The sequence below is a fragment of the Peribacillus sp. NPDC046944 genome, assembly GCF_050272735.1.
Lineage (GTDB): Bacteria > Bacillota > Bacilli > Bacillales > DSM-1321 > Peribacillus.
Genome location: NZ_JBNNML010000006.1, coordinates 1 through 57671, shown reverse-complemented (window position 1 = coordinate 57671; position 57671 = coordinate 1). Strand labels below are relative to the sequence as shown.

Annotated in this window: 52 protein-coding genes (1 of these 52 running past the window's edge); 33 read left to right on the top strand and 19 right to left on the bottom strand. The window is 41.9% G+C overall.

The features are described from left to right. Both ACQKIC_RS12465 and ACQKIC_RS12460 read right to left on the bottom strand, forming a co-directional pair. Positions 1-46, bottom strand: the start of a protein-coding gene (locus ACQKIC_RS12465; protein ID WP_402871166.1) for a hypothetical protein. It extends 173 nt beyond the left edge of the window; the window shows 46 of its 219 coding nt (coding positions 1-46); it begins with the start codon at positions 44-46; its stop codon lies off the left edge, out of view. Next, positions 39-659 (bottom strand): sigma-70 family RNA polymerase sigma factor, encoded by a 621-nt coding sequence (locus ACQKIC_RS12460; RefSeq protein WP_427591379.1) that lies wholly within the window; start codon positions 657-659, stop codon positions 39-41. The genes ACQKIC_RS12465 and ACQKIC_RS12460 overlap by 8 nt, the downstream gene beginning before the upstream one ends. A gap of 157 nt (positions 660-816) precedes the next feature. Between ACQKIC_RS12460 and ACQKIC_RS12455 the strand changes: the two genes are divergently transcribed. The 5 genes from ACQKIC_RS12455 (at position 817) to ACQKIC_RS12435 (ending at position 8664) form a co-directional block, all read left to right on the top strand. Further along, positions 817-978 (top strand): YvrJ family protein, encoded by a 162-nt coding sequence (locus ACQKIC_RS12455; RefSeq protein WP_402871171.1) that lies wholly within the window; start codon positions 817-819, stop codon positions 976-978. A 396-nt stretch (positions 979-1374) separates the two neighbouring features. After that, complete coding sequence (locus tag ACQKIC_RS12450) at positions 1375-2223, top strand: GNAT family N-acetyltransferase (protein ID WP_427591378.1); 849 nt, start codon at positions 1375-1377, stop codon at positions 2221-2223. 49 nt (positions 2224-2272) lie between these two features. Beyond that, a complete protein-coding gene (locus tag ACQKIC_RS12445) occupies positions 2273-2731 on the top strand; it encodes a DinB family protein (protein ID WP_402871346.1) in 459 nt (152 codons plus the stop codon). A 369-nt stretch (positions 2732-3100) separates the two neighbouring features. After that, a complete protein-coding gene (locus ACQKIC_RS12440; RefSeq protein ID WP_427591377.1) occupies positions 3101-4648 on the top strand; it encodes a BCCT family transporter in 1548 nt (515 codons plus the stop codon). Between the two features lie 218 nt (positions 4649-4866). Further along, positions 4867-8664 (top strand): bifunctional 2',3'-cyclic-nucleotide 2'-phosphodiesterase/3'-nucleotidase, encoded by a 3798-nt coding sequence (locus ACQKIC_RS12435; protein ID WP_402989913.1) that lies wholly within the window; start codon positions 4867-4869, stop codon positions 8662-8664. A gap of 129 nt (positions 8665-8793) precedes the next feature. Here the strand turns inward: ACQKIC_RS12435 and ACQKIC_RS12430 are convergent, their stop codons facing one another. Further along, positions 8794-9252, bottom strand: coding sequence for a TspO/MBR family protein (locus tag ACQKIC_RS12430; RefSeq protein WP_402871182.1), 459 nt, complete (start codon positions 9250-9252; stop codon positions 8794-8796). Positions 9253-9408: 156 nt separating this feature from the next. Here ACQKIC_RS12430 and ACQKIC_RS12425 point away from each other — a divergent pair, with 156 nt between their 5' ends. Beyond that, positions 9409-9924 (top strand): GNAT family N-acetyltransferase, encoded by a 516-nt coding sequence (locus ACQKIC_RS12425; protein WP_427591376.1) that lies wholly within the window; start codon positions 9409-9411, stop codon positions 9922-9924. Positions 9925-10028: 104 nt separating this feature from the next. Here the strand turns inward: ACQKIC_RS12425 and ACQKIC_RS12420 are convergent, their stop codons facing one another. The 3 genes from ACQKIC_RS12420 to ACQKIC_RS12410 all read right to left on the bottom strand — a co-directional run bounded on the left by ACQKIC_RS12420 (position 10029) and on the right by ACQKIC_RS12410 (position 13395). Then, complete coding sequence (locus ACQKIC_RS12420) at positions 10029-11396, bottom strand: amino acid permease (protein ID WP_402871185.1); 1368 nt, start codon at positions 11394-11396, stop codon at positions 10029-10031. A gap of 303 nt (positions 11397-11699) precedes the next feature. Continuing rightward, positions 11700-12845, bottom strand: a complete 1146-nt coding sequence (locus ACQKIC_RS12415; protein WP_427591375.1) for an endonuclease — start codon at positions 12843-12845, stop codon at positions 11700-11702. Between the two features lie 217 nt (positions 12846-13062). Then, entirely contained in the window at positions 13063-13395 is a 333-nt protein-coding gene (locus tag ACQKIC_RS12410; protein WP_427591374.1) for a phage holin family protein, read from the bottom strand. A 528-nt stretch (positions 13396-13923) separates the two neighbouring features. On the opposite strand from ACQKIC_RS12410, the gene katA reads away from it, so the two are divergent. Both katA and purT read left to right on the top strand, forming a co-directional pair. Continuing rightward, positions 13924-15378, top strand: coding sequence for a catalase KatA (katA, locus tag ACQKIC_RS12405; protein ID WP_403125104.1), 1455 nt, complete (start codon positions 13924-13926; stop codon positions 15376-15378). An 821-nt stretch (positions 15379-16199) separates the two neighbouring features. Further along, on the top strand, positions 16200-17357 hold the full coding sequence (purT, locus tag ACQKIC_RS12400; protein ID WP_427591373.1) for a phosphoribosylglycinamide formyltransferase 2: 1158 nt from the start codon (positions 16200-16202) through the stop codon (positions 17355-17357). An 82-nt stretch (positions 17358-17439) separates the two neighbouring features. Here purT and ACQKIC_RS12395 read toward each other — a convergent pair whose 3' ends face one another. Further along, positions 17440-18771, bottom strand: a complete 1332-nt coding sequence (locus ACQKIC_RS12395; RefSeq protein WP_402871199.1) for a CitMHS family transporter — start codon at positions 18769-18771, stop codon at positions 17440-17442. 403 nt (positions 18772-19174) lie between these two features. Here ACQKIC_RS12395 and ACQKIC_RS12390 point away from each other — a divergent pair, with 403 nt between their 5' ends. The 11 genes from ACQKIC_RS12390 (at position 19175) to ACQKIC_RS12340 (ending at position 30219) form a co-directional block, all read left to right on the top strand. After that, the gene (locus ACQKIC_RS12390) at positions 19175-20032 is read left to right on the top strand and encodes a LysR family transcriptional regulator (RefSeq protein ID WP_402871202.1); all 858 of its coding nucleotides are present in this window, start codon (positions 19175-19177) and stop codon (positions 20030-20032) included. A gap of 157 nt (positions 20033-20189) precedes the next feature. Continuing rightward, positions 20190-21698 (top strand): FAD-dependent tricarballylate dehydrogenase TcuA, encoded by a 1509-nt coding sequence (gene tcuA / locus ACQKIC_RS12385; RefSeq protein WP_427591371.1) that lies wholly within the window; start codon positions 20190-20192, stop codon positions 21696-21698. Positions 21699-21794: 96 nt separating this feature from the next. Continuing rightward, a complete protein-coding gene (locus tag ACQKIC_RS12380; RefSeq protein ID WP_427591370.1) occupies positions 21795-22565 on the top strand; it encodes a class I SAM-dependent methyltransferase in 771 nt (256 codons plus the stop codon). A 66-nt stretch (positions 22566-22631) separates the two neighbouring features. Continuing rightward, positions 22632-23759, top strand: a complete 1128-nt coding sequence (locus tag ACQKIC_RS12375) for an AbrB family transcriptional regulator (protein ID WP_427591369.1) — start codon at positions 22632-22634, stop codon at positions 23757-23759. Positions 23760-24086: 327 nt separating this feature from the next. Next, positions 24087-25463, top strand: a complete 1377-nt coding sequence (locus ACQKIC_RS12370; protein WP_427591368.1) for an alkaline phosphatase — start codon at positions 24087-24089, stop codon at positions 25461-25463. 18 nt (positions 25464-25481) lie between these two features. Beyond that, entirely contained in the window at positions 25482-26129 is a 648-nt protein-coding gene (locus ACQKIC_RS12365; RefSeq protein WP_427591367.1) for a DUF4352 domain-containing protein, read from the top strand. Positions 26130-26236: 107 nt separating this feature from the next. Further along, complete coding sequence (locus tag ACQKIC_RS12360) at positions 26237-26389, top strand: YpzG family protein (protein WP_402871217.1); 153 nt, start codon at positions 26237-26239, stop codon at positions 26387-26389. Between the two features lie 279 nt (positions 26390-26668). Then, positions 26669-27043: a nucleotide excision repair endonuclease gene (locus ACQKIC_RS12355; RefSeq protein ID WP_402871219.1), complete on the top strand. Its 375-nt coding sequence runs from the start codon at positions 26669-26671 to the stop codon at positions 27041-27043. Positions 27044-27234: 191 nt separating this feature from the next. Further along, complete coding sequence (locus ACQKIC_RS12350; protein WP_427591366.1) at positions 27235-28482, top strand: flavin-dependent oxidoreductase; 1248 nt, start codon at positions 27235-27237, stop codon at positions 28480-28482. Positions 28483-28493: 11 nt separating this feature from the next. Then, positions 28494-28790 (top strand): Dabb family protein, encoded by a 297-nt coding sequence (locus ACQKIC_RS12345; RefSeq protein ID WP_402989887.1) that lies wholly within the window; start codon positions 28494-28496, stop codon positions 28788-28790. 82 nt (positions 28791-28872) lie between these two features. Beyond that, entirely contained in the window at positions 28873-30219 is a 1347-nt protein-coding gene (locus ACQKIC_RS12340) for an MFS transporter (protein ID WP_402989884.1), read from the top strand. A gap of 157 nt (positions 30220-30376) precedes the next feature. Here the strand turns inward: ACQKIC_RS12340 and ACQKIC_RS12335 are convergent, their stop codons facing one another. Then, positions 30377-31636, bottom strand: a complete 1260-nt coding sequence (locus ACQKIC_RS12335) for an amidohydrolase family protein (protein WP_427591364.1) — start codon at positions 31634-31636, stop codon at positions 30377-30379. A 213-nt stretch (positions 31637-31849) separates the two neighbouring features. On the opposite strand from ACQKIC_RS12335, the gene ACQKIC_RS12330 reads away from it, so the two are divergent. The 5 genes from ACQKIC_RS12330 to ACQKIC_RS12310 all read left to right on the top strand — a co-directional run bounded on the left by ACQKIC_RS12330 (position 31850) and on the right by ACQKIC_RS12310 (position 35801). Further along, entirely contained in the window at positions 31850-33541 is a 1692-nt protein-coding gene (locus ACQKIC_RS12330) for a methyl-accepting chemotaxis protein (protein ID WP_402989878.1), read from the top strand. A gap of 223 nt (positions 33542-33764) precedes the next feature. Beyond that, positions 33765-33914, top strand: coding sequence for a 50S ribosomal protein L33 (gene rpmG / locus ACQKIC_RS12325; protein ID WP_402871234.1), 150 nt, complete (start codon positions 33765-33767; stop codon positions 33912-33914). 45 nt (positions 33915-33959) lie between these two features. Beyond that, complete coding sequence (rpsN, locus tag ACQKIC_RS12320) at positions 33960-34229, top strand: 30S ribosomal protein S14 (RefSeq protein ID WP_402989875.1); 270 nt, start codon at positions 33960-33962, stop codon at positions 34227-34229. 412 nt (positions 34230-34641) lie between these two features. Next, positions 34642-34995 carry a hypothetical protein gene (locus tag ACQKIC_RS12315; RefSeq protein WP_402871239.1) on the top strand — a complete coding sequence of 118 codons (354 nt, stop codon included), beginning with the start codon at positions 34642-34644 and terminating at the stop codon, positions 34993-34995. 119 nt (positions 34996-35114) lie between these two features. Further along, entirely contained in the window at positions 35115-35801 is a 687-nt protein-coding gene (locus ACQKIC_RS12310; protein ID WP_427591363.1) for a hypothetical protein, read from the top strand. 62 nt (positions 35802-35863) lie between these two features. On the opposite strand, the gene ACQKIC_RS12305 is transcribed toward ACQKIC_RS12310, so the two are convergent. Then, positions 35864-36244 (bottom strand): VOC family protein, encoded by a 381-nt coding sequence (locus ACQKIC_RS12305; RefSeq protein ID WP_402955105.1) that lies wholly within the window; start codon positions 36242-36244, stop codon positions 35864-35866. 252 nt (positions 36245-36496) lie between these two features. On the opposite strand from ACQKIC_RS12305, the gene ACQKIC_RS12300 reads away from it, so the two are divergent. After that, positions 36497-36766 (top strand): DUF1292 domain-containing protein, encoded by a 270-nt coding sequence (locus ACQKIC_RS12300; RefSeq protein ID WP_402871248.1) that lies wholly within the window; start codon positions 36497-36499, stop codon positions 36764-36766. Between the two features lie 289 nt (positions 36767-37055). Continuing rightward, positions 37056-38522 (top strand): PAS domain-containing sensor histidine kinase, encoded by a 1467-nt coding sequence (locus tag ACQKIC_RS12295; RefSeq protein WP_402871251.1) that lies wholly within the window; start codon positions 37056-37058, stop codon positions 38520-38522. 32 nt (positions 38523-38554) lie between these two features. Here the strand turns inward: ACQKIC_RS12295 and ACQKIC_RS12290 are convergent, their stop codons facing one another. Continuing rightward, on the bottom strand, positions 38555-39547 hold the full coding sequence (locus ACQKIC_RS12290; protein ID WP_427591362.1) for an NADPH:quinone oxidoreductase family protein: 993 nt from the start codon (positions 39545-39547) through the stop codon (positions 38555-38557). Between the two features lie 160 nt (positions 39548-39707). On the opposite strand from ACQKIC_RS12290, the gene ACQKIC_RS12285 reads away from it, so the two are divergent. Beyond that, positions 39708-40148 (top strand): peptidylprolyl isomerase, encoded by a 441-nt coding sequence (locus tag ACQKIC_RS12285; protein ID WP_251540275.1) that lies wholly within the window; start codon positions 39708-39710, stop codon positions 40146-40148. A 39-nt stretch (positions 40149-40187) separates the two neighbouring features. Here ACQKIC_RS12285 and ACQKIC_RS12280 read toward each other — a convergent pair whose 3' ends face one another. From ACQKIC_RS12280 to ACQKIC_RS12245, 8 genes are all read right to left on the bottom strand, one after another. Beyond that, positions 40188-40403 carry a hypothetical protein gene (locus ACQKIC_RS12280; protein WP_402871350.1) on the bottom strand — a complete coding sequence of 72 codons (216 nt, stop codon included), beginning with the start codon at positions 40401-40403 and terminating at the stop codon, positions 40188-40190. A 9-nt stretch (positions 40404-40412) separates the two neighbouring features. Further along, positions 40413-41618, bottom strand: a complete 1206-nt coding sequence (locus tag ACQKIC_RS12275) for a Ger(x)C family spore germination protein (protein ID WP_427591361.1) — start codon at positions 41616-41618, stop codon at positions 40413-40415. After that, positions 41615-43120, bottom strand: a complete 1506-nt coding sequence (locus ACQKIC_RS12270; protein ID WP_427591360.1) for a spore germination protein — start codon at positions 43118-43120, stop codon at positions 41615-41617. Before ACQKIC_RS12270 ends, ACQKIC_RS12275 begins: the two co-directional genes overlap by 4 nt. Before the next feature lie 25 nt (positions 43121-43145). Further along, positions 43146-44276 (bottom strand): GerAB/ArcD/ProY family transporter, encoded by a 1131-nt coding sequence (locus ACQKIC_RS12265; protein WP_427591358.1) that lies wholly within the window; start codon positions 44274-44276, stop codon positions 43146-43148. 112 nt (positions 44277-44388) lie between these two features. Continuing rightward, a complete protein-coding gene (locus ACQKIC_RS12260) occupies positions 44389-45330 on the bottom strand; it encodes an oxidoreductase (RefSeq protein WP_427591357.1) in 942 nt (313 codons plus the stop codon). Positions 45331-45456: 126 nt separating this feature from the next. Beyond that, positions 45457-45822, bottom strand: a complete 366-nt coding sequence (locus ACQKIC_RS12255) for a hypothetical protein (protein WP_427591356.1) — start codon at positions 45820-45822, stop codon at positions 45457-45459. Positions 45823-45924: 102 nt separating this feature from the next. Then, positions 45925-47565 (bottom strand): zinc ribbon domain-containing protein, encoded by a 1641-nt coding sequence (locus ACQKIC_RS12250; RefSeq protein WP_427591355.1) that lies wholly within the window; start codon positions 47563-47565, stop codon positions 45925-45927. 27 nt (positions 47566-47592) lie between these two features. Further along, on the bottom strand, positions 47593-48084 hold the full coding sequence (locus ACQKIC_RS12245) for a zinc ribbon domain-containing protein (protein ID WP_402989860.1): 492 nt from the start codon (positions 48082-48084) through the stop codon (positions 47593-47595). 370 nt (positions 48085-48454) lie between these two features. Here ACQKIC_RS12245 and ACQKIC_RS12240 point away from each other — a divergent pair, with 370 nt between their 5' ends. The 4 genes from ACQKIC_RS12240 to ACQKIC_RS12225 all read left to right on the top strand — a co-directional run bounded on the left by ACQKIC_RS12240 (position 48455) and on the right by ACQKIC_RS12225 (position 53840). Further along, on the top strand, positions 48455-49651 hold the full coding sequence (locus tag ACQKIC_RS12240) for a TcaA 3rd/4th domain-containing protein (RefSeq protein ID WP_427668646.1): 1197 nt from the start codon (positions 48455-48457) through the stop codon (positions 49649-49651). Further along, positions 49648-50973 carry a beta-N-acetylhexosaminidase gene (gene nagZ, locus ACQKIC_RS12235; RefSeq protein WP_427591353.1) on the top strand — a complete coding sequence of 442 codons (1326 nt, stop codon included), beginning with the start codon at positions 49648-49650 and terminating at the stop codon, positions 50971-50973. Before ACQKIC_RS12240 ends, nagZ begins: the two co-directional genes overlap by 4 nt. A gap of 203 nt (positions 50974-51176) precedes the next feature. Continuing rightward, complete coding sequence (locus tag ACQKIC_RS12230; protein WP_427591352.1) at positions 51177-53567, top strand: bifunctional diguanylate cyclase/phosphodiesterase; 2391 nt, start codon at positions 51177-51179, stop codon at positions 53565-53567. A gap of 84 nt (positions 53568-53651) precedes the next feature. Continuing rightward, positions 53652-53840 carry a hypothetical protein gene (locus ACQKIC_RS12225; RefSeq protein ID WP_407407861.1) on the top strand — a complete coding sequence of 63 codons (189 nt, stop codon included), beginning with the start codon at positions 53652-53654 and terminating at the stop codon, positions 53838-53840. A 139-nt stretch (positions 53841-53979) separates the two neighbouring features. Here ACQKIC_RS12225 and ACQKIC_RS12220 read toward each other — a convergent pair whose 3' ends face one another. Continuing rightward, positions 53980-54378, bottom strand: coding sequence for an SET domain-containing protein (locus ACQKIC_RS12220; protein ID WP_402871281.1), 399 nt, complete (start codon positions 54376-54378; stop codon positions 53980-53982). Between the two features lie 352 nt (positions 54379-54730). On the opposite strand from ACQKIC_RS12220, the gene ACQKIC_RS12215 reads away from it, so the two are divergent. Continuing rightward, on the top strand, positions 54731-56221 hold the full coding sequence (locus ACQKIC_RS12215; RefSeq protein ID WP_402871283.1) for an amino acid permease: 1491 nt from the start codon (positions 54731-54733) through the stop codon (positions 56219-56221). Between the two features lie 203 nt (positions 56222-56424). Then, positions 56425-57531 carry a CaiB/BaiF CoA transferase family protein gene (locus ACQKIC_RS12210; protein WP_427591350.1) on the top strand — a complete coding sequence of 369 codons (1107 nt, stop codon included), beginning with the start codon at positions 56425-56427 and terminating at the stop codon, positions 57529-57531. Positions 57532-57671 lie beyond the last annotated feature (140 nt).

The window sequence follows — 57671 nt, the reverse complement described above, 5'->3', positions numbered from 1 at the left end:
AATCGATCATTTCCATCAATTCTTTCTTTGATAGTTTGTTATCCACAGTACCTGTTCTCCTTCCTAACATAAATCTCATTCAAATAGTGTTTTCGCAGTTTTTCGAGTCCCTGTTTGCGAATGCTTGAAATATTCTGGGGTGATTCTTTGAAATAAGCTGCGATTTCTTTGTTGGTTAGGCCGTAGGAATAGACCATCGTGAGTACCCTATTTTGTTTGGGCGTTAGTTTTTGCAGCGCATTCACCAGTTGTTCATCACTAATGTGGGAAGAAAGGTCGCCGGTTTCCCCCATCTTTTCAAGTTGAACATCTACATTTCCGATTCGGTCGATGATACCGCCGCTATCCGAGGTCATGTCGAGATCCATTCGATAGCGTTCCCGTTGCTTTCGCGCCCTTTTATCATAATCAACTGAGAAAAAGTAAATTAAAGAGCATAAGTATTTGTACACCTTGGCCCTGTAATAGAAAACTTGGAAAGTCTCGTTGAGATGACAAAGGTTGTTGGTAGAAGGGGATTCAAGCGTATCCGTGAAAATCTTCAAATGTTCAGGATTCTGTAAAAAAACCTGGATGATGGGTTGATCAAAGAATGAAGCATATCTCTGATGTAACACATCAAGTGAATAAGAAAAGAAATGGGCCGTTAACTTGTTCATTTATTATCCCTCCTTAAGTTCTAAAGTGATGGACAAGGGGAATAAATCAATTATATACGAACATTTGTTCTTTTTGCTATAAACCGATAGTGCTAGATTGATTTTGCTCGGACATTATTCACTTTACTTAATAGATACAAGAAAAGGGGTGAAGAGGATGATGATTGAGGATGCTACTGTGTGGGTATCATTAGTTAGCGATTTTGGCTATCCATTCGTCGTTTCAATGTTTTTGCTCTTCCGCTTCGGAAAAAAACTAAACGAACTAACTGTAGAAGTAGAAAACCTAAAGAAAACTGGCCATAAAAAGAGAAGTTGACATAAGGGTAACGAGGGACTAGGTTGAAAAATGGATTTTGGATCCTATATTCAATCGGATCCAAAATCTGATTGAACATGAGGTGACGAAGCCTATTTCCTTCTATTCATATTTTGCCCGAATAGGATATTATGTTCCCCTAGCTTGGAATATAACACAAAAAATGGAAAAAATAATCCTCAAATAGAATCATTTTATTGATATAATGCATCGGTCCTTAGAATTAGTGGAAATCCCCCTCCCATACGTTTTTAGTTTTATAGAGTAAAGTGAAAATACTTTTGAAAAAACAACATTTTTATAAGATATGAAAAAAAATGCAGCAATCCATTTGAGGATGCTGTATTTTTTATTGAATAGGAATAAAATGGAATGAAGGATGGGGGGCGAACTATTTTGAATAAAAAACAACTAAGGGACCTTGAATGCTTACAACAAGAAAGTGAACAAGGAGATTTTACATTGAAGCTGAATTGGGATACACTCCGGAGCCGGAATGGCATCATGCAAAATGATTTTCTTCATTACGAAAAAGGACAGCTTGTCGGGTTTGTGGGGTTATATGACTTCGGAAGTAAATTGGAGATGTGTGGCATGGTTCACCCGGAGTTCCGGAGGCGGAGGATTTTCACTAACCTGGTGAATGAAGCATTGGATGCTGCGTTGGGAAGGGAGGCCAGAGAGATCATCCTGAACACTCCAGGACCATCACAATCGGGGAAGGAGTTTTTGAAACGGCTTCCTTGTGAATTTGCTTTCTCGGAGTACCAAATGAAATGGACGCTTACCGAACTGTCAGACTATGAAGATATTGTCATTCGCCCTTCACGAGAAATGGATGCAGAAACGGAGATTCAGTTGGACATTCAGTGTTTTCAATTTCTGGAGAAGGAAGCGAGGGAATATTATCAGCGCATTCAGTTTGAACATACATTGAAGACCTTGATGATCGAGGCAGATGGGAAGACCGTCGGCAAGATCCGTGTCGATCATAGTGAAGGGGAAGCGTGGATTTACGGGTTTTCCATTTTTCCGGAATATCAGGGAAAAGGCATTGGCAAAAAGGTGTTGAAAAAGATAGTGGCAAAACAGCATAGTCTGGGCTATGAAATCTTTTTGGAAGTGGAAGCGACGAACGCCCATGCCCTCAGGCTCTATGAATCATGTGGGTTCAAGACGATACAGCGGCAGGATTATTATCGGTATAAGGAAGAGAACAGGGAGGCTCGATCCGCTCATCTATGAGTTCTCTAAATAGGAGGCGTTCGAGCTTTTAGGTAAAGGAGATGATGGTCTGTATACACTTTTTAGCTATAACTGGCAAGTAAGAAGCGAGTGGTTTCGTTGGTGTCACGAACTCCATTCTGATGAACTACTAAGGAAGAGAAATGGGGGGATGGGGCAAATATTGAAGACGCTCGCCCATGTCATCGATGTCGAAAATAGTTGGATCAGGGCCATGCAGGGAAAGCCGGATCTCGAGATAGATTTGGATTCCTTTCATACAGTTGAAGCGATTCAGGACTTATCCGCAAGGTATCATCCGGAAGTGAAAGAGTTCTTGGAGACGTGGTCACCTGCCATGGAGTTTGAATGTATAGAGGCACCATGGATGGAAGGGAGTTATGAAAAGGGCAAGGTATTAAGGCACCTGATTGCCCACGAAATCCATCATATCGGTCAGCTGTCGATTTGGTCGAGGGAGATGGGCATCCAACCGGTCTCCGCCAGTTTGATTGACCGTCATTTATAAGGATAAAGGGAATTGGTGAATGTACCCACATTTCCAGTTCCTTTTTTGTATGGCCAAATTTTATGATTATCATGTGAAAAATGGGGTATATAGAAATTTAGACTGATATGTTTCAAAAAGCCGGTTAGAAATGGTAGCTATATTAAAGAATTGATTTTGTTAAAGGGACGTAGAAGATTTTTGGATTCCAGCATTCCGTGATTTAAAAAAAATGAAATAAGCAGCACAGGTTAGCGTTTATTCATGAATAGGCAAGCTCCTTTTTTATCTTCTTGTTTTTATCCAATTCAATTCTTTCCCCTCGAATGACCATTCGTATAACATAACCCATTTCAATAAAAAACCATGCACCTTAGAAAGGAAGAATCGATGCGTTTAAAATTAAACAGCGTTTTTTGGATTTCTGCTATGATTGTATCGTTAGTTGTCATTATAGGAGCGATGGTTCCTAACACTTTTGCGAAAGGTGCCAATGCCGCTCTAGCATTTACTACATCTTCTTTTGGCTGGCTATTTTTGGCCGCTGTCTTCTTATTTGTCGTTTTCCTGATTTATCTCGTTTTTAGCAAATACGGAAAAATTCGTTTGGGCGGGGATGATGAACGTCCGGAATTCCCTATGTTCACATGGATTGGCATGTTATTTTCCTGTGGGTTTGGCATTGCTTTAGTATTCTACGGGATAGGAGAACCGATGACCCACTTCTTTACGCCACCATATAAAGACGTCGAACCATTAACGACAGAAAGCGCCCGATTGGCAATGGGATATTCCTTCTTTCATTATGGCGTCAGTCAATGGTCCATATTCGCAATCGTGGGACTTGCCATGGCTTATTTTCAGTTCCGGAAAAAGGAAAACGGTCTGGTTTCAACCACGCTTTCTCCTGTAATCGGGAAGGGACGGCATGTGAAGCCAACAAAAAAAATCATTGATATCCTTGCCATCACCGCAACGATCATGGGTGTTGCCACTTCATTGGGATTAGGCATCATGCAGATAGATGGTGGTTTGCGATTCGCCTATAATGTGCCGGATGCAAACTGGATAAAGATCATCATCGTAATCGCGATGACAGCCCTTTTTTTAACCTCTGCCATCACGGGTTTGAACAAAGGGATGAAATGGTTAAGTAACTATAACTTATTTGCAGTATTCGTGATCATGCTGTTCATCTTCATTACAGGGCCGACCCAATTTATTCTGGATACTTTCATTGTGGGGATTAGTGATTATATCTCTAATTTCGTATCGTATAGTCTAAGGTTGAATCCATATACGGGAAATCCTTGGGTCTATCAATGGACAATCTTCTACTGGGCTTGGGCGATTGCCTGGTCGCCGTTCGTCGGATCATTCATCGCCCGCGTTTCGAGGGGGCGCACCATCCGTGAATTTATCATAGGTGTGATGGTCGCACCGCCAGTCATCGCGTTAGTCTGGATTGCCATATTTGGTGGTACAGCCCTTCATATGGATTTGTTTGAAGGGACGCAAATTGCAACCGCTGTGAATAATGATATAACGAGTGCCCTTTTTACCATGCTTAAAGGACTTCCCTTCACAGGTGTCGTCACGGTTTTCGTCTTGATTTTAATCCTGACTTTCCTTGTGACATCAGTCGATTCAGCCGTTTTTATCTTAAGCTCGATGTCGACGAATGGTAGCTTGAACCCTCCAGTGCTCGTCAGAGTGATTTGGGGCGTCCTGATGGGGGCAATTGCCTTGGTCCTTCTCCTATCGAGTGGATTGACCGGATTACAGTCTGCATCAGTCGTTTCGGCCTTGCCATTCACGGTCATACTGATACTCATCATGGCTGCCTTTTATAAAACGCTGCGTAAGGACTTTAGAAAGGCCCCTAAACCTGCAACAGTGAAAAAAACACTGTTAAGGGAAGAGGAAATCACAAGATAATCAAATAGATTAGTAGGCCGGTTCATATAATGAGCCGGTCTTTTTTTGCAAATATATAAAAATATAAAATGGTATATTATCCCTTGTTGTCAATAAATAAATGATGCAAAAGAAGTATTTTATCAAAAAATGTAAGATCATAATAAAATGTGTAAAAATTCTGATAAGAATATGTTATATTATTCTAGAATTTGATAAAATCTGAGAGGTTGTGAAGTATGTCGTTCAAGTCCAAAATGCTAGTCCCTATCCTTGCTGTAAGTTTAATTACAGCACCATTTGCCCTTCCGGTGGATGCATCCGCTAAAGGAGAGGCAAAAGCGAAACCGTTTGCCATATCCGCTCCTTCGGTAAGTTACACAAATGGGGCAAAAGCCACTGTGACCGTTACGCCCAAAAAGGGCAATAAGGGGAAGGAAGCCGTTGTCTTTCAATTAATGAATGGGACAAAGGTCGTTTCGCAATCAGCAGTAGAGACGGACATCAAGACAGCACAAAAGTTTTCTGCTCACTTCAACACGTACAAGTCAGGATATTGGATCAAGGTATCCGTCGTTTCCAACTATAATGGAAAAACGAGTAATTTCGGAACAAGCTTGGCCACTTCGGTTTCCGACGCGCCATTTGAACTGAGAATCATGGAAACGACAGACATACACACCAATCTAGTAAGTTATGATTATTACAAAAATGCCGTATCGGATTCAGTAGGGTTTTCCCGCACGGCAACCTTGATCAAACAGGCAAGAAAAGAAGTGAAAAATAGTGTCTTAGTAGATAATGGGGACCTCATTCAAGGCACGCCGCTTGGTACATACAAAGCGAATATAGCCCCGCTTAAAAAGGGAGAAGTGCACCCTGTCTATAAAGCGATGAATCTACTAGACTATGATGTGGCTACATTCGGTAACCACGAATTCAACTATGGCTTATCTTATTTGGATGAAGCCATCAATGATGCGAAATTCCCCTATGTAAATGCAAACGTTTATAAAATAGACAAAGACAAAAATCCAAATAACGATAAAAATAAATACACGCCTTACAAGATCGTAACGAAGAAAGTGAAAGATATAAATGGTAATGAAAAGTCCGTGAAAATCGGCTATATCGGATTTGCCCCTCCACAAATCATGGATTGGGATAAAACAAATCTTGAAGGGAAAGTCGTAACAAAGGAAATCATTGCGACAGCCAAAAAATATGTCCCTGAAATGAAGAAAAAGGGTGCAGATGTCATCGTGGCGCTTACGCATTCCGGTTTTAGCGGCGACGCCAAAAATACCGAGGATGTTATCTATTCATTAAGTAAAGTGGCCAATATCGATGCCATCACGTTCTCACATACTCATAAAGTCTTCCCGGCCCAAGATGAGGCATCATTGGACAACCTGTTCAAAGACAGTCAAGGCAAAGTCCTTGCGGGCGTTGATAATAAAAAGGGAACGATCAATGGGGTACCAGCCGTCCAAGCAGGATATGGTGGAAGTAATCTTGGCATCATCGACCTTGATATTCAGAATATCAAGGGAAAATGGAAAGTCATCAACTCAGATTCTTCAACCCGGGCAATCAATGACAAAGTAACCGGTAAGAAAGCGGCGGAAGATGCGGCTGTTGTGAAGGCGGTCAAAAAAGACCATGAGGCAACGGTTAAGTATGTTAACACGCCAATCGGTAAAACAACAGCACCAATCCACAGTTATTTTGCCCTTGTGCAGGATGATCCTTCTGTACAGGTCGTAACAAGTGCACAAAAGTGGTATGTTGAAAATTACCTTAAGAACAATCGTCCTGAATATAAGGACTTACCAATCCTTTCTGTAGGGGCACCATTCAAGGCTGGCCGCAATGGAGTCGAGGAATACACCGATATAAAAACGGGTGATTTGACAATCCGCAGCGCTGGCGACCTATATTTGTACGATAATACATTAAAAGCCATCAAAATCAAAGGGTCCGTGGTCAAAGAATGGCTTGAAATGTCCGCAGGGAAATTCAATACAATCGATCCTGCGAAAACAGAGGAACAGAAATTACTGAATGAAAAGTTTGCAGTCTATAACTTTGACGTGATTGATGGCGTGACGTATCAAGTCGATGTCACGAAAGCTCCTCGTTATGATGAAAAAGGCGAAAAGCTATCAGATTCAAGCAGGATCACCAACTTGAAATACGAGGGCAAAGCCGTTGATCCAAATCAAGAATTCATCGTCATAACGAATAATTACCGTGCTTCGGGCGGAGGGAATTTCCCAGGCGTCAAAGGCAGTGAATACATTGTCGATTCCGCTGATGAAAACCGTCAGATCTTGATGGATTACATTACACAAGAGAAGGAAATCAATCCGACCGCAGACAATAACTGGTCGATTGCTCCGATTTCCGACAAGGTGAATGTTACATTCACTTCATCGCCAAAAGGTGCAGAATATTTAAATGAAGACAGTGCTATTTCATATACAGGCAAAACGGATGATAAAGGATTTGGTATCTACAAATTCAATCTAGCCAATAACAACATTCAAGTACAATTGTTGGGTATCAATGATTTTCACGGTCAAATGGATACTACCTCTGAGTTTGGCGGAGTCAAACAAGGACGTGCCGATTACTTAGCGGCCCACTTAAAAAAGCGTGAGGCAGAGAATCCGGAAAATACCCTGTTAATCTCAGCTGGGGATGCCGTTGGTGCGAGCGCTCCTGTTTCCTCTCTATTACAGGACAAACCAACTCTTCAGTTTCTGAATAATATGGGGTTTGATGTAGGAACGGTCGGAAACCATGAGTTCGATAAAGGAATCGAAACGCTGATGGCCCAAATTAATGGCGGAAAGTCACCCACTTCGGATGTTGTCTTCGATAAGTTGAACTTCCCGTATGTGGTGGCAAATGTCGTGTATAAAGACACAAAAAAACCAATATTAGATCCTTATGTCATTAAAGAGGTCGGCGGTGTGGAAATCGGATTTATTGGTGTCGTCACGAATACGACACCTCAAAAGGTAAGCCCTGCCGGTATCAAGAATGTAGAATTCATTGAGCAGGCCCCAGCCGTCAATAAAGCGGTCGATGAGTTAAAGGAAAAAGGCGTCAAATCGATTGTCGTTGTCTCGCATGATCCAGGCACTGAGAAAGATGGGGTCATTACAGGAGAAGTGGCGGAACTGGCAAAAGATATCGATGATGAAGTCGATGTCATTTTAGCTGGAGACAATCATGCCAAGAATAATAGTACGGTCGATGGAAAGTTAATCGTTCAAGCGTATTCTTACGGAACGGCTTTTGAAGACATTGACTTGGAAATTGATCCGAAAACAAAGGACATTGTCAAAAAATCAGCTGAGATCGTGACAGTCACACAAGACGGAATCACACCAGATGCTGAAACGACGAAGTTCATAAACTCATATTTGGATCAGTTCCCAGAACTGAAAGCGCCACTAGGAACGACGGATGAAAAGATTTTAAGAGCGAACGCCTATACCCAGGAAACGGGTCTTGGAAATTTAATCGCGGATTCAATGAAAGCCGATCTACAATCTGATTTCGCTTTCATGAATCCAGGTGGAATTCGTGCCGATATTCCACAAGGTGAAGTAACATATGCCGATTTGGCAAAAATCCAGCCATTCGGAAACGTACTGGTCAAACTTGAATTAACAGGTGCGGAAGTGAAAACATTGCTGCAACAGCAGTGGGTCGTTGAAGGCAATCCGAAAACTTTGCAAATCTCCGGATTGAGCTATACCGCTGATTTCAGTAAGCCAGTGGCAGAGCGCGTCACGGAAATGAAGAAAGCGGATGGCACCCCAATCGACGAGTCAAAAACGTACACCGTGACTGTCAATGACTTCATGGCAAGCGGCGGCGATAACTATACCGTGTTAAAAGATAAAGAGCGCGTATTCGGCCATGCCGATTTAGAGGCTTTCGTTGAATATGTGAAAAACACTTTTAAAGGTGGAAAAATCACGGCGGTTACGGAAGGTAGAATCACGAACATCAATAACTAAAATGAGTTTTATCGGTCCATTCAGGAAGGATATCAGTCCATTTGGCAGATATATCGGTCAAACTGGATATTTTATCGGTCCAATTCAAAAAGCGAGCATTCCGAAACATGGAATGCTCTTTTTTCTCCATCAGTTATTTCTGAACATAGAGTAGTTAAGGCCCAAAGCGAAGGTCACCCAGCCGATATAAGGAACCATGGCGAGGCCAGCCGTACGGTCGATGCTGTAAAACTCGAAGGCCGTCAAAGTAATCAAGGTCAATAGGGCAGCCATTTCGATGAAAGCCGTTCCACGCAAGCCCCATTTGAAGAATAGGAAAGACCATAAAAAGTTCAGTCCGAGCTGGGTATCATAGAGGAGTTCCGGTGATTTTGTGTTTTTTTCCTTCACGGATACACGATACTTCGCGATTCCCATGACGGTATATAGGCCTGTCCAAGCGACGGGGAAAACCCATGAAGGGGGAGCAAAGGAAGGTTTCTTGAGGTCATTGTAAATCTCTTTGGAGTTTCTTGTGGCAATTGCCCCGACAATGGACCCTCCGACAACAGGAATCAATACGCTTTTTGCTAATTTTCGATAATTCATAATGCCATCCACCATCTTTCTACATAATTTGGTCGTTGTTATACCATTACCTCTAATGGTCTAAATAAAACATTTTAATGGGTTATTAAGTGTAACTTTATTCCATTTTTTATTATCATGGGGAAAGTAAGAGTAAAACGAATGGAAGGTGAAAAAATGAATGATAGACATCTACCGTCTAATAAAGGACCAGGTTTTCAAAACAATACTCCGTTTACTATTACTAGGGCTACTATGGAAGACATTGATCATATAGTTGGTTTGCGATTAGCGCTTTTAATGGAATTAGGTGAGGTACAGTCTCCAAAAGAGGAGCAGCTTATGGAAAGATCAACAAGAGAGTATTTACAAAAAGCACTTCCAGACAACGAATTTATATCCTATATGGCAGAAGCGAATGGGAAAGCAGTAAGCATCAGTGGAATGGTTTTATTCAAAAGACCACCGTATTTAGAAAATCTAAAAGGGATTGAAGCCTATATTCTTAATATGTATACGGTCCCAGAGCATCGTGGAAACGGGTTGGCGGGGCGTTTACTCGAGCATTGTATAGATAACAGTAAAACAAGGGGCGTTAAACGGATTTGGTTGCATACATCCGAAAACGGGAAACATCTATACAAGAAAATGGGTTTCAGTGAGAAAGGCAGTGAAATGGAGTTATTTCTTTAATGTCGCTGTCATGTTTCCCCTAGGTGGACTAGCAAAGGTTGAAAAGAAGGGAAAATAGCTAAAGAAAGGGTGCCCGTGTTCAATGGGCACCCTTTCTTCGCTATTTATTTTTTTCGCTTATGCAATCCTGTTATGTAGTACAACACGACAAGCAGGATAATCCAGATCGGACCAACGATTAAAGCGATTCTCGTATCAGGAGAAAAGCCGAGAACGACCATGACAAATACTAGAAAGGCAAGGGCGAAATAAGAAGTGAGCGGGAAAAACGGCATTTTGAATGTTAAGTTTTGTTTTTCCTGTCCACTCATTTTCTTTCGGGAACTGATGTGTGTGATAAGGATGGTGCCCCATGTCCATAGTGCTCCAAATGTCGCCACACTAGTCACATAAGTAAATACTTTGTCAGCTTTCATATAATTCAGGTAGACGCCAAAAAGGAGAACGACGGCCGATACGATAATGGCTGTGCCAGGCACGCCATTCTTTGTGACACGACCGAAACTTTTTGGTGATTCGCCTTGCTGTGCCAGGTTAAACAGCATTCGACCCGTACTGAAGATTCCGCTATTGCAAGAAGAGAGAGCTGCTGTCAGTACGACGAACTGGATGATCCCTGCCGCCCCTGGGATGCCGATTCTATCGAACATCATAACGAACGGGCTGTTTTCCCCTGTCATTTGATCCCATGGAGTAATTGAAAGAATGACAGTAAGAGCCAAAACATAAAACAGTAAAATTCGATAAAACACGGTATTGATTGCCCGTTTAAGTGATTTCTCAGGGTTCTTTACTTCCCCAGCCGTCACTCCAAGCATCTCGATGCCTAAATAGGCGAACATCACCATTTGGAATGAAAGAACAACGCCCGAGATACCATTAGGGAAGAAGCCTCCATGTGAGAATAGATTACTGAATCCGACTGCATCCCCAGCGTTACCGATACCAAAGAAAATCATGCCAAATCCTAAAACGATCATTAAGATAATCGTGACAATTTTAATTAGGGCAAACCAAAACTCTAATTCACCATAAGCTTTAACGGCAAGGAAATTAACGGTTGTCATAATCACAAGTGCGCCTAATGCCCAAGCCCATTGTGCAGTGTCTGGATACCAGAACTGCATGTAAATGCCGACAGCCGTAATTTCGGCCATGCACGTTGCAATCCAAAGGAACCAGTAATTCCAGCCTGTAATGTATCCGGCGAGAGGACCGATAAAATCGCTTGCATAGCGGCTGAAGGAACCGGCAACGGGGTTTTTAATGGCCATTTCCCCTAAAGCCCGCATGATGAGATAAATAATAAAGCCGCCAATGGCATAAGCCAAAATAATTGCGGGACCGGCTAATTTAATGGCCGATGCAGAGCCAAGAAACAACCCGACCCCAATGGCAGCGCCAAGAGACATTAATGCGATGTGTCTTTCTTCCAATCCTCTATGTAATTGAGAATCTTTGGAGTTTTGCATAATTTTCCTCTTTTCTTGTGTAGGAATATGGGTTTTTAACGCATTCTACTATTTTATCACTAGTAGAGTTGAGGAGCATAATATGTATTGTCTTTTCTCAAAATATTACAATTAAATAATATATACTAATAGTTTATTTGTAAAGAAAAAAATGAAAACGCTTACCAAATAAGGGAATTTTTAAGAGAATATATGAAGTTTGTAAGGTAATTGTTATTTAGCGAAAGTTAATTAACTAATTTTTCTTACTACTTGATGTCTGTATGAAAAAGGCTGCCCTTAGGAAATGGGCAGCCGGTTTCATTACTCCCAGATGGAAGCAGCCCATTCGGGATGATCGATGAAAGGATTTCGATTATGTTGGTAGTCGTTATAAATGATTTCATTTCGATTTCGTTCAAATGCATCGACTGGATCTTGTTCATGCCAATCAAGCAACACGTCCAGTTTCCCATGATATGGAGCTGAGCCGTTGTTGACTAGGTTATTCAATTCCAAATCGACTTCACCGTTCTCTCCTTCATAGCGCACCGCCATATAGAAGAGCATCCGCGCCACATCTCCTTTCACCTTATCCCGTGGTTCCCATGAATCGGAGTCGTAATAGTTCCCTTTGGCTTCGGAGTGTTCGGGTCCCCCATTATCAAAGTCGAGATTATTGCGCGTACTATTGACGGACGCATCGGTCGGCCGCAAGTGATGTAAATCGGTGCCAGCACCCATGGATGTCCCAAATCCGCCATGGGATTTTGCCCAGACATGCTCGCGGTTCCAGTCATTCACGCCTGCACCATTGGTGGTCTTTGCCTGTGAACGCCCTGTATATAGAAGAATGACATGATTGGAGTTGTTTGGATCTTCATCGGTTTCTCGTAAGGCTTCCCACACATTTGCGTAGGAAATTTTCGTATGGTCATCAATGATTTCATGGAGGGCATCTTTTAGAGCACGCCCGGTTTTTCCGGTAGCTGAGTCATAATATGATCCGGCATTCGGAGTTCCTGATTCTGGAGTGTTCCCGTTTTTCACCATGACTGACGGGTCCTTCAAGCCAGAATGAGAAAAGTAGGAAGTCAGTGTTCCGGTTATGGCGACTTTTTGACCTTTTAAATCAGGATTCGATTGCAATCCGAATTCAGAACGGAAGGAGGAGGGAATTTGGACAAAAAGCATATTCGATACGTTTGTTTCCGAGGAACTATCAGCAATTGCCAGCGCATAATCACTTGGATAGTTGCTGAATTCGACGCTAGTGGCTGAAGTGGGCTGGCCGATTACAAAGCCACTGACAGTACGAATGGAACTATTTTGGTTTACGAAAGCCTGAGAGACGGAGTAAGGAGAAGATGGGCTTCCACCCCCGGTTGCGGCTAAGGATGAAGCTGGAATAAGGAAAGCGAGCACGAGCATGAGGGACAGAAGAATTCTTGGTTTACGATTGGTGTACATATCATTCCTCCATAAGTCGATTCATACCTATTTTTAGCGTATGTATGGTTAAACTTATGCAAAGGTGGTTCCATTCCCTTTTTGTTTTTCGAAAATGAGTGAATACTGCTAGTGATGATTTGCAAAAATTAGGGAAATAGCCCAGGAAATATCGAACGGTGTTATGGAAAAAGTCACGAGATAAAAAAATCGTCAGCATGTCGACTGACGATTGTTCCTACTCTTTTTTGACGAGTAAACTTTGAATGATGGTTAGTAAAAACGAACCGATGAGCGCGCCCCAAAAAGAATGAATGACAAAACCACTGACCACATACGACGTAATCAGAAAAGTGAAAGCATTGATGATGAAGGAAAACAATCCGAATGTCAGGATCGTGATTGGTAAAGTGATGAGCTGTAGAATGGGTTTAACTAACATGTTCATAATCGATAATATGAAGATAGCCAGCAAAGCTGTGCCATAAGATTTTATCGTGATGGAGTCGAGAAGCCAGTCTATGAAAAGTAATATCAGCCCATTGGCAAGAAAACGCATGATTATATTCATGGAAACCTCCTAAAACACTATATGCATTCCTTATTATACTAAAACCTCATGCAAATCAGGGGGGAATTTGCTGAATTGGCACAAAAAATCTTCTATATTTAGAGGCATCTTTCGACTGTTTGGCGAATGGGTACACGTGAAAGTAAAATTCACGGAATTTTCACTGATTAAACAGGCTGATTTCCTATAAAATGAGAGAAAGCGAAGCATCTTAATTGATAACACTTCCAATTTCACCCTCTAGTATTCTCGATTACTATTCTATTTTTCTTATAATTGATAAAAAAGCAAGAATAAAGAGAATGCGCCACCGCTGGAGTTATACCAATATATAGATAGTGAATACCTAAATAAGTGCATAATACCTCATTTCCCCTACATATTTTATACTTTACTAGCATTTAGAAAAGAAATTATGCTTATTGAATCTTATTATTATATTAAAATTATTATAAATAAGTATTGATTTTTTTCTAAGAAACTATATTATTATATGTATATTAAAACTAATGAAGAGGTGGTTCATTTATGTCGAATAAGAAAAACCTGACAACTAGCTGGGGTGCCCCGGTTGGCGATAACCAAAATTCAATTACTGCTGGATCACGTGGACCAGTGCTTATACAAGATGTTCACTTATTAGAAAAACTGGCACATTTCAATCGTGAACGTGTTCCTGAACGTGTCGTCCATGCTAAAGGCGGTGGCGCATTTGGTACTTTTACCGTTACGAATGATTTGTCCAAATATACGAAGGCCAAAGTATTCAATGGTGTAGGGAAAGAAACGGAGATGTTCATCCGTTTTTCAACGGTAGCTGGGGAACTTGGTTCTGCCGATACATTACGTGATCCGAGGGGCTTCGCGGTCAAATTCTACACAGAAGAAGGAAACTACGATATCGTTGGGAACAATACACCTGTATTTTTCATCCGTGATGCAATCAAATTCCCTGATTTCATCCACACACAAAAAAGAGATCCTAGAACACACTTGAAAAATCCGACTGCCGTATGGGATTTCTGGTCTCATTCACCAGAATCACTTCACCAAGTAACTACGCTGATGTCCGACCGTGGGATTCCAGCAACATGGCGCCATATGCATGGATTCGGAAGCCATACATTCAAGTGGGTGAATGAAGAAGGACAAGCTGTTTGGGTGAAATACCACTTTAAAACAGAGCAAGGCATCAAAAACCTTGATGTGAACCTTGCTGCTAAACTTGCAGGTGAAAACCCTGATTACCATACGGAAGATCTATTCAACGCGATTGAAAAAGGTGATTTCCCGGCTTGGAAATTATGCGTACAAATCATGCCTTTGGAAGACGCGGACACATACCGCTTTGACCCATTCGATGTGACTAAGGTCTGGTCGCAAAAAGATTATCCATTAATCGAACTTGGCCGCGTGGAATTGAACAGAAACCCTGAAAACTATTTTGCTGAAGTAGAGCAAGCAACATTCTCCCCAGGAACATTCGTACCTGGAATTGAAGCTTCTCCAGATAAAATGCTTCAAGGCCGTTTATTTGCTTATGGCGATGCCCATCGTTATCGTGTAGGTGCTAACCATAACCAACTTCCGGTTAACCGTCCGAAAGTGGAAGCAAACACATATCAACGCGATGGCTTCATGCGTGCCGATGATAATGGGAAAGGTTCCGTTTATTACGAACCAAATAGCTTTGGGGGACCAGCTGAATCAAACGAAAACAAACTTGCGCCGTTTGAAGTGTCTGGACAAGCTGATCAGGTTGCCTATAATCATCATGATCACTACACTCAAGCAGGAGATCTATATCGCCTGTTGAGCGACGAAGAAAAAACACGTCTTGTAGAAAATGTCGTGGGTGCAATGAAACCAGTGGAATTAGAAGAAATTAAACTTCGTCAAATCGGACACTTCTACAAAGCCGATCCAGAATACGGAACACGTATTGCTGAAGGTCTTGGATTAGCTGTACCGCAAGAAGTCTAAGAATAGAATCAACATCTAAACAGGCATCCATTAGTGCAATGGATGCCTGTTTTTTCGTATTAAGCGAAGGTCCTACCTAGTTGTAGATGCCGGTATACAGTTCATGTCAATCACAGCACATGCATCATCTACAGTCTCAGCTTGTGTTTTTAAATGGTCTGCTATTGGATTTTTGAAAGTCTTGACCATCCTGGATGAGATGGGGAAGGAACTAGAATGTTAGGTACAAACGAAAAAGCTCTTCTCTGATTTTTCAGTGGAAGAGCTTTTAATCTTATAAACTATTAGACTGAAACGATGAGGGCTGCTGCAAAGACAAGGGCATGTTAGACAACCCTTGTCCATGACTATGTATGGTGCATATATCTAACAAGTAACTGTTAAGAATCTTTAACAGCCCTTATCCAAGGAGTGCTAATAGTTGTGCGTTAAAAGCGTTTTCCTCCTTTTAACGCTAGTATTGGCCCCGCCTACGCCGAATACTTTGACGGCCACGCATGCCATCCAACCTACTTACATTATAATGGAAAGCGCTTACATTTTCAAAAAGTATCGTAGTACAAATTTCGACATGTATAAGATATCACTCCTCCATTCTGTAAAGAACGGTGCTGATTTCACTGAGCGTACTTGGCATTCCGTCCTCCAATCAAATGGTATCTTCCTTTGTTTATAAAGATTTATGATTAAAAAACAAAATATTTTATATGAAATCAAGAGTTTTAGAGGAAAATTAAAATAAAAAACGAACGAAATATGTTTTTATTAGTATATAGTTCGCATATAATGGTTTTGAACACATGGAGGGGGAGAAGTGGAATATGTATAGAACAAAAAAGGTTTTATTATTGGGCTCAGGAGAATTAGGCAAGGAAGTCATCCTGGAAGCTCAGCGGCTTGGTATTGATACCGTTGCAGTCGACCGGTATGAACATGCACCTGCCATGCAAGTGGCCCATCGAAGTTATGTGATTGATATGTTGGATGAGAAGCAGCTTAAGGAAGTCGTTGAAAAAGAACAACCTGATTTAATCGTGCCGGAAATTGAGGCCATCGCCACTTCCGAATTGCTTAAATTGGAGGAAGAAGGGTTCGCGGTTATCCCAACGGCAAGAGCGGCTAAATTGACGATGGATCGTGAAGGAATTAGAAGGTTGGCCTCTGAAACGCTAAAGTTACCAACGGCAGCTTATCGATTTGCCAATACATATGAAGAATTTGTTTCATCTGCTACAGAAATCGGTTTTCCTAATGTCGTGAAACCGCTAATGAGTTCTTCTGGTAAAGGGCAAAGCATTTGTCGTTCAAAAGATGATTTGGAAGCCTGCTGGAAAATAGCGATGGAGGGTGGCCGGGTCCAAAATGGAAGAGTGATCATTGAAGAGTTCATTCGCTTTGATTCGGAAATTACGTTGCTAACTGTCCGTGCCGTTAACGGAACGATGTTTTGTGCACCAATCGGCCATGTCCAGGAGGGCGGGGACTATATAGAATCTTGGCAGCCACATGCTATGACGGAAGGACAAATCATCGAAGCTAAAAGGATTGCCAAGAAGATTACAGATGAACTTGGTGGATATGGATTATTTGGAGTGGAGTTATTCCTTTCAGGGGATAAGGTCTATTTCAGTGAAGTCTCCCCACGTCCGCATGATACAGGATTAGTAACATTGGTCACCCAAAACCTATCGGAGTTTGCCCTTCATGCCCGTGCGATTCTAGGATTCCCGATCCCTGAAATCACACTGATCACCCCAGGAGCAAGCCGTCCCTTGAAAGCACCGGTTGAGTTATCAGAATATTCTATAGTCGGGGTAGATAAAGCTTTGGCTCAACCGAATACGCAGGTGCGCGTTTTCGGAAAACCGGTCACGAAGGTTGGCAGAAGGGTAGCTGTTGCATTATCCACAGCTGATTCTGTCGAAACGGCGAGGGAAACCGCAACCCGTGCACTGAGTTACATGAAGGTTGAAAAATAAAACACAAAAGCACTCCAGGAATGGAGTGCTTTTGTTTAAGGATTATTATTGGTAGATGGATGTAATAGTTAAAAAATGTGTATCACATGAAGGATATGGCCCCAGTCAATATCGCCAATCCAGTGAGAATCAGGGATGAAAGAATGGCCCATTTTAAAGCAAAACGTTGATGGTCACCTATATCTTTCCCAATCATGCCGACTAATAAAATGGTCGAAGCGACTAATGGACTCATTAAGTGAACGGGTTGGCCCAATATGGAAGCCCGGGCAATTTCAATAGGGGCAATCCCATACGCGGAGGCGGCTTCAGCAAGGATGGGCAGGACTCCAAAATAATAGGCGTCGTTTGATAATACAAAAGTAAAAGGCATACTGGTAAACGCTACGATTAAAGGGAAGAAGGCGCCTAAAGATTCCGGAATGATGGAAACCAGAGTGTTGGCCATTGCGTCCACCATTTTTGTTCCGGATAAAATTCCAGCAAAAACGCCAGCTGCAAAAACAAGGATGACCACGATTAGAGCGTTACCTGAGTGAGCTAGCATCCGTTCTTTTTGCTTCTCTAAGTCTGGGTAGTTTATCAGTAGGGCAAGGATGAAGCCAATCAGAAATAATACGGGAGCAGGCAGTAGGTTCAGTATAAGAGTAGTCATGATGGATAGGACGATCAAGAGATTTACCCACAATAACTTAGGCCTTTTTATATCGCTTTCTTCTTTAATGAGAGTGTCCTCTATAGTAGCGGCAGTCTCAGATTGAGCGATAGAATCCTCTTCTGCGTAAGGGAAATGGATACTTCCAAGCCGTTTGCGTTCTTTTTTTCCGAGTAAAAAAGCAATGAAGGTCACCCATAAGGCTCCCCCAATCATTGTTGGTATGAGGGGAACGAAGAATTCGGAAGCATCAAGACCCAAAACAGCTATGACCCGTGTAGCGGGGCCTCCCCATGGTGTCATGCCACTCATTACACTTAAGGAGAGCATAGCGATAGTGGCCATTATCAAAGGATTCATGCCAATTCGTTTATAAAGAGGAAGCATGGCTGAAACCACGATCATATATGTGGTTGTGCCATCCCCATCCAATGCTACCATGAGGGATAGAATGGCTGTCCCTATCGCAATTTTGACAGGGTCCCGTTTAACAATCTGTAATATTTTTGCGATAAGCGGGTCGAATAACCCAGCATCGATCATCACTCCAAAAAACAATATAGCGAATAATAATAAAGCGGCTGAAGGTGCAACGAGCTTTATCCCTTCAAGCATCATGGGACCGATATCAGAAGCAAACCCACCAATTATAGCGAAAATGATAGGTATAAGTGTTAAAGCCACAATCGGTGACATCTTTTTGGTCATAATCAAATATGTAAAGATAGTAACCATGGAAACTCCTAATATAGTTAGCAATGGACGGTTCCCCTCCTTTTGAATACGCTTACAATAAAGACTTTTCTTGATTGATTATTCAGAAAATTAATTTTAAAAATTCCTATTTGCTTCACCTCAATGTTGTTATTGGTTATCTTTGTTAAATAGTAATACAGGAAAGTTAATAAGTTAAATATATATTTTTTTCGATTTGTCATTAAAAAAGTTTATAACCTATGTACATCATCACAATCTTAAGGGGAATGTCAGGGGTTCTTTTTTGGTACCTAAAGGAGGAAGTAACGCTAAAGCATACTAAACTATTTAGGCTTGGAAGAAGTCGAAAGAGAGGAAAGGGTATTCGATAAACTCATAAATTCAATGTATACTTTCTTTAATATCTTATAAATACAAATTATAACATTAGAAAAGGCGGGTTCGAATGGATGAAAAGGATTGGATTTTCTTAAACATACTTCATGAGGAGAAAAGCATTACACGCACGGCAGAACGACTATATATATCGCAGCCAGCTTTAAGCTATCGATTAAAGAATATAGAAGCAGAGTTTGGCGTAGCTTTATTTTTCAAGACGAAGAAAGGAATCGATTTTACCTCTGAGGGCGACTATATAGTAAAGTACGCCGAGGAAATGCAAAGGAAATTGCAACAAACGAAAGACCATGTGATGAATATGAATGATGGAATCAATGGAACGTTGCGTTTAGGTGTTTCCAGTAATTTTGCACGGTATAAGTTGCCTGAAATCTTGAAAAGATTTTCGAAGCAATATCCAGATATACAATTTAATTTAAATACGGGATGGAGTACCGAAATCATGAGCCTCCTGGATTCGTCAAAGGTACATGTGGGGATCGTACGGAACAACTATCAATGGAAGGGAGAAAAGTCCCTATTATCCCAAGAGAGGTTATATCTGATTTCGAAAAGAGAGATTACGATAGAGGAGCTGCCGAGCTTGCCGTTCATTAATTATCATACCGACAACTCATTGAAAAATTTAATCAGTGATTGGTGGCATGATCAATTTTCGTCTCCACCTCGTATCACCATGGAAGTAGATAAGCTGGAGACATGCAAGGAAATGGTCAAAAATGAATTAGGGGTGGCAATAATCCCGGAGATGTCTCTACAGCCCAATGATTTTCTACATAAGTTATGCTTAAAAGATAAACAGGGAACACCTTTGCAACGGAACACGTGGTTAATGTATGATGCCAATTTTTTAAATCTTTCGGTAGTAAAAGCTTTTGTGGATTTCCTTGTTAAGGAAAGATAATAAAGCAGGCTTAGGGATATGGAATGACTCCATCCTAAGTCTTTTTTTGTATGGTTATAAATATTTTTTATCGACTTTGTGTAAATTTATATATTTCATTTATTTTTTGAAGTGTATTAAGCTTAGCTCAAGTAAAAATATGTTAGGAGGAAGATATATGGTTCAATCTAATTTCGATATAATAGTAGTAGGAGCGGGAAATGCCGCTTTATGTGCAGCTATAGCAGCTAGAGAAAAAGGCGCAAGCGTACTAGTACTCGAGCGAGGACCGAAGCAAAAGAGAGGTGGAAATTCATTCTTTACGGATGGAGCCATTCGCACTGCTTATAATGGTCTGGATGATATCAGAAAAATCATTCCTTCTATCACTGACGAGGAAGCCGAGAAAATTCATGTGCCCGTTTATAGTGAAACAGAATACTATGATGATCTCATGAGGGTTACGAAAGGACAGAGTGATTCTCAATTGGCGAAGCAATTGGTTACTCAATCCTATAAAACCATTCAATGGATGCAGGGCCATGGCATTGAATTTGAATTGAATTATGAAAATCAATCTTTTGAAAAAGACGGCAAACGGATATTTTGGGGTGGTCTTCCGTTAAAAACCAATGATAAAGGTGTAGGGCTGATTAGAAAACTGAATGAACGTGTGATAGAACTTGGCATAGAGGTTTGGTACGAGACGCGCGCTACCGAGCTGAAGCTCGAGAATAATCAGATCAAGTCAATCGTTGTACAGCAAGAAGGCAAGGAGCTAACGATCAATACGACAAGCATCGTTTTAGCGTGTGGCGGATTTGAAGCAGATAAAAAGCTACGGAGCGAATTTATCGGTGAGGAATGGAATGCGGCTATTGTGAGAGGAACGGAATATAATACTGGAGACGGGTTAACTATGGCTTTGGCGGTAGGAGCACAGAAATATGGGCAATGGTCCGGCTGCCATTCAATTGGGACGGATTATAATGCTCCAAAAGTCGGTGATTTTACGAAACCTGGAGACATCTTCAAAAAACATTCTTATCCTTTAAGCATCATGCTAAATAAAGATGGAAACAGGTTTGTCGATGAGGGTGCGGATTTCCGAAACTATACATATGCCAAGTATGGAAGGGAAATCTTGAAACAGCCTGATCATGTAGCCTATCAGATTTATGATTCTCAGGTGCGACCGTATCTGCGTAAAGAGTATGATCTTGAAGAGGCTACCATTTATCAGGCGGATACGCTCGAAGAACTTGCTAATTTGCTGCCGGTTAATCAAGCACAATTCTTGAAAACGATTGAGGAGTATAACCATTCTGTACAAGAAGGAAATTATAATCCTACGGAAAAAGACGGTAAAGGAACGGATGGAATTACCCCACCAAAATCAAATTGGGCACTTCGCATTGAACAAGGTCCATTTTATGCTTTCCCGGTAACATGTGGAATCACTTTTTCGTTTGGTGGAATACATGTCAACACGGTAGGCGAGGTATTGAATGAAGAGGAAGCACCTATTGCGGGACTGTTCGCTGCGGGTGAAATGGTCGGAGGGATTTTCTACGAAAACTATCCAGGCGGATCTGGGTTAATGTCAGGATCTGTATATGGTAAACTTGCAGGAACATCTGCCGCTTCGTATGCCTTGGAAAACCGAAGAGACACGGTTACTCAGTAAAGAATAATGGATGAAGATAAGGAAGCCGACTTTTTCTATATTAGAAAATTCGGTTTTCTTTATTTGGAAAGGAAGCGAGAAGAAGGAGGTTTTAAGATGGGTGAAAAAGATCAAGTACTTTCCCAATTTGGAAAAAACGCTGCCAACTATGTGACGAGCAAAATGCATGCGAGTGGAGAAGATCTGGATTTACTTATAAAGATCGTGGAAAAGAACAGAAAGGATAACCTTTTGGACATCGCAACGGGAGGCGGTCATGTGGTCAAAGCTTTAGCTCCACTATTTAAACAAGTGACCGCTCTTGACTTGACCCCTGAAATGTTAGAGAAAGCAGAGAAATTCATCACCTCAAATGGCATTGGAAATGTATCGTTTGTTCAAGGAGATGCCGAGCAGCTCCCTTTTTCCGATCAATCATTTGGGACGGTTACATGTCGGATTGCACCCCACCATTTCCCCAACATAAACCGATTTGTAATGGAGTCAAACCGGGTCTTAGAAAGAAATGGCCTTTTCCTCTTAATAGATAACGTTGCAGCTGAAAAGGATGAATACGATCACTTTTATAACTATATAGAAAAGAAAAGGGATCCTAGCCATTACAGGGCCTATAAAAAAACTGAATGGATTTCACTTATTGAAAACACAGGCTTTATTATTGAAAGTTTTACGACATTCAAAAAAAAGTTCGAATTTAAGAAGTGGTGTGAAATGATGCAGCTTCCTGAAAAGGAACAAAATGAATTGATGGCCTATATGATTGCGGCTGAAAAGGAAACAACCGATTTTCTTTCAATCGAGGTTGTGGAAAACCAAGTTCTCTCTTTTCAAGGGCAGGCGATGTTATTAGTGGCAAGGAAAGAGTGAACAGGTATATTCGTTTCTTTGAGATTTGTACGAAAAGATGAAAAATAAAAGTGGGAAGGTCATCGAATGGAGCGATTAGTAGATACAATGAAAGGCATTTGGCTAGTGATACTATGCGGCCTAGGAGGGGCTTTTCTGGCGTCAACGGGATTATCCATCGGATGGATGATCGGATCCCTGTTGATGTCCGCCCTGCTTTCTTTTTGGAAGCCAGCTTTCTTGAAGTTACCTGATAGTCAATCGAATAGCATGCAAATTTGGTTAAGAACAGGACAATGCCTGCTTGGTATTGAATTGGGCTTACAACTCAACCTTTCCGTGTTGAGAATATTCATGGAAAATAGCATCACGATCATCATCGTCTTGGCTTTATCGTTGTTGTTTTCTTTAGGCTCCGGTTTTCTTTTGTACAAGTTATGTAAAATGGATATGCTGACGAGTTTCTTTTCTACGGCACCGGGAGGTCTTTCAGCTATGCCAGGAATGGCTCAGGAAGCAGGGGCCAATACCGGAGTTGTGACGATCATACAAACCATCCGGATTTTTTTGGTTGTCATGATTGTACCTTTCTTTGTACTTGGGGCTAATCCATTAGCCTCAACTCCGGCTCGTTTTTTCGGTGGGGTGGAAAGTTTTAATGAAGTTGAAATAGGATGGACGCTTGTGCTGGCTCTCGCTGCCTGGGGTGGTTTCCATGTCGGGAAAATCCTCAAGTTACCTGCGCCGTGGCTAGTAGGCAGCATGTTGACGGTTGCATTTTTTCAAGCTTCCGGTTCACTCATTGCCGGGATGGATTTGATTGCCTGGTGGCCAGATAGCATCATGATTGTTTCACAAATTATGATTGGGGCAAGTGTGGGAGCCAAGTTCAATAGGGGAATGTTCGTAGGAATGAAAAAAATTCTGGTCGTCTCTTCATTAAGTACCGTTGCTTTTATATTCATGATGATCCTTTGTGCATATATCGATTCCAGAATGACTGGAATGTCCTTTTTGACTACTTCATTGGCCTTTGCGCCTGGAGGAGTTGCGGAAATGACCGCCACTTCAGTAGCCCTCGAATCCGACCCGATGTTTGTCGTTGCTGTTCAGGTACTCAGGGTGTTGATGGTGTATGTGACTTTGCCGCCATTATTTAAATTACTGAATCAACGAGCGATGCAAAAAAATGGACATCCCGATTTATCAGCATAGTGTTTACGCTATCAATAATTATATTTTGACTGATGACGCCCAGCCCCAGGCGAAGGGGAAGAATAATCCAGCATGGGCTGCCTCTTCTGGGGCGGTCTTTTTTTAGTGTGTGCTTTCTTTCATGAACTGGAAGACTTCTTTTGAAGTGGCGGAACTTGTCTTTGTTGTAGCAGTCCCCTGAACCTATTCATTCTCTACCTATTTTTCTTTTCTTTACTATTCATTTACATAAAACCCCCATATATTTACACTCCCTTCACAGTAGGTTCATCTTCCTGCGGTATATTTTAACTGAATCATCCATTAAATCAGTAGGAGGTCGTTTTCTTGAAACGTTCATTCAGTAAAAAGATTTTGCCTGTTGCCATCATTTCCACACTAGCTCTTGGAAGTCTTACATGGTCGGTCACAAACAACGATGTCCTGGCAAAAGGAAAGCCTAAGAAAGAACCGGAGATTAGAAACGTCATTTTCATGATAGGGGATGGAATGGGTGTCTCTTATACATCCGCCTACCGGTATTTAAAAGATAGACCTTCTACGACGGTGGCTGAAAGGACGGCATTCGATCCATACTTGGTGGGTCAGCAGATGACATACCCAGAAGATCCGACACAAAATATCACGGATTCCGCTTCTGCAGCAACGGCGATGTCAGCCGGGGTGAAAACGTATAACGCAGCAATCGCAGTCGATAACGATAAGACAGAAGTGAAAACGGTATTGGAAGTGGCCAAGGAAAGCGGGAAATCAACTGGTCTTGTCGCCACATCGGAAATTACCCACGCCACCCCAGCATCATTCGGTGCCCATGACGAAAACCGGAAAAACATGAATGGAATTGCTGATGATTATTACCGGGACCTAATAGAGGGTCAACATAAAATCGATGTCCTCTTGGGGGGAGGCCAATCGAATTTTGTCCGGCCGGATGTCGATTTGACAAAAGCGTTCAAAAAAGATGGATATAGTTATGTTACCGATAAAAAGCAGCTCCTAAAGGATAAAAATAAACAGGTGCTTGGGTTGTTCGCTTCAGAAGGTTTGCCTAAAATGATTGACCGCACCAATGAAACGCCTTCATTGGAAGAGATGACGGACTCGGCGATTCAACGCCTGAATAAAGATAAAGATGGATTCTTCTTGATGGTGGAAGGAAGTCAAATTGATTGGGCTGGCCATGATAACGACATTGTCGGGGCGATGAGTGAAATGGAGGATTTTGAAAAAGCCTACAAGTCAGCCATCGAGTTCGCGAAAAAAGATAAACATACCTTAGTTGTCGCTACGGCTGACCATTCCACGGGAGGGTTCTCAATCGGAACGAAGGGAGTCTATAATTGGTCCGGTGAGCCGATTAAGGCTGCCAAACGGACACCTGACTTCATGGCGGATGGCATCGTAAAGGGTGAGGATGTTGAAAAAACCTTGAAAAGGTATATTGATCAAAAGAAAGTGAGACTTACGAACGAGGAAATCCAATCCGTCAAGGATGCCACAACAAGTAAACATGTTACGACGATTGATAATGCAATCGAAGCCATTTTTGATAACAGGTCCAATACGGCTTGGACTACCGGGGGACATACGGGGGAAGATGTGCCCGTCTATGCATTCGGGCCCTACAAGGACCGTTTTGCCGGACAGGTCGATAACACGGATCATGCCACGATCATCTTCGACTTATTAAATAAAGGAAAATAAAACGCTGGGAGGGATTCGGTGAACAAACTACTTTTTGGTGCCTTTTTATTAACCACATTTGGTGCACTTAATACGCAGCCAGCTTTTGATGAAAAACCAAACGTAATAGAAAAGACAGAGGAAAAGGAAAAACCATTGGTGAAGAAGGATGTCTATGTTCCTAACCCCCAGTTACCGGATGATCGTGATTTGAAACAAGTCGGCCAACAGGTTTCCGATTCACGAGGCGAATTGACAGTAAAAGAGTATAAGCCGATAAATGAAACCGTGAAGGTCGGGCCAATCACGGTAGAAATGAAGGATATCAAGGTGATGCATGTGGTTCCGGATTATAGCATGATTGACTTCTTTCATGGTTACACCCATGAACACGCATTCGATATCGTGAAAATGAATGTGAAAGTCCATAATCCTACCAATGCGGACGCCAAGATTTCCCCGGTCGCTTTTCTTCAGACGGATGGGGGAGAACATTTGACTTGGAAAGATGATATTTACCTGGAGAACTTGAATGGGGATATAAAAGCGAAGGGCTCAAAGCAAGGGAATATCGGGTTCATCCTCAAAAAGGAAGATGTGAGGAGGATTTCGGTTCTGACCAGTGATGCCGTAAATGGTGAAGGGAAAGTGCTTTCGAAAGGGAAAAAGGTAGAATTTTCTTTTTAAGAAGTAATGTATGTTTACTCGTCCCCAATCCATACTAAAACTGTGATAGGAACCTCCTATTGCTTTGAAAAGAAATATCCCAATCTTTTACGATGAGGTGATACAACATGAGTTATAAAGATCAATTAGATCCACATTCTCAAAAGTTTCACCATAATTGGACAAGACCTAAGCGTTCGAAGTCTCAAGTAAATGGCCATACGGAAGTATCGCAAACGAACATTATACTAAGAAGCAATGCGAAGGCCCACAGGTGGTAACGGATATTTCTGATCATGGAGAAGGAGACTCGTAACGGGTCTTCTTCTTTTCCTTCCTTAAAAAAATACAAGGGTCCATTGCCTTTTACTGAACCGCTATGTTCATGCCATGGCTTTTCCGCCAAAATTATGATACCATCTACTTTTAAGGACATGGTAGAGCAAGTGTTGGAAAGAGCTTGAACAAGCCCATTATATTCCACTAGAACATAGTGTGATTTATCCATATGACTATTTCCAGCACTCACATACATATACAAATAGAGGACGTGACTTTTGATGATTAATATTAAAATCCCAGCAGCGGATATCAGCATTAAACAAAGAAAACAAGTGATTGAGGGTGATGAAGCCATCATCCCGGAAATCTTCGGATTCATTGATTTCCATTTGATTCCCCGTGATAAGGGCGGCATCATCATGTTTTATAATGAGAAGGACGAGTTGATCTTTGTCGGAAAGGCACGTAAATTAAGACAAAGAGTCAAAAAGCATTTCGAGGATAATGTTTCACCGATTAAAGAACATCGTAATGAAGTGAAAAAAATTGAGGTTATCATCGTAGAAGATGCGATGGAACGTGAAATCTATGAAACGTACATCATCAATACACTTCATGCTAAATACAACATTGATAAAGTATTTTATAAATAATAGGAGAGCTGATTGCATGCGCAATCAGCTTTTTTATGCGTAGAAGCAGATTTACAGGTAAGACTTCCTTATGATCCTATGAAATTTTATTGCATAATCCCAGAATTTATATTGCTAAACTGGAGTTTTGTGACATAATTAGAATAATTAAAATATTTGAATAACTTATCAGGTCATTTGGAGGGGTTTCTGTGTCAAAAGTGAATACGGCAATTATTGCTGGTGGGGGCATCGGCGGGCTTGTTACTGCCCTTAAACTTCACCGCGTTGGTGTATCAGTGCAAGTTTTTGAAAGTGTACAAACGATAAAAGCATTGGGAGTGGGCATCAATCTTCTTCCACATGCTGTACGGGTCCTTACGGAGCTTGGATTAGGGGAAGAACTTCAGAAGATTGGACTGCCTACGGCCGAGTTGAGTTTTTTCAATAAATACGGTCAACAAATTTGGCAGGAACCGAGGGGGTTGAATGCAGGATATCGGTGGCCACAATATTCCATCCATCGTGGAAGTCTGCTGATGCTGCTACTAAAAGCGGTCAAGGAAGAGTTGGGGGAAGACTCGGTCATAACCGGTCACCATCTATCTTCATTCCAACTGTTCGATGATTGCGTGGAAGCTCAATTTGTGAATAAAAAAACAGGGGAAAATCTAGGGGCATATAAAGCAGACATCATGATTGCAGCAGATGGCATCCATTCCACAGTTCGAAAATTCTATTATCCGAATGAAGGTGACCCTAAATTCAGCGGCCGGATTTTATGGCGTGGCATCACAGAATCGTCATCTTTTTTAACCGAGAAGACAATGATCATGGCTGGCTATCAAGACCAGAAATTCGTTGCTTATCCTGTCGATCCTTTGGCAGAGAGTGGTCGTTCGCTTATGAACTGGATTGCGGAGTTGACGATTGAAGGGGATGCGCCTTCCCGAAGTGATTGGAATCGGAAAGTAGAGAAGGAAGTCTTTGCACCAGCTTTCGCCGATTGGGATTTTGGATGGTTGAATGTACCTAAATTAATAGAGGAAACGGAGTCCGTTTTCGAATTCCCAATGGTCGATCGCGATCCTCTTCCACGCTGGTCCTTTGGCAGAACCACGTTGCTTGGTGATGCCGCACATCCGATGTACCCAATTGGTTCCAATGGAGCTTCCCAGGCGATACTGGATGCGGATGCGTTAGGGGAAGCCATTTTAAGTGGAGTACATGCAGAAGCGGCTTTATGTGCTTATGAAGAATCACGTCTTGAGAAGACGGCGGCCATCGTGCTGGCCAATCGTCAGAATGGACCGGAAGAGGTCATGCAGATTGTCGAGGACCGGGCTCCAGGGGGATTCGATCATTTACATGATGTCATATCACAACAGGAACTAGAGGATATTGCCAATAAATATAAACAAATTGCCGGTTTTGACCGTCATGTTTTAAATAGCAGATAAGGGTGAGCAGAATGGTTGAACATATTGTTTTGGTTAAGTTAAGTGAAGATGTAACAGATGATCAAGTGGATGAATTGATTTCTAGGACTCTGGCTCTAAAAGATGTTATACCAGGTTTACTGGATATCCAGCAAGGAAGGAATTTTGCGGGGCGCAATCAAGGGTACGAGATAGGCATGACTGCCAGATTTGAGGACAGGACGACATTTGAAGCATACTTGCCGCATCCATCGCATCAAGCGATTCTTGCCTATTTAGAAGAGATTGGACTTGAAGATTTAATTGTGGTCGACTTTGATACTAATTGATTAAAGGTGCGTGTCATACGCATCTGTCTGTTCTTTTGCTTTTGTGCTTCAACGTACTAAATAAAGGGGAGAAGGTGTAGGATTGAGGACAGTCCATGCTGGTGAAACGATAGATAAAAGTCGTTTTAACCTGTTTCATTTACTATTAATTTTTTGGGGTTTTTTCATTATCCTGGTCGACGGTTATGATGTGGTCATCTATGGTTCAATCGTTCCTTCATTGATTGAGGAGTGGTCCATATCATCGGTGACAGCGGGAGCAATCGGCAGTTATACGGTAATGGGTACGGTTGTCGGAGCGGTCTTTTTTGGCTACTTGGCCGATAAGGTCGGACGTAAGAAAATCATCTTATTTTGTACGGCTCTCTTCAGTCTTTTTACTGCTTTATCCGGTGTGGCTGGTGGACCAGTCTTGTTCACCGTTTTTCGTGTCATTTCAGGAATCGGACTGGGAGGCGTGATGCCGAACGTGATTGCCCTGACAACGGAGTACGCACCGAAAAAGATTCGGAGTGCGATGATTTCCTTTGTATTCTGTGGGTATTCGGTCGGAGCGATTGCAGCCGCCCTAGCCAGCCGTGCCATACTCCCGGAATTTGGATGGAGGCCGATTTTCTGGATTGCGGGTTTGCCGCTATTGATCCTACCCTTTATAGCTAAAGCGATTCCAGAGTCGGCGGTCTTCCTATTGGAAAAAGGGAAAAACGAGGAAGTAAAGCAGATTCTTAAGAAAGTCAATCCAGAGTTAAGTTTGAATGGGGAGACAAGACTCGAAAGAACGGAAGCACCTGAACAAGGTTCAACCATTGTGAAATTATTTGAGAAAAAACGAGGGTTCAGTACAATCATGTTTTGGATTTCCTGTTTCAGCTGCTTTGTCCTGATATATTCGATGAACACGTGGCTGCCGAAATTGATGATCCAGGCAGGGTATAGTTTAAGTTCTAGTTTGCTATTTGTTGCAATGATGAATGTCGGTGCGATCGTCGGAACGATTGCGTTCGGTCCGCTTACGGATAAACTAGGTTTCAAAAAAGTCATGATTCCCCTGTATGTATGTGGAGCCATTGCCCTTGCAAGCATCGGTCTTACACAAAATGCGGTGCTTGCCTATATATTGATTGGTTTCATCGGTGCATCGTCGGTCGGGGTGCAGAATATAAGCAACGCGATGGTATCACAATATTACCCACCTTCCATGCGCTCCAGTGGCGTGGGGGCATCGATGGCGTTCGGTCGCCTAGGTGGGATTTTTGCACCAACTTTTGTAGGCATCCTCTTAACGATGAACCTGCCAGCTCAAATGAACTTTTCCTTGATTGCAATCGCTGCGGTAGTAGGAGCGATCGCCATTGCTTTCGTTCAGGAAAAACATGCACATTACGGCATGGCCGGAGAAGGTCAACCCGAGGAGAAGCGGGCCGTTTAAATCATGAGACAAGGGGCTGTCTAATAAGTCCTTATTCCATTGAATTTCGCAAAAACAAAGAGGCAGAAATGTTGTTAAATCAACGTTTCTGCCTTTTACTATTTATTCAATTACGGGGTAATTACACCTTTTGGGACAGCCCCTGTGTCATTGAAACCTATTCAACAACCTGATGATAGACTTTCGTCAGGATTTTTTTATATGCCCGGTTCATTTCTTCCTCATCCACGTGTGTAAGGTTGCGATTGAACATGATCCATTCCCCGTTGACCATTACATGATGAATGGACGGTTCGCTCGTTTCAAGTAAAAGATTATGCACAGTCGTGGAAAACTCGTCTGTATCGACCTCTGGAATAAGGGGGTTCTTTTTTATGAAGACAAGATCTGCATGAAATCCATCCTTGATTCTTCCACTCATGTTCTGATGATAGGCGGACGCGCCATTTTGCGTTGCCATTTGCCAGATGTTCTCCGCTGTGAACGGATGTGTCGGGGACATCGTTTTGAGTAGATAATAGGCGATTTTCATATTTTCCCATAAATCGGTACTGGCATAATCAGTTCCCATGCAAACATTCAGCCCTTTTTCAAGCATGCTGGATACGGGGGCTATACCTGCTCCAGTGCTTAGGTTCGAGACGGGACAATGGACGACAGAGGAACCTGCCTCAGCTAGTAAATCGATATCTATTTCATTCAAGTGAACGCCATGGAAAAAAATCGTCTTGTTATCGAGTAGCCCTTGCTCTTTATATAACTCGATGGATGACTTTCCGTATTGAGAATAAATCAGGTCCCTTCTCCATTGGTTTTCCATCCCATGCGTGGTATAGAGGGAATCAAAGTCCTTTTTACTAGAAACACAGAGAGCAAGGGTTTCATCCGTGATATCCTCTTCTTCTAGCAAATGCGTACCAAAGTTGACCTGCCCACTTTGCAGATCGTGATATTCCGGAATCTTCTCATAGGTATCGACAAAACCTTTCATTCCAATGCGGTTGATGGTTTCGGCAATCGCATCCGGCCAATTACTTGGCTCTGATTCACTGACGAACGTGATTCCCTTCTTCACCATATCTGCGTAAGCCTTCATACAAATCGTTTCATATTCCCTTCTGGTCAGTGCATCGATTTTCTCAAAATATCCGGATTGAAGGTGTCCTTGTTTGCTGTCATTACACCACTCTTCAATTTTCATATCCCTTTGAAGTCCTTGGGCAGTTAATGAATAACCATGAAAATGAGCATTGTATAATCCAGGTATTAGTATATATCCTTCACAATCCATTTCTTCGACAGAAGCATTCCCTTCAGAGAGAGAAGGATTTGTGACGATTTTCCCTTCATGTATTAACAGATTTCCCCTTGAAATGGCATACTCTTCATTCAAATATGTTGCGTTTCTTAATAACATGCATTCCCCTGCCCTCTTAAATGATAGTGTTTAACAAATAATATTTATTTTACCACCATGTTCCATTTAATTTTTCCTTTTCTTGACCGATAAAAGAAAAGGAAACTATTACTCCTTGGGAACATATTTACCGTCCACTTTAATTGTGGGCTTTTTATATGAAAAGGGATAGATAAGCGTGACCATTACAAAAGAAATAGAGGGGTAAAAAGAATGAAATTATCCATAAAGAATAAGTTACTACTAAGCTTTTTTCTTGTCTCCATCATTTTTGGAGTTTCAGCTTTCATTTCTTATCACAGTATGAAAGATATGAACAAGAAGTATGATTATATTCTTGATAATATCTCCGAGGTTCAATCAATCACTCAAAGTATCCAGACGGATGCAGCACGTCAGGTAACGTATTTAAGAGGATATCTATTATATGAAACACCTGATATGAAAGAGAAGATGTATGAATCGAATGAAAACATCAATGAATTAATAAAAGAAGCGAGAGATTTGTCGCACTCAGATAAAATGACCAAAGAGCTCGATGGAATCAAAGCATCAAATGACGAATGGATTGAGGAGAGTCGTAAATCTGTAGAAGCGGTACGAGCCGATCCTGAAAAAGCCAAGTCCCTAGCCCGGGATAATGTGGTTCCCATCAGTACCAAAATGGTTGAGCAAACGAATTCATTCTATACATGGATCAAAGACGACATCATGGTGCAAAAGGTGAAAGAGGTTCAGGATAAATCAAAGTCGGCAACTAAGAAGATTATCATTCTAAGCCTGATAGCTTTCGTGCTTGCGATGGCTGATGGATTATTGATTTCAAACGTTATTTCCAAACCAATCGAGAAGTTGAGTAAAATGGCTAACCGGGTCGCTGAAGGAGATTTGAATATAGAAAAAATCGAGGTAAGAACCCGCGATGAGATTTATGTGTTAAATCAATCTTTTGAAAAGATGACCCAAAATCTGCATCATACGATTACGGCCATCTCCTCCAATACGAATAAAGTTACATCATCGGCTGAGCAATTAAGTGTCAGTTCTGAACAATCGAAATTGGCAGCAGAAACAATCGCTCTTTCGATACAGGAAATCTCCGGGGCTTCTGAAAGTTCAACAAGGCAACTGGAAATTAGTCTCGGTTCACTGAATGAAGTGAGCCAGGGTGTGGAACGGATTACCGAAAGTACGGCTAGCATGTCAGAGCTTTCAAAAGAAACCGAGAAACAGGCAGAAGAGGGCAGCCACTATGTCGAGGAGAACTTGAAGCAAATGAGATTCATCCATGAATCGGTTAACCAATCGAATCAGGTTATCGATTCTTTATCGGAACGTTCTAATCAAATCGGGAATATTATCGATGTAATCACGGGCATTGCTGGACAGACGAATCTATTGGCATTAAATGCAGCAATCGAAGCGGCAAGGGCGGGCGAACATGGTAAGGGATTCGCCGTGGTGGCCGATGAAGTGAAGAAACTAGCTGAACAATCCCAGAACTCTACTAAATTGATCACGGATTTAATCATGGGAATGCAAGACGACACAAGGAATTCTGTTACGATCATGAAAGACGTGATGGATAATGCGGAACAGGGCGTGAAGGTTTCAGTGGAAACATCGAATAAATTCGCCCAGATCCTTCAAAGTACGAGAGACATTACTCCGAAAATCGAGGAAATCACGGCTTCTATTCAACAAATTTCAGTCAGTGTAGATGAAGTATCGGAAACGTCGAATAAATTAACGGCACACGCACAGGAAAATGCGGCCAATTCAGAAGAAGTGGCGGCTTCAACGGAAGAACAACTGGCATCGATGGAAGAAATCAATTCATCCGTGCATTCATTGACCTCTATGGCAGATGAGCTAAAGCAAGTGGTTCGTAAATTCCAGATTTAAAGATGTATTTTTAGAAAAAAGCAGGCTTCCTGACATGGTCGGGGAGCCTGCTTTTTCTTTATGTAGATATTTGATGTTGAGTAGGGAACCAAGGGGAAATCGAAAAAGCTTACGAAAAAACTTGCAAATAGTAATCATTACGTTTTATTATATAAAGGTAAACATCATAAACCGTAATCATGACGATTAAGGATATTTATAAAACATTTAGGAGGGAACAAACATGAGAGTAAACATTACCTTGGCATGTACAGAGACGGGAGATCGGAATTATATAACGACGAAAAATAAGCGAAACCATCCTGATCGAATCGAATTGAAAAAGTACTGCCCGCGCTTAAAGAAACACACACTTCACCGTGAAACAAAGTAATCCGGGTACAATATAATCATTTTTATAGAAGGGGAGATAACTAAGGTGGCAAAAAAGTCAATGATAGCAAAGGCAAAAAAACAGCTGGAAACAGTAGAGAAGTATGCAGAGGTTCGACAGGAACTTAAAGTGAAAGGAGATTATGCAGCATTGGCCAAGCTCCCAAGGGATGCTTCGCCAACACGTATTCACAATCGGTGTGGAGTTACGGGAAGACCACGTGGATATATGCGGAAGTTCAACATGTCCAGGATCGTTTTCCGTGATCTTGCACATATTGGGCAAATCGCGGGCATCAAAAAGGCAAGCTGGTAATCTAAGATAGAATGAAAAAGGTGATCACTGTGCATTTACAGCCGGAATCACCTTCTTCTAGCATTTGATATTCTCCTATTCAAACCCCCGATAATTCTGTTGAAGTCCCATTCTTAACGTGGAAATCTCTTGGTTGATTCAAGTAGGTTTCATCATTTCTATTTTCCTAGTACATACTTAATTAGTTATTCATCTTTATCTACGACCGTAATAAAATCTGCCCTCAATACTTGAAAGTGGACATATGATTTAGGGTTAAAATCCAAAACCTTTATCATTCTTCGAAAATTTTACCGGGTTAATCTAAAAAATAAAATAGTTTTGTACTAGATTAAGAGAATGTCATTATTGTATTCCCTTTTCATCCGATACTTCATATAATTGAAGAATCTTACCGGAAGAAGGATGGAATATGCATATTTTTTGGACGATTTATTTAGGGATTTTAGGAACGGTGGCGATTGCTTTTTTGCTTAAAGGCCTTCGTACCCCCTCTTTAATAGTGGATTTCATCATTTCAGTTATTACGTGGATCGGACTATTTGGATTTGTGACGAATACAGCCATACTCACGCCTCTTATATGGAAATTCGTGTTTGTAGGTGGTTTGCTGTGGGATGTACTTTTCAGTTATATCGGAAAGCATGATGATGGAGAAGCAGCAATGGAAGATATATCAGGACGTGCGAAAAGTATCCTCATCGGAGTCACATTACTCATTACACTCGGACCGTTATATTATGGGTTATATCAATATGCATTCTAAAGGAAAGGGCCAATAGGGTCTTTTTTTGATTAGTTCCCTGTATTTTTTTAGTATGGTATGTTATTAAATGACAATAAGTAGTAATATTGAACTACTAAATGGATATGGGGGCTAATAATATGGGTTTTCTCAAAAGTGCCGGTGAAGGTGCGGGATGGTTAGTTGGCGGTGTGACTGGAGGCATTATTAAGGGAGTTGGAGAATTAACGGGATCTAAGTTCATCCAAGAGGTTGGCGATGGTGTTAAGAATTCAACGGAGTTCACAGGTAAGCAACTAGGGAATGTTGCTGAGGGAGTTTGGAATCTTGGAAGTGGACTAGTATCGAAAGATGATGGGAGGGTGGATCAAGGGTTCAAGGATTTAGGGGACGGTGTTGGGAATACAGCGAAAGCAGTGGGACAAGGTATTAAGGCGACGGTGGGGAATGTTGGAGATGTAGCCGGAGGACTTAGGGATGGAGACGAAACACGTTGGAAAGAAGGATTACGCAATGTTGGGAAAACAGTCGCCGTTGGTGCGTTGGGGGTATCCATTTTGGATATGGCGGACGTTATTGATGTAAATGGGAATGAAGGCGGATTGGATGGTTCGGATCTTGCACTAGAAAATGGGTCAGATGGAGCGTATATAATAGAAGAAAATCATCAAGAACATGGTGTGGAACCTCATTGGCGGACATTGGAGAATGGAGAGAGAATTTGGATTGATGGTGATGGGGACAGCAGTATCAATCAATCCGTGGAAGAAGGCGGAGGTTGGAACCAGAGCAATCCTGATTACCGGATACCTGTAGACGAAGCTTGATAACTATTTATTTTATTGGACTCATTAAAAAAAGCAGAAGCTGATCGCTCTGCTTTTTGTGTTCATCTCTGGAAGAACTCGATCCATTCTTTCTCTGGTCCGTATATGTAGAAATAGCGATAGCCGTTTGGCAAGGTGACGATTTCTTCATCAATCAGTTCGACATTCTCAAGGCTTTGGATCCGCGCGTATTCTTCTTCGATATCATCCACGGTAATGGCAAAGTGGTGAATCGTTGCTTCTGATGGCAACGTGTCACTATATCCTTGGATCAATTCAATTTCGGTTTCATCTGAACCGTCATACCCAAGAAAGGCAAGCTGAATGATACCATTCGTATGGGGTACACGCGCTTTCAATTTCAAATCCAACACTTCTTGATAAAAGGATATGGATGTTTCTAGATCTCTTACAACGATGCCGATATGATCGACTTTCTTCATAGTCAAAGGGGATTCCTCCTTCTTGTTGTTATTAAGCAATATTAGTATATATGATTAGGTATAAAATTACAGTAATATAAACAAAATAGTCTGAATGATTTAAATTCTAGCGATTTCCCCCACTTTACTGGATTTTTTATTGAAAAGGAAAAGAATTGCCCTTTTTTAAAGCAAAAATTTGTTTCTGTATGGAATAGTAGATATACTATGGAAACAAACCCATTTTAAATGGACTTGAGAGGAGAGATTATGATGGGAAGTATTCGCGAAGGTGAAGTGTTTACCCTTACTGACGACAGTGATCAAGAGCACGAGGTTGAAGTTCTGGGAACATTGGATGTTGAAGGAACGGAATATGTAGCTGTAGGTTTGCTAGAAGACATTGAAGAAGACACAGAGGAAGATATCGATATTTTCTTTTTCAGAGTTGAAGGCGAAGGAGAGTTAAATGATATCGAAACGGACGAGGAGTTCGAAAAGGTATCATCTGCTTTCGAAGCGGCTTTTGATCCACAAGATTGATGACTAGAAAAGACGGCACATCTACGTGTCGTCTTTTCTTATGTATATCGTGTTAAATTATTGTGCGTATACCATGATAGTGGTTACATGCTTCTATGAACCAATAGTTGAAGAATGTAAATATAATTCATTTTAAGAGAAGAGCTAAATCTGCATGACTGATTTAGCTTCTTTTTATTGGGTTTTCACTACATTGATAGTGAAAACTACTATAAAATACTGGTAAATGATTTACTGTTACTGTAAAATTGAGTAAGTGAATTTTCGGAATTGGAAAGGAATAAATCTGTTGAAAAAGCTAATTAATGATAGACAAGGGCAAGTGGAAGAAAAAGTAGATGATATCACAAAGCAGCTTCAATCTTTCATGGAACAAAGTGCGGATGCCATTTCCATCGTTGATCTAGATGGTAAAACCCTACAAGTTAATGCTGCCTTTGAGGAGTTTTTTGGCTGGATGAATGACGAGGTATTTGGTAAGCCTTTTCCGATCATCCCCGATTTCCTGAAGGAATCTGTTGACGAGTTGCATAATAGGGTCAAGTCGGGGGAACAAGAGAAGGGCTTCGAAACGGTCAGACAAAGAAAAGATGGCCAGCTAATTGATGTGAGCATCACCCTTTTTACGATCAGGAATAACGAAGATGAACCGACGGCATTGGCGTTCGTATACAGGGACATTACGAATCAAAAGTTGGCTGAAATAGCGTTGAGGGAGAGCGAAGAACGGTATCGCAACCTGATCGAGGTGTCACCTGAAGCAATCTTTGTGCATCGTAATGGAATCATTGAGTATATGAATCCCGAAGGTGCCAGAATGCTGGGCTTGTCTGTGGAAGAAATTATGGGGAAGTCCGTTTTTCAGTTCGTGCATCCCGATTCTCAAGACACGGTCGGCAAGCGAATAGAAGTGATGAGAGATGAGGGGAAGACGGTCGAGTTACTGGAGCAAAAGTTCAGGCGCTTTAATGGTGAAGTATTTTATGGTGAAACCATCGCCCTTCCGATTATTTATAAGGGACGACCAGCCATCCAAGTTTTCTGTAGAGATATTACCGAACGTAAGAAGACAGAAGAATTATTATGCAAGACGAATATGCTTTCTGCGGTCGGTCAGATGGCGGCGGGCATTGCCCATGAGATAAGGAATCCACTAACTGCCATCAAGGGATTTTTGCAATTAATGGGTGAAACGCCTGACAAGCAGGAATACCTTGACCTGTCAGTGAAGGAAGTGGACAAGATCGAACGGTTGGCTAAAGAGTTTTTATGTCTTGCCAATCCCCAATTGCAAACATGTGAACATACCCGGATACCTGCCATTTTAGATAGTGTCATAACGTTGGCCAAGCTTCAGGCGAATCTGAACGATGTCGAAATAACGATGGAAACTAAAGTCGACGATTCAACAGTATTTGGTGAACCTAATCTATTAAAGCAAGTGTTTACTAATGTAGTGAATAATGCGATTGAAGCCATGGAAAATGGCGGGAAACTTCATATCCAGTTGGATGAATATGATCCAGGGAACCTGGTCATCCGCTTCATTGATTCGGGTAGTGGGATGACAGAGGAACGAATGAAGCATTTAGGTGAGCCTTTTTATAGCACAACGGAAAAAGGGACCGGCCTGGGACTAATGGTGAGTACAAAAATCATTCATGAGCATCAAGGGCAAATTAAATTTAGTAGCGAGGTCGGCAAAGGAACCACCGTCGATATCATCCTCCCTATTCAAAGGCACATTAAAAGGTGACGAGAGCCAGAGCTAACGTCACCTTTTGTTTTTTATAATTTGACGATTGTCCGTCCCTTTGCTTGACCTTTCAGTAAGGTAGGCAGGACATCGGGAAGTTCCTGCAAGGAAATTTCCTGTTGAATGAGCTGTTCTACATGATCCAACTTAAAGTCGGTTGCTAGGCGTTTCCAAACTTTCAGCCTCGTATCCATAGGGCAATTCACTGAATCGATGCCAAGCAAGCTGACGCCTCTCAAAATGAATGGGAAGACAGTCGAAGGCAGGTTTGTCCCTCCGGTTAATCCACTGACCGCCACCGATCCACCATATTTAACTTGGCTCAGGACAGAGGCCAATGTTTCTCCACCGACCGGGTCAACGGCACCAATCCATTTTTGCTTGCCAAGTGGACGAAGCGTGCCATCATAGACATCTTCACGGGATAAAATCTTCGTAGCGCCCAGTTCCTTTATGTACGCGTGTTCTGATTTTTTCCCGGTGCTCGCTTCTACCGAATAGCCGAGCTTGGAAAGAATCGAGACGGCAAAACTGCCGACGCCTCCAGTGGCTCCTGTGACGAGAACATTTCCGTCCTCTTGCTTGAGTCCATTTTCTTCTAGACGCATGATGGAAAGTGCAGCGGTGAAACCGGCAGTTCCGATAACCATGGCTTCTTTCAATGTTAGGCCTTCAGGGAGCGGGACAACCCACTCTGCTGGAATACGGGCGAACTCACTGTAGCCCCCGAAGTGTGAAACGCCAATCTCGTAGGAGGTGGCAATCACTTCGTCTCCTTCTTTGAAACGGGAATCCTTAGATGAAACGACAACACCTGCCAAATCGATGCCAGGGACAATCGGATAGCGGCCAACGATGTTTCCGTTAGGGATCGTCGCTAGGCTGTCTTTATAGTTCACGCCAGAATAATGCACGCGGATGAGCACTTCACCTTCTGGAAGATCGCTGAGTGAAAGTTGCTGAATGGTTAAGGAAAAGTCATCTTCTTGTTTGTTTACGAATAAGGCATCAAATTGTTGGGTCATTGTTTTTTCCTCCTTTTTTAGTGAATATTCCCTATTATAAGAGAAGAAACGCACGCTGTATAATAATTGAATCTGAAAACACAGCGCTTTCTTTTCTTTCTCTTGCTAAAAATGGTACTATTAAGACTGATTCAGTTCATTTTAAAGGAGATGTTTTATAATGGCTAAAAAAGGATACATATTGATGGAAAACGGAGAGAAAATCGAATTTGATCTTTTCCCTAATGAAGCACCAAACACAGTGGCTAACTTTGAGAACCTGGCAAACACAGGCTTTTACAATGGTGTAGTCTTTCACCGTGTCATCCCTGGCTTCGTAAGCCAAGGTGGAGATCCAACAGGTACAGGTGCAGGCGGAAGCGGCACACAGATCAAATGTGAAACAGCTGGAAACCCGCACAAGCATGAAGCAGGCAGCTTGTCCATGGCGCATGCCGGAAAAGATACGGGCTCAAGCCAATTCTTTATCGTTCATGAACCACAACCGCATCTAAACGGTGTTCATACTGTATTCGGTAAAGTAACATCAGGTCTAGAAACGGCTAAAGCAATGAAAAATGGCGACAAAATGGAGAAAGTAGAAGTTTTTGACGCTGAATAATAAATGAATAAAGAGGGGGCCTAGGCTCCCTCTTTTTCGTTATAATAGCTTTTTTAGTGGACCAAACAGGATGTTGAATATTTGTGTAGGTCCCGGCATTTCCGGAAAGAGTATGAGAAGGATTGCCAGAACCCACCCGATGGCCAGTAAAAGGACCACCGTTTTTTTCTCTCTTTTATGGGAGCGGTCGATTTTAGGATAGTTGAAAAGAAAAAGGAGGAAGAGTAAGACAGTCACTCCCAATATAGCGGCCATTTTCAAATCCTACTCACCTCTCTTTATCGTTCCTAATGTTTTCGTCATCAAACCTGGTTCTTGTACTTTCAAATGGATATCCATGTTTATTGTGACTTGTGGGAAGACATACTTCCAATGGTCTTTTACCTTTTCCCACTCTTCTGGATACTTTTGATGAAAGGATTCAGCAATACCGAAGGCATCCGTCCCCATGCCATCCCTCACCTCGGTAATGGCAGCCTCTATATCTCGTTCCATTTCATGCTGTAAATAGGTCTCAATCTGCTTCGAGCTAGATTCCTCCATGATATCCAGATTGCTGCCGTTCTGAACCAGTAAACCGTCTACGTTCACATCAACCGTTACACTCCACTTTCCGTTTTCAATCTTGGGAATCAGCTTTGTCGATTGCCGAAGTGGGTGCACCGAGATTTTCCTTCCATCTGGGGTCGATGTGGTTATCGCTCCCAATTTATTTTGATTCCGGATCCATAGCAAACCTTGCGTGACATCTTCTTTAATCGATCCTACCATTTTATCCTCTTTGAAAATAGCGACACCAGAAAACGTGGTAATGGTCTCTGTTGCCTTTTCTGGTTGATCAGGCTTGGATATTTCAAGAAGGGGGAGTATGCCGCCCTTGGAATCACTGATGGTCATCAGCTGGAAATCCTTGACTGTGATCGGTTTTTTTATATACAATTCCGATGATTTTTGTAAAACATCCCCCATATAACTTTCTAGAGCGGGGACCAATTCGAGTATCTCGGAAGCCGGCCCCTTGCTGATAAATAAGTCACCACGTGCCCGGGGTTGAGGATGGCGATTGATGAAATCAATCTGATCATTCAAATGGCCTTTAAGGGCAAATTTTTCTCCGAAAATAAAGGCATCACAGTGGCCCCAGAAAATCTGGCGAGAAAATAACTTTTGCAGGTTCACCATGGCATCCGCCATATTTTCCCCTGTTGCGGATTTAACGAGGACAAGGCTTTCGACTCCACCCGTCCCAGGACCGGCTCCTTGCTGTTGACTGCTGGCGGCCCGGGGAATGAAAACCTGGATGGTAACTTTCACTTGATCTTCTTCTGTAATATCTATCCCCGCTGCCATGACTAAGGCCATATTGGAAAGTTCTTTGCTACCCCAACAGCCAGATAGGGTACAAGTGAAAAAGCAAAGCATGGTCACTGTAATGGCTTTTTTGATTGGCTTGGAAAGAATGGTATTCATGCTTTGGAGTCCTTTCCTCTCATCCTAAGGTTTTTCTGATTGGGGTGGTTGTCTTCATTAAAAAATCTCCTCCGCTTCTGTAAAGATTGCCAAGGTGCCCGGAATAGTGCGTCTTGCCATGAACCATTCTTCAAAGGAGGTAGGTAAGGTACCCCAATGGAGGTCAACTTGCATAGATGAATGACGATAGTGATGATCCCAAGCATCAGCCCGAATAATCCCAGTGTCCCGGCAAGGAGGATAATGGGGAAGCGTAATAATCGTAAGGCGATGCCTTGCGAATAGCGAGGCACTAAAAAGGAGGCGATTCCTGTAAGAGAAACGACGATGACCATCGGAGCGGAAACGATTCCGGCTTGAACCGCGGCCTGTCCGATAACTAGCCCCCCGACGATGCTGACGGCTGCACCGATTTGTTTAGGAAGCCGGAGTCCTGCTTCCCTTAGAGCCTCGAAGGTGACCTCCATCAGGATTGCTTCCACGAATGCCGGAAATGGTATGGCTTCCCGTGATGAGGCAATGGTAATTAACAGGGGGGTCGGAATCATTTCCTGGTGAAAAGTCAGGATGGCGACATACAAGGACGGGAGGGTAACCGAGAAAAAAATAAATAGGTAGCGTAATAGCCGTACAGAAGAACCGATTAAAAAGCCAAAATAATAATCTTCCGGTGACTGGATAAAAGAATAGAAACTGACCGGGGCGATTAAAACGAAAGGTGTCCCATCGACTAGGATGACGATACGTCCTTCCAGCAAATTGGCAGCCACAACATCGGGTCTTTCCGTTGTTAGCAATTGTGGAAAAGGCGAATATGGATTGTCCTTGATGGATCCCTCGATATATCCTGTTTCCAGAACACCATCCAATTCAATCTCGTTGATCCTGGTTTTCAATGTCTCCAATACTTGTTTATCAGCCTTACCCTCTATATAGGCAATGACAACCTCCGTTTTTGTATAACTCCCCACTTTTACTGATTCCATTTTAAGCGTGGGGGAGCTGATTTTTCTGCGAATGAGAGATGTGTTGGTTTGTATGGATTCGATGAATCCTTCGCGGGGACCACGTACCAAACTTTCTGCTTCGGGATCCTCAATCGGACGCTTTTCAAGTTTAACAAGGCCTAGTGCAAGGGCATAATCCATTTTTTGTACCAAGAGAATCGAGTAGCCGGTAGAAAGATAGGTGATGCAATCGGCAAACGTACGAATTTCTTTTGTATCAAGAACTTGAAGCCTTTCTTTCACGGCTTCATGGATGTCAGAAAATGAGAGGGACTCTTCCATCAGCGTATTCATCACATTATTTTCAATTTGTTTCGTATCAGATAGTCCTTCCATATAAAGGATGGCGGCATCCGTATGTCCCCCAATGCAAAAGGTCCGAAAAACCACATCGTAACAATTGGAATAAGTCGCTTGTAAATAGGAAAGGTTTTTGGGAAGATCCTTAAATAGCGGCAAGTCCTGCTTTATTTTCTCTTGTTCGGATTGGTTCATGACATGGCCTACTCCTTTCTACAGGCTAGTTTTTAGTTAGGGATGAAGAGCCATTCGGAACTTCTTTCTTCTGGTATAAACGTCTTTTCAATTTAGCTATTACTAATAGCAGGACCGGGAGCAGTGTCAACATGAAGGGAAGCAAAAAAGGAAAGACGGTTCTAGTGAACTCGGTCTGACCCTGTAAGTTGTAAAACTCCCAAAAACCAAATAATGTAACCAGGAATCCTAACGGTAAGATAAGCGGTTTATAGCTAGGAAGATTCAGGCACTGAGCTGTACCCACAACTAGGATATAGAAGAACACCGTGAGCTTGATGTATGCCCCAAGCATCCATCCTGGTATGATCGCCGCTTCAAGGTGCTCAAAGAAATTCATGAAACTGATGTAGCGAATCGCCTTGAATACGGGAAATGTGTAGTAGCTCGTGAGATCACCGAAAAGGAACAAGGCAGTTAGATTCAAACAAATAAGGCTCAGCATAATGGCGATGATGGAGATGATGATCCATTTCATCCCCTGCTTTCGATCCCTAAGGAATGGTAGAAGTACCGCAATGATAAAGACTTCACTGAACCAAGCCTGTGGAACGGCGGCGCCTAATAGTGGCGGCTTTAGGCCATTTTCCAATATCGGATAAATCCTGGTCGTATCGTAGTCCTGAAAAAGAATCAACATAATGAATGGAATCGGGATGATGAATATGGGAATGAAAAGAGATGAAGCACGTCCCAGCACCGATACACCGCCAGAAACGGCGAAGGCAGACACCAAGACCAGGCTACCCATGATGACGACTCTTGGCGTTTCCGGCAAAAAAGTAATGATGATGAAATCGGCATACTCCCTTAAAATGAAGCCCGACATGTAAAGGAAAAAGAAAACATACAAACAAGTCAGGGCCTTTGAAGGAAACTTGCCTATAATATGCCGGCTGTATTCGAATATCGTTTCATTCGGGTACATCTTATGTAATTGGTATAGGATATAAGCTGTGAAATAACCATTCAATGAGCCAATGATTGGAGATATCCACATATCTCGCCCCGCATAGGAATGGGATATAGTTGGCACGCTCAAAATGGCTGTAGCAAAAATGGTTGGGTAAATAATCAGTGCCAATTGATAGGAAGTAATTTTTCCGTTTTCAAGCATGCTTGTCCCTCATTAATTTTTTTTATAGTATCTCTCTTAAAAGGGAAATTACGCATCTTTCATGAAAAAGGACGAAAAAAAGAACAGCTGGTTCCTGTTCTATAGAGAAGCATCATGATCGGTTTATATTGGCAAAAGTAAAGGGATACTGAACACTTGTCATGGATTCTGAAGTCTCCCATAATTTTTCTGAAGTGTCTTTGTCATATAGAGAATCGATGATGGGATCTTTTTTAGGGAAGCCCTTTCTTCCCTTTTTTCCATCTGGGCCAATATATTCCCCACCTCTTAAGGTAGGTTCCGTTGCTGCATAAAGCGTGGGAAGGGCACCCATATTGGCGGGCTGGGTGAAGGTCTTGGACAAATAGTGGACAAACTTATTCAGGGGCTTGCCAGATCCGCGCGACATGAGGTTTGTATGGGAAAGTCCAGGGTGGCAGGCGACACTGATCGAGTTTGCTTGGTGCTGTTCGAACTTGTTTTGCAATTCCCGGGAAAAGAGAAGGTTGGCAAGTTTGCTTTGGGCATAATACCTCATTGGTTTATATTGATCCTTCCCATCCAAGTGATCGAAGTTTATGGTCCCGTTATTGGCGGCTAAACTGCTTAATGTGACGACCCGTGATTTTGGCGTCGAAAGGATTTTGGGAAGCAATAGGCCTGTCAAGGCAAAATGCCCAAGGTGATTGCTTCCGAATTGTAGCTCGAACCCATCCTTCGTTTGACTATAAGGGGGAATCATGACCCCTGCATTGTTGATTAGAATGGATAAGGAATCGTAGTTCTCCAAGAATGAATCACTAAACTGATGAATGCTCCTCAAATCACTTAAATCGAGTGGCATCACGGAGACATTTGCCTTAGGATGGGCAGACGTGATTCGATCCACCGCCTTTTCCCCTTTCGAAGCATTCCGGACAGCAAGAATGACTTCTGCTCCTTTCCCCGCTAATACAAAAGCCGTTTCAAAACCAAGGCCGCTATTCGCCCCTGTAATCACAATCGTCTTCCCCTTTACATCTGCCATTTGATCGCCATTCCACTTTTCATTCATGTACATCGACTCCTTTCCTGCTCATTCTCTCTCTATCATATACCCATATTATTCCTATATGTCTCGTTTTAAGAGGAATAAAAAGTAAAAAGTGGCCCTCTTTTATAAAGGGGCCACTAATGACGTTTAATCTGGCAAGAGGGTATTAGGAATCTTAATGGGACTGGACAGTTTAGAATGATCACGATAGGAACGATAGGAGATGATATCGTGATTTTTGATGTGGACGTCCAACTGAAGGATGTGGGCATTTTTCATTTCCAAATGGTAGGTCGCTCCTTCTTTCTTTAGAGAATAAAAGGTATAGGTCTTCCCTAAAAGCTCCTTGTCGTTTCGATTCGTCTCCGGTTGGTTTTGAATATAAAGAGCGAGCTCCATAATTGTGATGGAGGTTCCTCCCGTAAGTTCTATTATCTTTTCCTTCATATAATCTACAGCATGACTCAGAGAGGCCTGTGCCCTACCAGCAAGTTTTTTTACCTTATCATCCATGAAGTCTTCTCCTTTTTATTGGGTCATACATGTAGTATGGGGCACATAGCTTAGGCTTTATACAAAAAACCTCTGTCCCTTGAGGGAACAGAGGAAGAGTGATTATTTTAGAGAACCGGGAAAGAACTTGTTCAAATAGCTACCGGCAAATCCAGCAATATAGGAAAGAATAAAGCTACCGATAAAGACCTGGACAACACTGACGCCGAGGGAGAAGGTAATGGCATTTTCTCCATCCCCCATATCAAATAGACCATTCAGCGAAATTGCCGAGAAAGATGCTATTGCGCTAACGAATAGACTATATACAAGGCTTAGTACAGCCAGTGATACGAATGAAGACTGTTTGGACTTAGCCATAGAATAACCGGCAAATATTAGCAATAAGATAGGAAGGATCATCGCTAGCTTCAAGTAAAGGTCGATGTTCGTAAAACTGAAAAATAAATCTAGATATGAAAGATCTCCTCCTTCCATAACGTCACCATCCGTGCTAAAGCCGGAGAATACGGAGAAACTAATTTCTCCACTTTCTCCGTCCCCTTCTCCTTTTAGGGAGAGTGGGGTGAAATGGAGCATACTATAAACGATGGAAGATAATTGCACACCTAGATAGCAGGCTGCCAAGGTGGTCTTTTCTAAAATTTGTTGACTAACACCAGGTACATCAAGGACCGAGAGCATTTCTTTTGCATCATTCATTTTACTGATAAGGATGGCGACCATTACAATGGTAAGTGTAACGAAACCACGGATAAATGCAGAAAACCCTTGGTGGACGGCATTCCCATAAGGAATCAATGATTCAAGTTGCTTGGTTATTTGGCGGTAGTTAATACTAAATAACATCCCCAGCATGCTAAAGACGATTCCAAACAATAAACCTTTAAAGAAGGTTTGGAAGAATGGATAAGCAGTTGTTATGGCTAGATTCAAGCTTTCTCCGCTTTCAGAGTGCTTGATTTTATAATCAAAACCACTGAATAGAGATAAGAACGTCAACAAAAGGCTGTAAATCAATGCTATTCCAACGGCTCCTGAAAGGAAAGATTGTATAGAGATATCAGTATGTTTCTTTCTGTATACAATGCCACTTAAGAATAAGCATAATAAGGGAATTATAATGAATAAAACATATGTGAAGGAAAGGCTCAATTCGCCGGACCCTTTATAATCTTCATATGAGTTATTGCTTTCCATATCTAACGTATAACTTGGTGAAAGTGTATGAGACATCATGACCGTATCTGAGAATCCGAATATAGCTCCAGGTTCTTTGAATTTGAAGCCAGACTCATCCGCCATGTTTTCGGCAGCTTCCTCTGGGGTGAACCCAAACGATTCTTCAAATATGTCCTCATAAAAATTAGTATTTGTCGTATACACTAAAAGATTTAAAAGAAGCATGAGAATAAAAGCTGCAATGGCAGGTATAAGGGCTTTTCGTAATGTATCTTTAGATAATAGAGAAGTAAACGAGAAGGTCCTTGAATTTAATATTCGTGGTGTTACTTTCTCGTTCATGGAAATCTTTGTTGTGCCGAATTTAAGTAGGGAGTTTCCGCAAGATTTGCAGTAATTATCAATCTTGTTAGTTCCTTCTCCACATTCGGGACAAAAGTTCGTTTCATTATTTACTAATTGTAACTGTTGCAGAGATGATGAATTTCCTAGTGCAGTCCCATCATGTGAGCAATAGTTGCTATAGTCCGGATTAGATTCTCCGCATGTTGTACAGAACATAGCTATCCTCGTCTCCTTTCATTTCATTCATGATGTCTTTAAACCGCAACAGTTGCAGAAGACAGCATGTAATGGGATTTGTTCTTCACATGAAGGACAGGAAGATGTTTCTATTTGAGTATCCAATTTTGGTAACTCCACTTTGGCTCCGCAGCCTCCACAAAATTTATCTTCACTGGTGACCGGAGACCCACATGAACTACAGGCATGCTCTGTTTGACTTTGAGAGTTCAATTCAGTAATAGACTGTTGTGCCTTGTATATGACGTGGTCAAATTCCATTAAAGATGTCATTTTTTTTGTCAGTTCTTCAGTGGGATGGATCTCGTTGCTACGTAATTTTTTATATAATTCCTCCCCTAACTGTAAAAGTATTTCGTTCCGTTTCATACCGGTTTCTTGTATGCTTCTTTTGTACTGGTTAATCGTTTGGGCGTTTTGAAGCTTTTGTTTGTTCGTTTGTAAGCTATCCTGAATCTTATTGAGTCCACTTCCTAGCTTATCTTGCAATTCATTCAAATTTACCACTCCTTCATATTTTCCTAAGCTATCAAATAATTCAAAAGTTATATGTATAATTAGATAGTGATAGGTCTAAATTCATAAGATTTGTTGCGTTGTCATGTTACATAATATAGTATTATTGAGATAATATGAATCGATTTTTATAATTTAGCATATATTTTAAGTGAAAAAAGGGGAGAAAACATTGCATTGTAATAATTGTGGGGAAAAAATAAGTGGAAATAAGGCCTTTTGTACTAAATGTGGAACGACTATAGAAAATCAGAATCCTATTGCTGAAACACGGACAAAAAGTCCTAGATCGGGTTCTTTTTTTAAGTCGAAAAGTTCTAAGGTTCTCTCCATTTCTGTAATCCTATTACTAATGGTTGGATTTGCTGGTTATATAACAGTACAGAGTATGTATAAACCGGCTAAAGTAGTTAAACAATTTGAAGATGCCATTAAAAGTAACAATACTAAGGACGTAGCGAAGATTTTGAATGGTGGACAGGATGTGATGAAGGTAGAAGAAGTGGATGCGAAGATGCTTATTCAATATTTCGATGAAAATCCTGATCTTCTAGCCGAAACCAAGTCAAATCTGAAAAAAACGGCTCAATACTTGGAAAATGATAATGTAATAGGTTCTAAAGGTGAAGGTTTTTTAACCTTGCAAAAGGTTAAGAAAAAATGGGGAATCATTAAGCAATATGGTGTTAGCTTTCAGCCAGTTTACATAAAGGTCTCAACAAATCAGCCACATGCCTCCGTTTCCATTAATGAGAAAGGCGTGGGGGAACTGAAAGAGGGAGAAGAGCGGACATTCGGGCCATTCCTACCGGTTGAGCATGAGGTTAAAGGTTCCTATAAAGGGGAATATACAACGGTAACTGATGAGGTTAAAGTTGATTCATTAGAGGAAGACAGCCATAAGATTCCTGTCGGTTTGGATTTGACGGGAGATGATGTGTATCTAACCTCTAATTATGATGAAGCGACCATTTTCGTAAATGGAACGAGCACAGGCAAAACAGTCGAGGATCTAGAATCATTAGGTCCGGTGTCTTTAGATGGGAAGATGAAGATTCATGCGGAAGTAAAAGTGCAAGGAAAGACCTTGAAAAGCGACGAAGTCTCGGTTGATAATGCTTCAATAGATTTATGGATCGATGATACGGAAATTGCGGAAGCTGAAGAACGAGCTTACCAAGCAGCTGCTGCAAAAGAAACGGAAGAGGAAGATGTAATAGCGGTAGTCAATGAGCATTATGAAGAGATTACAAACGGAAATTATGAATCAGCCTATGATTTATTCAGTACCGGCAGAAAAGGGAAAAATAAATTCAGTAGCTGGGAAGAAGGAATGAAGGATAACATGAGTGATGAAGTGACGTATGTAGAAGTGGATTCATTGAATGATAACAAGGCCACTGTCTCATTTGAAATGGTCTCTGAAGATTTGAAAGATGGAGAGACACTTGTCCAAACATGGAAGGGCAAATGGCATCTAGTGAAGGAATCTTCTGATTGGAAGCTTTCAGACCCTGAAATTAAATTAGTGGATAAGAAAGTCCAATGAAGAAAAGGTATACATACATTGGACTCCTCTTCATTGCGCTTCTCTCATTTTTAACGGTCGTACTCATACAGTTGAATATGGATACGAGTCTTCCAAGTGAAAAGACAGAGAAGCGTGATACCAAGGAAGCCAATCAAAAAGAGAAAACAACCGTACAAGAGAATAAGATAAATAAAGAGGATACAAGTGATAAGGAAATTAATGCATTGACCAATACCGATGAAAAAGTGGAGAAAATGCTAGAAAAGATGACGCTCGAAGAAAAAGTCGGGCAGCTCATGATGATCGGCTTTTCTGGTACGGAAAAGAGCACCGAGGTTCAGGAGTTCATCGAAGAAAAGCATATAGGCGGCATCATTTACTTTGACCGTAATATGAGTTCTCCTAAACAAGTGGCCGAGTTATCCAACTCCCTGCAGGAATCTGCAGAAGGTAGCCGGTTCTCCCTTCCACTCATGGTTGCCATCGATCAAGAAGGGGGGGGCATTACCCGGATGAGGGAACAGGTTTCCCCTATCCCTTCGCAACAGAAGTTAGGGGAAAAGGCCACTGCGGATGAAGTATATCAGGTGGCTAAATTGAATGGTAGAGAGCTGGAGTCGATGGGAATCAACCTTAACTTTGCCCCTGTTTTGGATTTATCGAAGAAAGATAGCCGTTCATTTGGGACGGACCCCAAAAAAGTCCATCAATATGGGGAAAAAGTGATTCAAGGGTTGAATGAAGCATCCGTTACAGGAGCCCTGAAGCACTTCCCGGGGAATGGCCGTAGCGAGATTGATCCACATGTCGAGACCTCTTCCGTGGAAGCAAACCAGCTTGACCTGGAAAACTCGGATATCTATCCGTTTAAAGAGATCATCAAGGATGTGGATAATGACAAGTTTTTCATGATGGTGACGCATATAAAATATCCGGCTTATGATAAAGAAAAACCTGCCAGCCTATCCAAGGTCATTATCGAAGACCTGCTACGAGAGAAGCTGGGCTACAAAGGAATCGTCATCACGGATGATATGGAAATGGGAGCCGTGAAAAATTACTTTTCCTTTAAGGACATGGGCAAAGAAGCGATTCTTGCAGGCGTGGACATCGTCTTGGTCTGTCACGAACATCCCCACCAATTAGAGGTGTATAACGGGATAATCGATGCCGTTAAAAAAGGGGAAATCCCGATGGAACGAATCGATGAATCAACAAAGCGCGTCCTGACTTACAAACTGAACAACATTCAACAAACGACCGTTGACCCAGAACAAGCTGCAAAAGTAGTGAAAAGTCCTGAAAGCGTGGATTATATCAATGGTCTGGGCCTTGAATGAATTGGCAAGAAGTAGAACCCGAACGGTGTCGTTCGGGTTCTTTTTCGTCTTTTGAAGGAACTGGCTTGGTAAATATGTATATTTAATGGATGTGGAGATTGAAATTGCTGAAATGTGTCCGATATATGACTAGAAACGGGAATTTTTGATGAGGGAGAAAGAAATTGCACATACATGGAAGCTATAACATAGGGCTTGTCATTTTGTCCTTCATAATTGTGACCTTGGCTTCGTATTCGGCTTTGGATCTTGTGGGAAGAATCATCCATTCAAAACAGAAAGCCAAGAAATATTGGCTGGTAGGTGGAGCGATTACGATGGGTCTAGGCATATGGTCGATGCATTTTATCGGGATGCTGGCTTTACAGGTCCATGAAACAATTACGTATGATTATCTTAAGGTCCTGATATCGGTTGGGATCGCCATTTTTGCTTCAGGGATGTCCTTGTTCTTTGTCAGTCGTGAAACGATGAATTGGAAACAGCTATTGATTGGAGGTGCCTCATTGAGTACGGCCATCCTTACGATGCATTACACGGGAATGGCTTCGATGCGTATGGCGGCGTCCATTCAGTACGATCCGCTATTGGTGATCTGTTCCGTACTGATTGCTTGTTCCGCTTCAGTAGCGGCTTTAAAGATCAATTTTCGCTATATACACCAAAAGGCTACCCGGCTAGTTGAAAAAATCATCAGTGCAAATATCATCGGGATAGCGGTTGCAGGCACGCACTATACGGGAATGGCGGCTGCCACGTATCATAGCAATCACGTGGTTTCCCCAACCAGTTCAGCTCTTCCTGTTGGAACGCTCTTTCTGGCACTCGGAATCGGAAGTGCCATGCTTTTCATTCAGATAGTTGTCCTCTTTTTCATTAGCCTTGATAAGAAACTCACCCTACAGAACAAGGAGCTGCTACTAACCCAGCAAAAGTACGATTCCCTTGTTACTTATAATCCGGATATCATTTTCAGGATGAATAAGGAAGGGAAGTTGGAAACAATCAACCCGGCGGTTTTCAGGATTTTAGGTTATACACCAGAGGAAATTCAAAGATTGTCGATTGAAAGTCTTGTATCTGAAGAGGAATGGCAGGAAAGTAAAAATTACTATATGGATACGTTAAAAGGGACCCTTCGCTCTTATGAAATTATGGCCATCCATAAAAATAAGAGCAAGGTCACTTTTAATGTCTTGACCGTTCCGGTATATGTCGATAATGAAATCGAAGGTGTATACGGAATTGCCAAGGACATCACCGAGCAGAAAGCGGCCTTGGCCAAAGTCAATTATATGGCCTATCATGATGAACTTACAGGGTTGCCAAACCGAAGGTCCTTTAAGGAAAAAGCAAATATCTTCATTGAGCAAAATGTGGAAGGCATGTCTGCTTTACTCCTGATGGATATTGATCGATTCAAGACCATTAACGATACCTTGGGACATGGGCAAGGTGATTGGTTTATAAAAGAAATTGCCAAACGGTTTGACGATTGCCTGGAACCAGGAGAACTCCTAGCTAGAATCGGGGTGGATGAATTTGCGGTATTCCTGCCGCAGATATCCGGGCTTGAACAAGTGGAAATCACCGCCCAAAAGTTACTGGAATCTTTGGTAGAACCAATCAAGGTCAATAACCATGACATCTACACAACCACATGTATTGGGATATCAGCTTACCCGCAGGATGGGGGGGACATCGAAGAACTTTTGAAAAGAGCGGATCTGGCGATGTTCTTAGGAAAAGGAACGGGAGACTCATCGTATAAGTTCTTTAAAGAGTCCATGGAAAGTAGATTGGATAAAATCCTGATTGAAGAAGAAATGAGGACGGGGATTCATAAAGATAATGAATTTCTATTATACTTTCAACCAAAGATCGATACACAGACTGAGAAAATATCAGGTGTAGAAGCTTTGGTCCGTTGGAATCATCCAAGGCTGGGATTCGTCTCACCAGCTGAGTTCATTCCATTGGCTGAGGAAACGGGGCTGATCATCCAACTCGGTGAAAAGATACTCGACTTGGCATGTGCCCAACTCCATGCCTGGCATAAAGAAGGATTCGATTCCATTCATATCGCCGTCAACATATCGACGCGGCAATTCATGCAGGAGAATTTCATCGAAAAGTTGAGATGCATGTTGGACAAATGGAATATAGATGGCAGGAATCTGGAGTTGGAAATAACTGAAAGTACGGCGATGAACAATGTGAACAGGGCCATCTTTACCTTTGAAAGGTTAAGGGAACTGGGCGTGAAGATCGCCATAGACGACTTCGGCACCGGATATAGTTCCTTTGCTTACTTAAAGGATTACCCCATCAATACATTGAAAATCGACCAATCGTTTATCAGGAACTTGGCAACCGGTGGACCGGATGAAGCAATTGTGGCGTCCATCATTGGGCTGGCCAAAAACATGCAGCTGAATATCGTGGCAGAAGGCGTTGAATATCAAACGCAATTCGACTTTTTAAAAGAAATGGAGTGTAACCAGGTACAGGGTTACATGTTCAGTAAACCGTTGCCAGCACACGAATTAGAAGACAAGTTTCTACGCAATCTATATGCGTTTCCGGTCGCCTGAAGGATGGAAGTCTGGGTCTCCTTGTTTAAAGAAGTGATTATAGGGAAATACTATACTATACTAAAATATAAGGAGGAAACTCAGATGCCATCAAACAAAATGATTGGAACCGTCGTATTGGGAGCAGCTGCTTACTTAATGCGCAATAAAGAAACGCGTGAGAAAACAATAAGCCAGATCAAATCAATCGCTAATCCTGAAATGATTGATAAGGTAAAGAGCCAACTCCAATCCTTCACTAAATCAAAATCAAGTAATTCACCAATCAATTAAGGTAGCATGAAAAAAAGCTCCATCAAGGGATAGCATATCCTTGATGGAGCTTTTTTGGTTTCCCGAATTACGTAAAAAGCACCTGCCTTTAAAAAACTGGAGAAAGTTTTTTAAACGGCAGGCGCTTTTATGTCATCAATTACTCAGCTTCTTCACCATTGTCTTCTTTATTGAACCATAACGGATCTTCGTTATCGACCTCACCATTATAATTGATGGTAATCTCTTCTCCCGCCTTAATATCGGTATAAGCGAAGAAATCAAATGTATGATGATCAAAGTTTATGTCATATGTGGCATTCGGCGTATAGGAGTGGTTAAATAGCATGCCATATCCTAAAAGCAGGCAAGTATGGTTGATGCCATACTCAAACGCATAATCCGCTAGCAATGTTTTCTCGATATGAACATGCTCTTCATTTGGATAAGCGATAACCGGTGCTTCATGCAACAGCTCACCTTTTTTAATATCACGTTTTGCGAAAACGCCTCTATTGAACTCTCCATCACTGAGTGTGGAATTTTTAACCTCGATCATATTCGTCACCTACTTGTTCTTTTCTTTTATAGTCCAGATTGTATAAGCTTGACAGCAATTAGGAAGAAAAGCAACTAATTTAGGGAAATTAATCGTTATCCTCTTGAAGAATCCCCAATAAGTGCAAAATATCGTGGCACAAAAACGCAAAGAAATATGGCGTAAGTGCAAAGGAATTTGTCTATATCGCGGTTTTATTGGGTGAAGATGTAGGATTTTGCTGACAAGTGAAAAGTGGCATGAAAATTGCTGAAAGAAAAAGAATAATTAATCCATTCAGAACTTTCAAGTAGTATAATTTCTAAAGTGGGAATTTTCTGAACTGCGTGCAAAAGCAAAAGGGGATGTACATATGATAGTAAAACGCGAAGAGGAAGTCTTTGAGTATCCAGTCGAAACACCGAAAAAAGAACAGGCGTTAAACAGAGGGTTGAAATCTCGTCACTTAACGATGATTTCCATTGGAGGAGCCATCGGAACAGGATTGTTTCTTAGCAGTGGGGCTGCCATACATACAGCGGGACCAGGCGGTGCTCTACTTGCTTACGCATTGGTCGGGGCCATGGTGTACTTTGTCATGACAAGCTTAGGGGAACTAGCTGCCTTTATGCCAACCAGTGGATCATTTAGTACATATGGAACGAAATTTGTCGATCCTGCCTTTGGATTTGCCTTGGGTTGGACATATTGGTTCAACTGGTCCATGACTATAGCGGCTGAGTTAGCCGCATCGACCATCATCATGAAATTCTGGTTTCCGGATAGTCCATCACTATTGTGGAGTTTCTCATTTTTAGTGCTTATTTTTCTATTGAACTATCTCTCTGTCAAAGGCTATGGTGAAGGGGAATATTGGTTTTCTTTCATTAAAGTTACGGCCATCATCATTTTTATCATTGTCGGCTTACTCATGATTGTAGGCATTATGGGAGGGGAAGCGGTAGGCTTTAAAAATTTCACAGTGGACGATGCTCCTTTTCCAGGTGGGTTCATGGGGGTATTCATCGTTTTCATAGCAGCAGGTTTTTCTTTTCAGGGGACGGAAATCGTTGGTGTTGCAGCTGGGGAAAGTGAAAATCCAGCTAAAAATATACCGAAGGCCATTAAAAGCGTCTTCTGGAGGATTCTCCTTTTTTACATATTGGCGATTTTCGTGATAGGGCTGCTTATCCCTTATACGAATTCAAGTTTACAAGGCGAGAATGTTATGGTCAGCCCATTTACGCTCATATTTGAGAAAGCGGGAGTAGCCTTTGCGGCTTCCCTGATGAACGCCGTGATTTTAACTGCGGTATTATCTGCGGGGAATTCAAGCTTATATGCCTCTACCCGTATGTTATATTCGATGGCTAAAGCCGGGCAAGCACCCCGGATTTTTGCCAAACTGAACAAACGAGGTGTCCCAGTGGCGGGTATGATCTTAACATGTTCCATCGGAATGCTTGCCTTTTTGGCTTCCATATTCGGTGATGGCACCGTATATCTATGGCTAATGAACGCGATCGGGATAACGGGATTTATCTTCTGGCTGGGCATTTCCATAAGCCATTATCGCTTCCGTAAGGCATATGTGTTACAAGGGCATTCATTGGATAAGCTGCCGTACAAGGCTTTATGGTTTCCAATCGGGACGATATTTGCCATTACGATTGGAATGGTCGTCATCTTGGCTCAAAATATCCAAGCGTTCTTTTCGGACCATATCGATTGGGGAAGTGTGGTGGCGGCATACTTAGGAATCCCTCTTTTTCTCGCCCTCTGGTTTGGGTATAAACTGATTAGGAAAACGAGATTCGTTAAGCTCGAAGAAGTAGAAATTAATTTTGATGAAAAGTATGACTGAAAACTTCCGGACCATGTTCACAGACATGGTTCCGGTTATTTTATTATTTTAAATTGAACATGTACCAATGTTAGTCGCATTGAATTGGATGTGAATGTTGTTTTGCAGGAAACTTAAGGGTGGAAGAAGAATGAGTATAAAAGATAGAAATCCCAACTGAGGAAGAATGCATCCATTTGGTAGAAAAGGAAGGTGCATGAACGATGACACTACTGACCAATCTGAAAGTGCTAGACTTTTCGACACTTTTGCCAGGGCCATTCGCTACGCTCATGCTTGCAGATTTAGGAGCGGAAGTGTTGAAGGTGGAACGGCCGGCCAAGGATGATACATGGGCAGTCGATCAATATTTGAACCGTTCAAAAAAATCGGTTGCCCTTGATTTGAAACGGCAGGAGTCGATTGATGCCGTAAAGAATCTAGTAAAGGAATATGATATTGTCCTTGAACAGTTCCGGCCGGGTGTCATGGATCGGTTGGGGCTGGGATACGAAGAATTAAAACAAATCAATCCAAAGTTGATTTACTGTTCGCTTACTGGCTTTGGTCAGACTGGTCCCTACAAGAATCGTCCAGGTCATGATATCAACTATATTTCGATAGCGGGATTGTCCGGTTACTCAGGTACGCAAAAAGGAGGACCTGCAAAAAATGGAACGCAAATAGCTGACCTTGCTGGAGGCTCCATGCATGCTGTCATCGGGATTTTGTCGGCAGTCATCTACCGGGAGCGGACGGGTGAAGGTCAGTTCATCGATATCAGCATGACCGATTGCAGCTTTGCTTTGAATGCGATATCTGCACCCCTACATTTACAGGGTGGATTGGAGCTTGAACCGGAAAAGTTGGTATTGAATGGCGGAACATTTTATGATTTTTATGAAACGAAAGACGGCCGTTACTTCTCGGTTGGAAGCTTGGAGCCATCATTCCGTGAAGTGTTATGTGAAGCGATCGGACAGCCTGAACTGTTCGAATTAAGCATGAAGCAAGATGCGGAAAGTAGCATCCAATTCAAAAGGATCATCAAGCATGCATTTCTTGAAAAGACATTTGAAGAATGGCAGGGCATATTCGAAGAGTTCGAGGCTTGTGTCGAACCGGTGCTGACTTTTTCTGAAGCGACCAATCACCCGCAACTGCAAGCGCGTGGCATGATAGTCGAAGTGCCCGATGGAGAAGGAAACATGCAGAGGCAGATGGCTTGTCCCATCAAAACATCGGTCTTCACTCCAGAGTATAAACATGTTGGGATGAAGCCGGGACAAAGTAATGATGAGGTTTTTGGCACTCTTGAAATGGAGCGATAACAACGGATGGACCGGCAGATAATCTGCCGGTCTCAGACTGTAGACAAACTCGATGAAAATCGACTTTGCCTACAGTTTTTTTTGTTTTAAAATAGAAGTATTAAAACTTGGAGTGATGAGGATGCTTTCGAAACATAATT

Bases quoted from the DNA above. Each gene is read 5' to 3' on its own strand.
- ACQKIC_RS12460 (WP_427591379.1), bottom strand. From the start codon at position 659: ATGAACAAGTTAACGGCCCATTTCTTTTCTTATTCACTTGATGTGTTA.
- ACQKIC_RS12455 (WP_402871171.1), top strand. From the start codon at position 817: ATGATGATTGAGGATGCTACTGTGTGGGTATCATTAGTTAGCGATTTT.
- ACQKIC_RS12440 (WP_427591377.1), top strand. From the start codon at position 3,101: ATGCGTTTAAAATTAAACAGCGTTTTTTGGATTTCTGCTATGATTGTA.
- ACQKIC_RS12435 (WP_402989913.1), top strand. From the start codon at position 4,867: ATGTCGTTCAAGTCCAAAATGCTAGTCCCTATCCTTGCTGTAAGTTTA.
- ACQKIC_RS12430 (WP_402871182.1), bottom strand. From the start codon at position 9,252: ATGAATTATCGAAAATTAGCAAAAAGCGTATTGATTCCTGTTGTCGGA.
- ACQKIC_RS12425 (WP_427591376.1), top strand. From the start codon at position 9,409: ATGAATGATAGACATCTACCGTCTAATAAAGGACCAGGTTTTCAAAAC.
- ACQKIC_RS12420 (WP_402871185.1), bottom strand. From the start codon at position 11,396: ATGCAAAACTCCAAAGATTCTCAATTACATAGAGGATTGGAAGAAAGA.
- ACQKIC_RS12415 (WP_427591375.1), bottom strand. From the start codon at position 12,845: ATGTACACCAATCGTAAACCAAGAATTCTTCTGTCCCTCATGCTCGTG.
- ACQKIC_RS12410 (WP_427591374.1), bottom strand. From the start codon at position 13,395: ATGAATATAATCATGCGTTTTCTTGCCAATGGGCTGATATTACTTTTC.
- katA (WP_403125104.1), top strand. From the start codon at position 13,924: ATGTCGAATAAGAAAAACCTGACAACTAGCTGGGGTGCCCCGGTTGGC.
- purT (WP_427591373.1), top strand. From the start codon at position 16,200: ATGTATAGAACAAAAAAGGTTTTATTATTGGGCTCAGGAGAATTAGGC.
- ACQKIC_RS12390 (WP_402871202.1), top strand. From the start codon at position 19,175: ATGGATGAAAAGGATTGGATTTTCTTAAACATACTTCATGAGGAGAAA.
- tcuA (WP_427591371.1), top strand. From the start codon at position 20,190: ATGGTTCAATCTAATTTCGATATAATAGTAGTAGGAGCGGGAAATGCC.
- ACQKIC_RS12380 (WP_427591370.1), top strand. From the start codon at position 21,795: ATGGGTGAAAAAGATCAAGTACTTTCCCAATTTGGAAAAAACGCTGCC.
- ACQKIC_RS12375 (WP_427591369.1), top strand. From the start codon at position 22,632: ATGGAGCGATTAGTAGATACAATGAAAGGCATTTGGCTAGTGATACTA.
- ACQKIC_RS12360 (WP_402871217.1), top strand. From the start codon at position 26,237: ATGAGTTATAAAGATCAATTAGATCCACATTCTCAAAAGTTTCACCAT.
- ACQKIC_RS12355 (WP_402871219.1), top strand. From the start codon at position 26,669: ATGATTAATATTAAAATCCCAGCAGCGGATATCAGCATTAAACAAAGA.
- ACQKIC_RS12345 (WP_402989887.1), top strand. From the start codon at position 28,494: ATGGTTGAACATATTGTTTTGGTTAAGTTAAGTGAAGATGTAACAGAT.
- ACQKIC_RS12335 (WP_427591364.1), bottom strand. From the start codon at position 31,636: ATGTTATTAAGAAACGCAACATATTTGAATGAAGAGTATGCCATTTCA.
- ACQKIC_RS12330 (WP_402989878.1), top strand. From the start codon at position 31,850: ATGAAATTATCCATAAAGAATAAGTTACTACTAAGCTTTTTTCTTGTC.
- rpmG (WP_402871234.1), top strand. From the start codon at position 33,765: ATGAGAGTAAACATTACCTTGGCATGTACAGAGACGGGAGATCGGAAT.
- ACQKIC_RS12315 (WP_402871239.1), top strand. From the start codon at position 34,642: ATGCATATTTTTTGGACGATTTATTTAGGGATTTTAGGAACGGTGGCG.
- ACQKIC_RS12310 (WP_427591363.1), top strand. From the start codon at position 35,115: ATGGGTTTTCTCAAAAGTGCCGGTGAAGGTGCGGGATGGTTAGTTGGC.
- ACQKIC_RS12305 (WP_402955105.1), bottom strand. From the start codon at position 36,244: ATGAAGAAAGTCGATCATATCGGCATCGTTGTAAGAGATCTAGAAACA.
- ACQKIC_RS12300 (WP_402871248.1), top strand. From the start codon at position 36,497: ATGGGAAGTATTCGCGAAGGTGAAGTGTTTACCCTTACTGACGACAGT.
- ACQKIC_RS12290 (WP_427591362.1), bottom strand. From the start codon at position 39,547: ATGACCCAACAATTTGATGCCTTATTCGTAAACAAACAAGAAGATGAC.
- ACQKIC_RS12285 (WP_251540275.1), top strand. From the start codon at position 39,708: ATGGCTAAAAAAGGATACATATTGATGGAAAACGGAGAGAAAATCGAA.
- ACQKIC_RS12280 (WP_402871350.1), bottom strand. From the start codon at position 40,403: ATGGCCGCTATATTGGGAGTGACTGTCTTACTCTTCCTCCTTTTTCTT.
- ACQKIC_RS12275 (WP_427591361.1), bottom strand. From the start codon at position 41,618: ATGAATACCATTCTTTCCAAGCCAATCAAAAAAGCCATTACAGTGACC.
- ACQKIC_RS12270 (WP_427591360.1), bottom strand. From the start codon at position 43,120: ATGAACCAATCCGAACAAGAGAAAATAAAGCAGGACTTGCCGCTATTT.
- ACQKIC_RS12265 (WP_427591358.1), bottom strand. From the start codon at position 44,276: ATGCTTGAAAACGGAAAAATTACTTCCTATCAATTGGCACTGATTATT.
- ACQKIC_RS12260 (WP_427591357.1), bottom strand. From the start codon at position 45,330: ATGAATGAAAAGTGGAATGGCGATCAAATGGCAGATGTAAAGGGGAAG.
- ACQKIC_RS12255 (WP_427591356.1), bottom strand. From the start codon at position 45,822: ATGGATGATAAGGTAAAAAAACTTGCTGGTAGGGCACAGGCCTCTCTG.
- ACQKIC_RS12250 (WP_427591355.1), bottom strand. From the start codon at position 47,565: ATGTTCTGTACAACATGCGGAGAATCTAATCCGGACTATAGCAACTAT.
- ACQKIC_RS12240 (WP_427668646.1), top strand. From the start codon at position 48,455: ATGGTTGGATTTGCTGGTTATATAACAGTACAGAGTATGTATAAACCG.
- nagZ (WP_427591353.1), top strand. From the start codon at position 49,648: ATGAAGAAAAGGTATACATACATTGGACTCCTCTTCATTGCGCTTCTC.
- ACQKIC_RS12225 (WP_407407861.1), top strand. From the start codon at position 53,652: ATGCCATCAAACAAAATGATTGGAACCGTCGTATTGGGAGCAGCTGCT.
- ACQKIC_RS12220 (WP_402871281.1), bottom strand. From the start codon at position 54,378: ATGATCGAGGTTAAAAATTCCACACTCAGTGATGGAGAGTTCAATAGA.
- ACQKIC_RS12215 (WP_402871283.1), top strand. From the start codon at position 54,731: ATGATAGTAAAACGCGAAGAGGAAGTCTTTGAGTATCCAGTCGAAACA.
- ACQKIC_RS12210 (WP_427591350.1), top strand. From the start codon at position 56,425: ATGACACTACTGACCAATCTGAAAGTGCTAGACTTTTCGACACTTTTG.